50 protein-coding genes, 1 pseudogene and 2 riboswitches (1 of these 53 running past the window's edge) are annotated in these 57,671 nt (G+C 59.7%); of the genes and pseudogenes, 34 read left to right on the plus strand and 17 right to left on the minus strand.

The window, feature by feature from the left end:
• The first annotated feature begins 254 nt into the window (after positions 1-254).
• The 9 genes from hypB to QN370_RS14760 are packed head-to-tail and all read left to right on the plus strand — an operon-like array spanning position 255 to position 9,942.
• Positions 255-1,088 carry a hydrogenase nickel incorporation protein HypB gene (gene hypB, locus QN370_RS14720; protein ID WP_322126605.1) on the plus strand — a complete coding sequence of 278 codons (834 nt, stop codon included), beginning with the start codon at positions 255-257 and terminating at the stop codon, positions 1,086-1,088.
• Entirely contained in the window at positions 1,085-2,203 is a 1,119-nt protein-coding gene (locus QN370_RS14725; RefSeq protein ID WP_322126606.1) for a carbamoyltransferase HypF, read from the plus strand. The genes hypB and QN370_RS14725 overlap by 4 nt, the downstream gene beginning before the upstream one ends.
• Positions 2,194-2,439, plus strand: coding sequence for a HypC/HybG/HupF family hydrogenase formation chaperone (locus tag QN370_RS14730; RefSeq protein WP_322126607.1), 246 nt, complete (start codon positions 2,194-2,196; stop codon positions 2,437-2,439). Before QN370_RS14725 ends, QN370_RS14730 begins: the two co-directional genes overlap by 10 nt.
• On the plus strand, positions 2,436-3,575 hold the full coding sequence (gene hypD, locus QN370_RS14735) for a hydrogenase formation protein HypD (protein WP_322126608.1): 1,140 nt from the start codon (positions 2,436-2,438) through the stop codon (positions 3,573-3,575). Before QN370_RS14730 ends, hypD begins: the two co-directional genes overlap by 4 nt.
• On the plus strand, positions 3,572-4,624 hold the full coding sequence (gene hypE / locus QN370_RS14740) for a hydrogenase expression/formation protein HypE (protein WP_322126609.1): 1,053 nt from the start codon (positions 3,572-3,574) through the stop codon (positions 4,622-4,624). Before hypD ends, hypE begins: the two co-directional genes overlap by 4 nt.
• Positions 4,625-4,684: 60 nt before the next feature.
• Positions 4,685-6,136, plus strand: coding sequence for a sigma-54 dependent transcriptional regulator (locus tag QN370_RS14745; RefSeq protein WP_322127220.1), 1,452 nt, complete (start codon positions 4,685-4,687; stop codon positions 6,134-6,136).
• Positions 6,136-7,155, plus strand: a complete 1,020-nt coding sequence (locus QN370_RS14750; protein WP_322126610.1) for a HupU protein — start codon at positions 6,136-6,138, stop codon at positions 7,153-7,155. The genes QN370_RS14745 and QN370_RS14750 overlap by 1 nt, the downstream gene beginning before the upstream one ends.
• 24 nt (positions 7,156-7,179) lie before the next feature.
• Entirely contained in the window at positions 7,180-8,637 is a 1,458-nt protein-coding gene (locus QN370_RS14755; RefSeq protein WP_322126611.1) for a nickel-dependent hydrogenase large subunit, read from the plus strand.
• Positions 8,638-9,942 (plus strand): ATP-binding protein, encoded by a 1,305-nt coding sequence (locus QN370_RS14760; RefSeq protein ID WP_322126612.1) that lies wholly within the window; start codon positions 8,638-8,640, stop codon positions 9,940-9,942.
• 269 nt (positions 9,943-10,211) lie between these two features.
• Here QN370_RS14760 and QN370_RS14765 read toward each other — a convergent pair whose 3' ends face one another.
• Complete coding sequence (locus QN370_RS14765) at positions 10,212-11,078, minus strand: DMT family transporter (RefSeq protein ID WP_322126613.1); 867 nt, start codon at positions 11,076-11,078, stop codon at positions 10,212-10,214.
• A gap of 458 nt (positions 11,079-11,536) precedes the next feature.
• Here QN370_RS14765 and QN370_RS14770 point away from each other — a divergent pair, with 458 nt between their 5' ends.
• On the plus strand, positions 11,537-13,006 hold the full coding sequence (locus QN370_RS14770; protein ID WP_322126614.1) for an NEL-type E3 ubiquitin ligase domain-containing protein: 1,470 nt from the start codon (positions 11,537-11,539) through the stop codon (positions 13,004-13,006).
• Between the two features lie 18 nt (positions 13,007-13,024).
• Here QN370_RS14770 and QN370_RS14775 read toward each other — a convergent pair whose 3' ends face one another.
• Positions 13,025-16,024, minus strand: a complete 3,000-nt coding sequence (locus QN370_RS14775) for an EAL domain-containing protein (RefSeq protein WP_322126615.1) — start codon at positions 16,022-16,024, stop codon at positions 13,025-13,027.
• A gap of 385 nt (positions 16,025-16,409) precedes the next feature.
• A riboswitch (guanidine-I (ykkC/yxkD leader) is annotated at positions 16,410-16,540 on the plus strand.
• 136 nt (positions 16,541-16,676) lie between these two features.
• Here QN370_RS14775 and QN370_RS14780 point away from each other — a divergent pair.
• From QN370_RS14780 to QN370_RS14850, 15 genes are all read left to right on the plus strand, one after another.
• Entirely contained in the window at positions 16,677-17,519 is an 843-nt protein-coding gene (locus QN370_RS14780; protein ID WP_322126616.1) for an ABC transporter permease, read from the plus strand.
• Between the two features lie 4 nt (positions 17,520-17,523).
• The gene (locus QN370_RS14785; protein ID WP_322126617.1) at positions 17,524-18,384 is read left to right on the plus strand and encodes an ABC transporter ATP-binding protein; all 861 of its coding nucleotides are present in this window, start codon (positions 17,524-17,526) and stop codon (positions 18,382-18,384) included.
• A complete protein-coding gene (locus tag QN370_RS14790) occupies positions 18,381-19,109 on the plus strand; it encodes an urea amidolyase associated protein UAAP1 (RefSeq protein ID WP_322126618.1) in 729 nt (242 codons plus the stop codon). Before QN370_RS14785 ends, QN370_RS14790 begins: the two co-directional genes overlap by 4 nt.
• Positions 19,110-19,119: 10 nt before the next feature.
• Positions 19,120-19,770, plus strand: coding sequence for an urea amidolyase associated protein UAAP2 (locus QN370_RS14795; protein WP_322126619.1), 651 nt, complete (start codon positions 19,120-19,122; stop codon positions 19,768-19,770).
• 7 nt (positions 19,771-19,777) lie between these two features.
• The gene (gene uca, locus QN370_RS14800; protein WP_322126620.1) at positions 19,778-23,389 is read left to right on the plus strand and encodes an urea carboxylase; all 3,612 of its coding nucleotides are present in this window, start codon (positions 19,778-19,780) and stop codon (positions 23,387-23,389) included.
• A 235-nt stretch (positions 23,390-23,624) separates the two neighbouring features.
• The gene (locus tag QN370_RS14805) at positions 23,625-24,524 is read left to right on the plus strand and encodes a TorF family putative porin (RefSeq protein WP_322126621.1); all 900 of its coding nucleotides are present in this window, start codon (positions 23,625-23,627) and stop codon (positions 24,522-24,524) included.
• 81 nt (positions 24,525-24,605) lie between these two features.
• A complete protein-coding gene (atzF, locus tag QN370_RS14810) occupies positions 24,606-26,387 on the plus strand; it encodes an allophanate hydrolase (RefSeq protein ID WP_322126622.1) in 1,782 nt (593 codons plus the stop codon).
• Positions 26,388-26,573: 186 nt separating this feature from the next.
• On the plus strand, positions 26,574-27,476 hold the full coding sequence (locus QN370_RS14815) for a hypothetical protein (RefSeq protein WP_322126623.1): 903 nt from the start codon (positions 26,574-26,576) through the stop codon (positions 27,474-27,476).
• A 269-nt stretch (positions 27,477-27,745) separates the two neighbouring features.
• Positions 27,746-28,630, plus strand: coding sequence for a hypothetical protein (locus tag QN370_RS14820; protein ID WP_322126624.1), 885 nt, complete (start codon positions 27,746-27,748; stop codon positions 28,628-28,630).
• 235 nt (positions 28,631-28,865) lie between these two features.
• Positions 28,866-28,980: riboswitch (guanidine-I (ykkC/yxkD leader) on the plus strand.
• A 51-nt stretch (positions 28,981-29,031) separates the two neighbouring features.
• Positions 29,032-30,066 (plus strand): ABC transporter substrate-binding protein, encoded by a 1,035-nt coding sequence (locus tag QN370_RS14825; protein WP_322126625.1) that lies wholly within the window; start codon positions 29,032-29,034, stop codon positions 30,064-30,066.
• 84 nt (positions 30,067-30,150) lie between these two features.
• Entirely contained in the window at positions 30,151-31,164 is a 1,014-nt protein-coding gene (locus QN370_RS14830; protein WP_322126626.1) for a fatty acid desaturase, read from the plus strand.
• On the plus strand, positions 31,161-31,904 hold the full coding sequence (locus tag QN370_RS14835) for a 3-oxoacyl-ACP reductase family protein (protein ID WP_322126627.1): 744 nt from the start codon (positions 31,161-31,163) through the stop codon (positions 31,902-31,904). The genes QN370_RS14830 and QN370_RS14835 overlap by 4 nt, the downstream gene beginning before the upstream one ends.
• 57 nt (positions 31,905-31,961) lie before the next feature.
• Entirely contained in the window at positions 31,962-32,747 is a 786-nt protein-coding gene (locus tag QN370_RS14840) for a creatininase (RefSeq protein WP_322126628.1), read from the plus strand.
• Positions 32,744-33,538: an N-acyl homoserine lactonase family protein gene (locus QN370_RS14845; RefSeq protein WP_322126629.1), complete on the plus strand. Its 795-nt coding sequence runs from the start codon at positions 32,744-32,746 to the stop codon at positions 33,536-33,538. The genes QN370_RS14840 and QN370_RS14845 overlap by 4 nt, the downstream gene beginning before the upstream one ends.
• On the plus strand, positions 33,538-34,281 hold the full coding sequence (locus QN370_RS14850) for a hypothetical protein (RefSeq protein WP_322126630.1): 744 nt from the start codon (positions 33,538-33,540) through the stop codon (positions 34,279-34,281). The genes QN370_RS14845 and QN370_RS14850 overlap by 1 nt, the downstream gene beginning before the upstream one ends.
• Before the next feature lie 74 nt (positions 34,282-34,355).
• On the opposite strand, the gene kynU is transcribed toward QN370_RS14850, so the two are convergent.
• The 7 genes and pseudogenes from kynU to QN370_RS14885 form a co-directional block, all read right to left on the minus strand.
• Positions 34,356-35,606 carry a kynureninase gene (gene kynU, locus QN370_RS14855; RefSeq protein ID WP_322126631.1) on the minus strand — a complete coding sequence of 417 codons (1,251 nt, stop codon included), beginning with the start codon at positions 35,604-35,606 and terminating at the stop codon, positions 34,356-34,358.
• 122 nt (positions 35,607-35,728) lie between these two features.
• Positions 35,729-37,699 (minus strand): GGDEF domain-containing protein, encoded by a 1,971-nt coding sequence (locus tag QN370_RS14860; protein WP_322126632.1) that lies wholly within the window; start codon positions 37,697-37,699, stop codon positions 35,729-35,731.
• Positions 37,700-37,783: 84 nt separating this feature from the next.
• The gene (locus QN370_RS14865; RefSeq protein WP_322126633.1) at positions 37,784-38,536 is read right to left on the minus strand and encodes a LytTR family DNA-binding domain-containing protein; all 753 of its coding nucleotides are present in this window, start codon (positions 38,534-38,536) and stop codon (positions 37,784-37,786) included.
• Positions 38,537-38,548: 12 nt separating this feature from the next.
• Entirely contained in the window at positions 38,549-39,739 is a 1,191-nt protein-coding gene (locus tag QN370_RS14870) for a sensor histidine kinase (protein ID WP_322126634.1), read from the minus strand.
• Between the two features lie 108 nt (positions 39,740-39,847).
• Positions 39,848-40,087, minus strand: coding sequence for a hypothetical protein (locus QN370_RS14875; protein WP_322126635.1), 240 nt, complete (start codon positions 40,085-40,087; stop codon positions 39,848-39,850).
• Positions 40,084-40,611: a hypothetical protein gene (locus QN370_RS14880; RefSeq protein WP_322126636.1), complete on the minus strand. Its 528-nt coding sequence runs from the start codon at positions 40,609-40,611 to the stop codon at positions 40,084-40,086. The genes QN370_RS14875 and QN370_RS14880 overlap by 4 nt, the downstream gene beginning before the upstream one ends.
• A gap of 166 nt (positions 40,612-40,777) precedes the next feature.
• A pseudogene (locus QN370_RS14885) lies at positions 40,778-41,603 on the minus strand (Crp/Fnr family transcriptional regulator).
• A gap of 183 nt (positions 41,604-41,786) precedes the next feature.
• On the opposite strand from QN370_RS14885, the gene QN370_RS14890 reads away from it, so the two are divergent.
• Positions 41,787-42,251, plus strand: coding sequence for a hypothetical protein (locus QN370_RS14890; RefSeq protein WP_322126637.1), 465 nt, complete (start codon positions 41,787-41,789; stop codon positions 42,249-42,251).
• 250 nt (positions 42,252-42,501) lie between these two features.
• Here the strand turns inward: QN370_RS14890 and QN370_RS14895 are convergent, their stop codons facing one another.
• From QN370_RS14895 to QN370_RS14910, 4 genes are all read right to left on the minus strand, one after another.
• Positions 42,502-43,146: a response regulator transcription factor gene (locus QN370_RS14895; RefSeq protein ID WP_322126638.1), complete on the minus strand. Its 645-nt coding sequence runs from the start codon at positions 43,144-43,146 to the stop codon at positions 42,502-42,504.
• Positions 43,143-43,295 carry a hypothetical protein gene (locus QN370_RS14900; protein WP_322126639.1) on the minus strand — a complete coding sequence of 51 codons (153 nt, stop codon included), beginning with the start codon at positions 43,293-43,295 and terminating at the stop codon, positions 43,143-43,145. The genes QN370_RS14895 and QN370_RS14900 overlap by 4 nt, the downstream gene beginning before the upstream one ends.
• 299 nt (positions 43,296-43,594) lie before the next feature.
• A complete protein-coding gene (locus tag QN370_RS14905) occupies positions 43,595-45,673 on the minus strand; it encodes a CHASE domain-containing protein (RefSeq protein ID WP_322126640.1) in 2,079 nt (692 codons plus the stop codon).
• Positions 45,674-45,865: 192 nt separating this feature from the next.
• A complete protein-coding gene (locus tag QN370_RS14910) occupies positions 45,866-46,648 on the minus strand; it encodes a 3-hydroxybutyrate dehydrogenase (RefSeq protein WP_322126641.1) in 783 nt (260 codons plus the stop codon).
• Between the two features lie 190 nt (positions 46,649-46,838).
• Between QN370_RS14910 and QN370_RS14915 the strand changes: the two genes are divergently transcribed.
• From QN370_RS14915 to QN370_RS14935, 5 genes are all read left to right on the plus strand, one after another.
• Complete coding sequence (locus QN370_RS14915; RefSeq protein WP_322126642.1) at positions 46,839-47,285, plus strand: DUF2721 domain-containing protein; 447 nt, start codon at positions 46,839-46,841, stop codon at positions 47,283-47,285.
• 112 nt (positions 47,286-47,397) lie between these two features.
• Positions 47,398-48,723, plus strand: a complete 1,326-nt coding sequence (locus tag QN370_RS14920) for a dicarboxylate/amino acid:cation symporter (protein WP_322126643.1) — start codon at positions 47,398-47,400, stop codon at positions 48,721-48,723.
• 189 nt (positions 48,724-48,912) lie between these two features.
• The gene (locus QN370_RS14925) at positions 48,913-50,064 is read left to right on the plus strand and encodes a hypothetical protein (protein ID WP_322126644.1); all 1,152 of its coding nucleotides are present in this window, start codon (positions 48,913-48,915) and stop codon (positions 50,062-50,064) included.
• A 14-nt stretch (positions 50,065-50,078) separates the two neighbouring features.
• Positions 50,079-50,489 carry a hypothetical protein gene (locus QN370_RS14930; RefSeq protein ID WP_322126645.1) on the plus strand — a complete coding sequence of 137 codons (411 nt, stop codon included), beginning with the start codon at positions 50,079-50,081 and terminating at the stop codon, positions 50,487-50,489.
• 115 nt (positions 50,490-50,604) lie between these two features.
• Positions 50,605-51,972, plus strand: a complete 1,368-nt coding sequence (locus tag QN370_RS14935; protein WP_322126646.1) for an NAD(P)/FAD-dependent oxidoreductase — start codon at positions 50,605-50,607, stop codon at positions 51,970-51,972.
• Between the two features lie 18 nt (positions 51,973-51,990).
• Here QN370_RS14935 and QN370_RS14940 read toward each other — a convergent pair whose 3' ends face one another.
• From QN370_RS14940 to QN370_RS14955, 4 genes are all read right to left on the minus strand, one after another.
• Positions 51,991-52,317 (minus strand): NIPSNAP family protein, encoded by a 327-nt coding sequence (locus QN370_RS14940; protein WP_322126647.1) that lies wholly within the window; start codon positions 52,315-52,317, stop codon positions 51,991-51,993.
• Positions 52,318-52,345: 28 nt separating this feature from the next.
• Positions 52,346-53,491, minus strand: coding sequence for a PHB depolymerase family esterase (locus tag QN370_RS14945; RefSeq protein ID WP_322126648.1), 1,146 nt, complete (start codon positions 53,489-53,491; stop codon positions 52,346-52,348).
• A 43-nt stretch (positions 53,492-53,534) separates the two neighbouring features.
• On the minus strand, positions 53,535-53,903 hold the full coding sequence (locus QN370_RS14950) for a CopG family transcriptional regulator (protein ID WP_322127221.1): 369 nt from the start codon (positions 53,901-53,903) through the stop codon (positions 53,535-53,537).
• A 146-nt stretch (positions 53,904-54,049) separates the two neighbouring features.
• Positions 54,050-54,199, minus strand: a complete 150-nt coding sequence (locus QN370_RS14955; RefSeq protein WP_322126649.1) for a hypothetical protein — start codon at positions 54,197-54,199, stop codon at positions 54,050-54,052.
• On the opposite strand from QN370_RS14955, the gene QN370_RS14960 reads away from it, so the two are divergent.
• From QN370_RS14960 to QN370_RS14970, 3 genes are all read left to right on the plus strand, one after another.
• Positions 54,198-56,969: a retention module-containing protein gene (locus QN370_RS14960; protein ID WP_322126650.1), complete on the plus strand. Its 2,772-nt coding sequence runs from the start codon at positions 54,198-54,200 to the stop codon at positions 56,967-56,969. The two genes, QN370_RS14955 and QN370_RS14960, sit on opposite strands and share 2 nt — an antisense overlap.
• Positions 56,959-57,321, plus strand: coding sequence for a hypothetical protein (locus tag QN370_RS14965; protein ID WP_322126651.1), 363 nt, complete (start codon positions 56,959-56,961; stop codon positions 57,319-57,321). Before QN370_RS14960 ends, QN370_RS14965 begins: the two co-directional genes overlap by 11 nt.
• A gap of 261 nt (positions 57,322-57,582) precedes the next feature.
• On the plus strand, positions 57,583-57,671 hold the 5' portion of the coding sequence (locus QN370_RS14970) for a TolC family outer membrane protein (RefSeq protein WP_322126652.1). The gene runs 1,267 nt beyond the window's last position; only the first 89 of its 1,356 coding nucleotides appear in the window; the start codon lies at positions 57,583-57,585; its stop codon lies off the right edge, out of view.

Genomic DNA, 57,671 nt, shown 5'->3' on the forward strand with positions numbered 1-57,671 from the left:
GAATCCGCAACCAGGGTCAGAGTAATTTTCGCGATAAAGCCTGCGAAAAAAAACTCTGACCCTGGTTGCTACCGACGAGAGTTTACGACCGCAGGAAAAAACGAACCGGAGCCGCCCCCGGCTAGTCACGTAGGGTGCAATAACCGAAGGGCATTGCACCAAATGCCCCGGCCACCGTCGCCAATGCCGATACGCTTTGCGAATGAAGGCAACAACCCTGCATGGGCAGGGAGCAGTCAAAACAGGAGGTAAATATGTGTGTCGTTTGCGGATGCAGCACAGTCAACGAACCGATCCAGCCGGGTGTCGCCTACCGGCAAGTGCATGCGCACGGAATCGGTCAGGCGCAACACCAGCACGTCGCCATCGATGCCGCCACCGGCGACCTGCACTACGGCACCGGTGCCGCCCAAGTCTCGGTACCCGGCATGAGCCAGGCCCGCGCGATCCGGCTCGAACAGAACGTGCTCGGTGAAAACAACTTCCACGCCGCACACAACCGTACGCACTTTGCCGAGCACGGCATCCTCGCGCTGAACCTGGTGTCGAGCCCCGGTTCCGGCAAGACCACGCTGCTGTGCGCCACCATTTTGGCAATGCGCCAGCGCAGCGCACTGGCCGTCGCCGTCATCGAAGGCGACCAGCAAACCAGTTGCGACGCCGATCGCATCCGCGCCACCGGCGCACCGGCGATCCAGGTCAATACCGGCAAGGGCTGTCATCTCGATGCACAAATGGTCAGCGATGCGTTTGCCAGTTTGCCGTTCGATGCAGGCGGCGTGCTGTTCATCGAGAACGTCGGCAACCTCGTCTGTCCGGCCATGTGGGATCTCGGCGAAGCCGTCAAGGTGGTGATCCTGTCGGTCACCGAAGGCGAAGACAAGCCGTTGAAATATCCGGACATGTTCGCTGCCGCCAACCTGATGGTGCTCAACAAGATCGACCTGCTGCCGCACTTGCAGTTCGATGTCGAGCGCTGCATCGAGTACGCCCGGCGCGTCAATCCCGCCATCACCATCCTGCAACTGTCGGCCACCAGCGGTGCCGGCATGGACGCGTGGCTGGACTGGATCGACAGCGCACGATGAGCACCGTCCTGGCCTGCGGTGCCTGGCTCAAGAATGCCGCCTGCCTGCTGCAGGACGGCCAGATCACCTGGTCGCCGCAGCACGGCGACCTCGATGATCCGGCCAGTTGCATCGCGCTGGAGGCGTCGGTGGCGCGGCTGGTGGCGCAAGCCGATGGCGCGCTCGACGCCGTCGCGCATGACTTGCATCCGGATTTCTTCAGTTCCCGACTGGCCGTGCGGGTGGCCGCCGAACTCGGTGTGCCGGCCATCGGCGTGCAGCATCATCTCGCGCATATCGGCGTCGTGATGGCTGAACAGAAGGTAAGCGGTGCCGTCATCGGCGTCGCCCTTGATGGTGTCGGAATGGGCACGGACGGACTGGCCTGGGGCGGCGAACTGTTGCTGGTTGATGGTGCGCAGTGGCAGCGACTCGGCCATCTGCAAGCGCTCGCATTGCCCGGCGGCGATGTCGCGGCGCGTGAGCCATGGCGCATGGCGGCGTCGGTCCTGCACGCGCTCGGTCGCGGTACCGAGATCACACCGCGCTTCACCGGGGCGGTCGGCAAGATGGCCGCGCAAACCGTGCAAGCGATGCTGGCGCGCGACCTGCGCTGCCCGCTGACCAGCAGCGCCGGACGCTGGTTCGATGCCGCTGCCGGTGCACTCGGCATCAGCGTGCGACAAGGTGCCGAGGCCGAAGCGGCCATCGCACTGGAACGACTGGCCAGTGCTTATCTGACCAGCCACGCCGCACCGGATTGCCGCGATGGCTACGTCATCGATGCGGCCGGTGCGCTCGACTTGCGCCCCGTGCTGGCGCGCCTGTTCGCGCTGGCCGACAGCATTGATCCGAACGCCATCGCCTTCGGTGCAGCATTGTTCCACCTGACCCTGGTCGATGGTCTGGTCGACTGGATCACGGCCGCTGCCGGCACGCATCACCTGTCCACTGTCGTATTCGGCGGTGGTTGTTTTTTCAATCGCATCCTGGCCGAACGCCTGACGACAGCGCTGCATCATCGCGGTTTGCGTACCTTGCTGCCCGATGTCGTTTCCTGCGGCGATGCCGGACTGGCGTTGGGCCAGACCTGGGTCGCCAGCCAGCAACTCAAAGAGGTTTCCGTATGTGTCTAGCCATTCCCGTGCGCGTCGTCGAAGTCCTGCCGAATCAACGCGCCATCATTGATCTGTCCGGTGTCCGCAAGGAGATTTCGGTCGCGCTGCTCGACAGCGTCGCCGTCGGCGATTACGTGATCCTGCATGTCGGATACGCACTCGGCAAGCTCGATCCCGAAGAGGCCTTGCAGACACTGGCGCTGTTCGGCGAACTGGCCGCCTTCGAGCAAAATTCGCAGCAGGTGGTCGCATGAAATACATCGATGAATTCCGCGATGGTGACATCGCCCGCAAGATCGCCGACCGCATCGCCGCCGAAGTCGATCCAACGCGCCGCTACAGCTTCATGGAATTTTGCGGCGGTCATACCCATGCGATTTCACGCTACGGTGTCAGCGAACTGTTGCCCGACAACGTGCGCATGGTCCACGGCCCCGGTTGCCCGGTCTGCGTGCTGCCGATCGGTCGCATCGACCTGGCCATCCAGCTGGCGCTGGAGCGCAACGTGATCGTCTGTACCTACGGCGATACGATGCGGGTACCGGCTTCCGGCGGGCTGTCGCTGATCAAGGCCAAGGCGCGCGGTGGCGATATCCGCATGGTGTATTCGGCCGCCGATGCGGTGCGTATTGCGCAGGACAATCCGCAGCGCGAAGTGGTGTTTTTCGCGATCGGCTTTGAAACCACCACGCCACCAACCGCGCTGGTGATCCGCGAGGCCGCTGCCCTCGACCTGACCAATTTCAGCGTGTTGTGCTGCCATGTGCTGACTCCGGCGGCGATCACCCACATCCTGGATTCGCCCGAAGTGCGCGAGCTGGGCACGGTGTCCATCGATGGTTTCATTGGTCCGGCACATGTCAGCATCGTCATTGGCACTGCGCCCTATGTGCCGTTTGCCGAGGGCTATCGCAAGCCGGTCGTGATTGCCGGCTTCGAGCCGCTCGACGTGATGCAAGCCATCCTGATGCTGGTCCGCCAGGTCAACGAAGGCCGCTGCGAAGTCGAAAACGAATTCGCTCGCGTCGTCAGCGCCACCGGCAACCTGACCGCACAAGCCATCGTCGCCGACGTGTTCGAAGTGCGTCCGACCTTCGAATGGCGCGGCCTCGGCGAAGTGCCCGAGAGCGCGTTGCGCATCCGTCCTGCCTACGCCCGCTTCGATGCCGAACTGCGCTACGACCTGCGTTACCGGCCAGTGCCGGACAACAAGGCCTGCGAGTGCGGCGCGATCCTGCGCGGCGTGAAGACCCCGAGCCAGTGCAAGATTTTCGGCTCCGTCTGCACCCCGGAAAATCCGATGGGATCGTGCATGGTCTCCAGCGAAGGCGCGTGCGCGGCACATTATTCGTACGGGCGTTTCAAGGATATTGCGCTGGTGTCGGCATGAGCGCCGAGCCGAAAAAGGACTACGTAAAGCCGCTCGATTTCAGGCACGGTTGCATCGACATGGGCCACGGTGCCGGTGGCAAGGCGTCCGCGCAATTGATGGAAGAACTGTTCCTCGCCGCCTTCGATAATGCGTGGCTGCGGCAAGGTAATGACCAGGCCGTCTTTGCACCACCGGCCGGACGGATGGTGATGGCGACCGATGCACATGTGGTCTCGCCGCTGTTTTTTCCGGGCGGCGATATCGGTTGCCTGTCGGTGCACGGCACCATCAACGATGTCGCGATGTCGGGTGCGCGACCGCTGTATCTGGCCGCCAGTTTCATCATCGAGGAAGGCTATCCGCTGGCTGACCTCAAGCGCATCGTCGCCTCGATGGCGCAGGCCGCACGCGAGGCCGGCGTGCCCATCATCACTGGCGACACCAAGGTGGTCGAGCGCGGCAAGGGCGATGGCGTCTTCATCACCACCACCGGCGTTGGCGTGATCGCCCCGGGCATCGAGATCGACGGCGCGGGCGCGCGACCGGGCGACGTGATCCTGTTGTCGGGCACCATCGGCGACCACGGCGTGGCCATCATGTCCAAGCGCGAATCGCTGGACTTCGATACCGAAATCGTCTCCGACACGGCCGCGCTGCACGGACTGGTCGCGCACATGCTGGCTGTGGTGCCGGGCGTGCGCGCGATGCGCGACCCGACTCGCGGGGGACTGGCCACCACGCTCAACGAACTCGCCAAACAATCCGGCGTGGGCATGCTGCTTGATGAAGCGGCGATCCCGGTCTTGCCGCAGGTCGATGCGGCTTGCGAATTCCTCGGCCTCGATCCGCTGTACGTGGCCAACGAAGGCAAGCTGGTCGCGATCTGTCCGGCGGGCGATGCCGACCTGCTGCTGGCGACCATGCGCGCGCATCCGCTCGGTGTGAACGCGGCGCGCATCGGCACCGTCACCGACGACCCGCACCGCTTCGTGCAGATGCGTACCCGCTTCGGTGGCCGGCGCGTGGTCGACTGGCTGTCCGGCGAACAGTTGCCGCGCATATGCTGAGCGGGCGTATGCTGCACCATGCATTTGCTGAAAGGGCCGCCGCTTGATGAATCCCGCAACATGACCATCGCCGCTGCGCAGAACCTGCCGATCGTCCTCGTGGTGGACGATGAAACCGGATCGCTGGACGCGATCCGGCGCACGCTCGACGAGGAATTCATCGTCCATGTGGCCGGTGGCGCGGACGCGGCGCGGCTGGCGATCGAGCGTACCGAGCCGGCCGTGATCCTGTGCGACCAGCGCATGCCCGGCACCTCCGGTGTGCAGTTCCTCAAGGAAGTGCGCGAGCGCTGGCCGGATGTAGTGCGCATCATCCTCTCCGGCTACACCGATTCCGAAGACATCATTGCCGGCATCAACGACGCCGGGATTTACCAGTTCGTGCTCAAGCCGTGGATGCCGGATCACTTGCTGGACGTGGTGCGCGGCGCGGTCGAAGTACGCCGTCTGCAACTCGACACGCAACGCCTCGCGATGGAGCTGCGCACCAGCAGCACGGTGCTGCGCGCACGCAGTACCGAAAAGCAGAATGCGCTGCAATCGACCTTCGATTTCGACCGCATCATCCGCACCGACGGCAGTCCGATGGACCAGTTGTGCGAACTCGCGGCGCGGGTCGCGCGCTACGATTTGTCGGTGCTGGTGCTGGGCGAATCCGGCAGCGGCAAGGAATTGCTGGCGCGCGCGATTCACTATGCCAGCCCGCGTGCCGGCGGCGTTTTCGTGGTCGAAAACTGCGGCGCGATTGCCGACAACCTGCTCGAGTCCGAACTGTTCGGCCACAAGCGTGGTTCCTTCACCGGTGCTTACGAAGACCATGTCGGCATCTTCCAGCGCGCCGACGGCGGCACCGTGCTGCTTGATGAAATCGGCGATACCTCGTTTGCCTTCCAGATCAAATTGCTGCGTGTATTGCAGGAAGGCGAAATCCGCCCGGTCGGTGCGACCCGGCCGATCCCGGTGAGCGTGCGCGTGATCGCCGCGACGCACCGCAACCTCGAACACGAAGTCAGCGCCGGCCGCTTCCGGCAAGACCTGTATTACCGGCTGGCCGCGATGACGCTGACCATGCCGCCACTGCGCGAACGCCCCGGCGATATCGTGCCGATCGCGCAATCGCTGCTGGCACAAGCCACGCTGGACATGGGGCTGCCGGTGCGCCATTTTTCGGTCGATGCGATGGCCAGCCTGGTCACGTATCCGTGGCCCGGCAACATCCGCGAACTGCGTAATGAAATCGTGCGGGCGCTGGCATTGACGGTCTCGGAAAACATGCAGATCGAGGCGCAGGCATTTTCCGGCAAGGTGCTGCAGGGGCAAGTCAGCACTGCTACCAGCGGCGTGCCGCCGACCGGCACGCTGGAAGAACGACTGGCCGTGATCGAAGCGGCCATCCTCAAGGAAACCCTGCTGCGCCTGCGCTGGAACAAGACGCGCGTGGCCACCGAACTGGGCTTGTCGCGCGCCGGATTGCGCAACAAGATGATTCGCCTCGGACTGGAGAAAACCTGATGGCTCATACCAAACAAGCCGGTTTCAATGTGCTCTGGCTGCAATCCGGCGGATGCGGCGGATGCAGCATGTCGCTGCTGTGCGCCGATACGCCGGACTTCTATGGCGCGCTCGAAGCGGCTGATATCAACCTGCTGTGGCACCCGTCGCTGTCGCTCGAAAGCGGTGCTGAAGCGCTGCGCATCCTGCAATCGTGCATCGATGGCACGATCCCGCTGCATGCGTTGTGCGTCGAAGGCTCGCTGCTGCGCGGACCGCACGGTACCGGACGTTTTCACATGCTGGCCGGTACTGGCAAACCGATGATCGAGTGGGTGCGGGCGCTGGCTGCAGTATCGCTGCACACGGTGGCGGTCGGCACCTGCGCCGCGTATGGCGGCATCACCGCCGCTGGCGGCAATCCGACGGATGCCTGCGGCCTGCAATACGACGGCGACCAGATCGGCGGCCTGCTCGGTGCAGCCTACCGCTCGCGCAGCGGGCTGCCGGTGATCAATGTAGCGGGATGCCCGACCCATCCGAACTGGGTACTCGAAACGCTGATGGCGCTGGCCGCCGACCTGTTCGCCGAAGGCCAGATCGATGCGCTTGGGCGACCGCGTTTTTATGCTGACCATCTGGTCCATCACGGTTGCACCCGCAACGAGTTTTACGAATTCAAGGCCAGCGCCGAAAAGCCGTCCGACCTTGGCTGCATGATGGAACACATGGGTTGCAAGGGCACGCAAGTCCATGCCGATTGCAATACGCGGCCATGGAATGGCGAGGGCTCGTGCACCCGTGGTGGCTATGCCTGCATTGCGTGTACCGAACCGGGTTTTGAAGAGCCGGGTCATGCGTTTCAGGTCACGCCGAAGATCGCCGGCATTCCGATCGGCTTGCCAACCGACATGCCGAAAGCGTGGTTTGTCGCGTTGGCCTCGTTGTCCAAATCCGCCACGCCCAAACGCGTGCGCGAGAATGCGGTCGCCGACCACATCGTGGTGGTGCCGGCGATTCGCAAGACGCGGCTGAAGTGAGAACAAACCTGTGAGGATAACTTCATGAGCCGCCTTGTGGTCGGCCCCTTCAACCGCGTCGAAGGTGACCTCGAAGTCCAGCTCGACGTGGCCGATGGCCGGGTCCAAAGCGCCCGCGTCAATGCCCCGATGTACCGTGGCTTCGAGCAAATCCTCCTCGGCAAACCGGCCATGGATGCGCTGGTCTACGTGCCGCGCATCTGCGGGATCTGTTCGGTGTCGCAATCGGTGGCGGCGGCGCGCGCGCTGGCCGATGCGTTCGGGATGACGCCGGCGGCGAACGGCCAGCGCGTCACCAACGTGATGCTGGCGACCGAAAACCTGGCCGATCACCTGACCCATTTCTACCTGTTCTTCATGCCCGACTTTGCCCGTGCCGTCTACGCAGAACAGCCATGGCATGCCGACGTGCAGCAGCGCTTTGCCGCGCAGGAAGGCGCGCATGCACGGCTGGCGCTGGCAGCGCGGCAACGCTGGTTCACGCTGCTCGGCACGCTGGGCGGCAAGTGGCCGCACACGCATGCAATCCAGCCGGGTGGTTCGTCGCGCGCGGTCGATCCGGGCGAGCGCATCCGCTTGCTGGCCAAGGTGCGCGAATTCCGCGCCTTCCTCGAACAGACCCTGTTCGCCGCGCCGCTCGAACAGATCGCCGCGCTCGACAGCGAAGCGGCCTTGCAGCAGTGGCACGCATCGGCCGCACCCGGTCACGGCGACCTGCGTCTGTTCCTGACGCTGGCGTGGCAAACCGGGCTGGACCGGATGGGACCGGGGCCGGGTTTGTACATGTCGAACGGCTCTTATCCGGACGAGGGCGGTCTGCTGTTCGCGCGCGGCCTGTGGGATGGTGCCGCCGGTCAGCGCGCGCCGCTTGAACCCGTCGGCATCACCGAGGACGCCACCCATGCCTGGCTGGCCGATGCCAGCGGTCCGCTGCATCCGGCGCACGGCATGACGCTGCCCGATATCGACAAGCCCGCTGCCTACACCTGGAACAAGGCACCCCGGCTGGCCGGTCGCGTGCTGGAAACCGGCGCGCTGGCACGCCAGCTGGTCGACGGCCATCCGCTGATTCGTGACGCGGCCGCGCGCTGCGGCGGCACGGTCTACACACGCGTGCTGGCGCGTCTGCTGGAACTGGCGCTGGTGGTGCCGGCGATGGAGCGGTGGATCAAATCGCTGCAGGTCGATGCGCCGTACTTTGCCGCCGGGCCGATGCCTGATCACGGCGACGGCATGGGTCTGACCGAAGCGGCGCGCGGCAGTCTCGGGCACTGGGTTTCGGTGCGCAATGGCAAGCTGGCCAATTACCAGATCATCGCCCCGACCTCGTGGAATTTTTCACCGCGTGATGCCGCTGGCGTACCGGGTGCGCTGGAAGCAGCGCTGGTCGGTGCCGAGGTCCGGCCGGGCGACGACACGCCAGTGGCGGTCCAGCATATCGTGCGTTCGTTCGATCCCTGCATGGTGTGCACGGTGCACTGAATGGCGACCACTCCGCTGCCGCTCGATGGCGTCGACGAAACCATGTGGCTCGACGTGATCCAGAAGATGGATGAAGTCTATTCGCAGCTGGTGCAGGACGAGATCGTGCTGGAAGAAAAAAACGCCGAGCTGGAAGACTCGCAGCGCTTCATTTTCAGCGTGCTGTCGGCGATGTCGGATGTGCTGATCGCCTGCAATCGCGCCGGTGACATCGAACAAACCAATACGGCCTTGCAGAAGCTGGTCGGCCTTGACGAAACGGCGTTGCAGGGCATGCCCGTATCGCGCCTGCTGGCCGATGCCGGCAGCATCGCGGCGATCGAACTGGTACTCGCGCAAAGCCAGATGGCCAGCGCCGTGGTCGAACTGAACCTGATCGATGCGCAACATGGCGTGGTGCCGGTCGATGTCAATTGCACGCGTCGGCGCGACAGCCTCGGCAAGTGCGTCGGCTATGTCTTCGTGGGCCGGCCGATGGGTGAATTGCGGCGCGCTTACGATGAACTGAGTTGCACGCATGAAGCGCTCAAGCGCACCCAGCAACAATTGCTGCATGCCGAAAAAATGGCCTCGCTGGGCCGCCTGGTGGCCGGTGTCGCGCATGAACTGAACAATCCGATCAGCTTCGTGCTGGGCAATGTCCATGCGCTCAAACGCTACAGCGAACGGCTGGCGCAATACGTCGCCGCGCTGCATGCGGGTGACCCGGAGGCTCCTGCGCTACGAGCCAGGTTGCGTATCGATCACTTGCTGGCCGACTTGCCCTCGCTGATCGACGGCACGCTCGAAGGGGCGCATCGCACCACCGACATCGTCAACGGCTTGCGACGGTTTTCGGCGGTTGATCGCGAAGAGCGCGTGCCGGTCGATCTCAATGGCGTCATCGAGCGCGCGATCCACTGGATCAGCAAGGGCGGTGCGCCGCGCTTTACCGCACACTGGACGCCGGGCCCGCCGCTGCTGGTGATGGGCAATGCCGGCAAGCTGTTGCAGGTGCTGATGAACCTGATTACCAATGCCTGTGATGCGGCGGTCGACGGCGCGCCGGTGCAGCTGGTGATTACTGCGCAAGCGGGTGAGGACGGTGTCACGCTGCGCCTGCATGACAACGGCAGCGGGATTGCGGCGGATCATTTGCTGCGCATCTTTGAACCGTTCTTCACGACCAAGCCGGTTGGCAAGGGCACCGGGCTGGGGCTGTCGATCAGCTACGGGATTATCGAGCAGCATGGCGGCGTGCTCAGCGCGCGCAATCATCCGGCGGGTGGGGCGGAGTTTGTGATTGTGTTGCCGGGGGTGCGATGAATTGTTGATTATTTAGGGGCGCTCGGTGCAATGCCCTTCGGTTATTGCACCCTTGTATGCTGTTTTTAACGGTTGATTTTGATTAGATTGATGCGGCACTTCGGTCTTCTTGGATAGCCGTTCGGAAAAGTGCAGACCAGCGCCATTGGCGTAACCTACGGGATTGGCGGTGTTGGTTTGGGCGCTCGCCTGCCATTATTTGGATGGATCGCTGTTGATCTTCATTGGCGGCTCGATCGGCGCGGCGGTGGCACTGGTCGCGCGCGGACTTAGACCGGTGCGCGCTTGTTGAACAGTACCAGCGCGATCCCGCCCAGCATCGCTACGCTGGCCAGCACCAGCCTTGCCGTGAGCGGTTCGTGCAGAAACAGCGTGCCGGCGATAGCGGCCAGCACCGGCACGCTCAGCTGAACCGACGCCGCCCGCAGCGCGGTCAGCCCGCGCAGTGCGCCATACCAGGCGGTGTAGCCGATGCCGGATGCCAGCGCCCCCGACAGCACGGCGAACAACACCCCCATGCCATCGAGATGTTGTCGCGCCAGCAGGACGATAGCTAGTGCGATTGCCATCGGGGCGGCGCGCACGAAATTGCCGGCCGTTTCGCCGGTCGGATTGGCCACCCCGCGTCCGCGCAGCGAATAGATGCCCCACGCGAAGCCGGCCGCCATCATCAGCAGTGCACCACCGAGTGGCGGTGCTGACAGTCCCGGCAACAGAAAAATGACCAGTCCGGCCAGCGCGATCAGCAGACCGAGAATCTGACCGGGGCGAAAGCGTTCGCCGGCGCGCAAGCCGGCGGCAATCATCGTTGCTTGCACCGCACCGAACAGTAGCAGCGCGCCAGTGCCGGTCGACAACGAGACATAGGCAAACGAGAATCCTGCGGCATAGACCATCAACGCCAGTGCCGACAACCAGTTGCCACCCAGGCGAGCACCACCCTTGCCAGCCGTCTGCGGGGTTCGTCGCAGCCAGACCAGCAACACCAGCATCAGCGCACCGGAGACCAGCCGGATTGCCGTGAAGCTGGCGGCATCAATCCCGGTGCGCTGGAAGGCCAGTCGGCACAACACGGAATTGCCGGCAAAGCACAGCATGGCGAACAGGGTGAGGGCGGTCAGTCGAAGGGGGGACATTGGCATCCTTGTAGAGGGCGGCAGGTGAGACAGGTGCGGGTGTTGCCTCGTGGATCATAGCGCAAGTGGGTGGCAGCGCCGATTGGTCGGTCAACCTGAGATGGTCAAAGGTAGGCGCAACAGCGTATTGGTCATGCTTTCCGGCAGGGTGCCGTGTCGAAAGGAACTATTGGCGGCTGATTGCCATTCAACGGGAGTTTCTTTTATTCACCGTTACTTTGAATGCAATCACTATGAAAAATACCGCGCCATCAGGTACGCCACCTCGTGACAACGCGCAACGCGCAAGTAGACAGGTGCAATCTGACAGCGATATCGCCAGGCAGGCACCCTCTGACGATGACAGCGAGCGATCAAGCTCGCCTCGGCAACCCGATGAGTCGTTCAGGAACCGCAAAGCCCGGCCAAAGTGGGCGGAATCGTTCGCCGGCAAAGCGGATCAAATGCCGGCAAATCCCATGGCAAATGCGCTGCGCGCGTTACAGGCGTGGATCGATAGCAGTCCCGATAACGAGCACGCGGACCGCCTGAAGGTGGGGCACACCATCCGGCAACACGTAGCCGATCCTCACTCGACTTCCTTGTTGATCATGTTTCGTGACAAGGTGAGCAGCCTGCCTGTGCTGCCACCGGCAGAGGACTTGATGGTGATGTACTGTCCGCGCCTCACGGAGTTTCCGGATGTGTCGCAATGCTCGCAACTGGCGACCATGACGGTGGCGCATTGCCCGCTGCTGACCACGCTCCCGGCAATCGGCCACTTACAGCAATTACGCACTCTGAACCTGACGGCGCTACCGCTCGTCAGTCTGCCGCCGGACCTTCTTCAATTGCATCGCGATTGCCATGTCACCCTCGAGGTGAGCGGGCTTTCGGAGGCGGCGATGAACCTGCTTACCGACGCCATTCATCATCCGCGCTATCAAGGACCGCAAGTCCACTACGCGATGCCCGTATCGCTAGGCATGCGTGCTGAGCTGATCGATGCCGTGACGGGTTGGCATGCTGAAGCGATTACGGAGAATTCGGCAAGGCTCAACCCCAGCGTGTGGAAGCGTTTGCCCGGACATGACAATGCGGCCTCATTTGCGACCTTTTTAACGCGGATTCGCGCGACTCAGGATTACCTGGGAGGCGATATCGCACGCAAGGCGGCAATGCAAGACCGGGTCGTCAAACTGCTCGAACAGCTGCAATACGATTCTGCCTTGCGCAACGACTGTTTCAACCTCGCTGAAGACGCCATTACGTCATGTGGCGACCGGATTGCGATGGGGCTTCTCGATATGGAAATGCGGTGTCTGATCAGTCGCAAAGCCGAAGAGATTCGTGCGGGTTATCACGATGCGTCTCCGCAGAATCTGGTTGATCTGTGCAAGGGGCAGTATCGCCTGAAGATACTGGAGCGCCTGACCAGAGAAAAGTCAGCCACCGAGCCGTCAATTGATGAAGTGGAGTTCTATCTCGGGCAGCTGCTGACATTCTCCGAGCGGTATGCGCTACCGGTCAAGATCACATCGATGGCGTTCCCCGCCGTATCGCCCATCACGCCGGAAGATAGGGCCCGTGCTGAATCTGAACTGGCGAACCAGGGTTTGTCCGAACCGGCCGTCGACAAAAATAATCAGGCCTATCTGGCCTTCATGGCATCGTCGCCACTGATGCACGGTCTGCTCGAACGGGTATGCGAGACAGACATGTCGGCAGCGAAAAATGAATGTGCTCAAAGGATGGCTCAAGAGAAAAGTGGCATGTACGCACAACTGGAGGCGCTGCAGGGTGAGGCGGCTTCAACAGGTAGTTTGGTTCGGGAAAGTGATCGGCTGATGCGTGCGTTTCATTCACTCGAGACCGACCTGCGTGTGCAAACAACGCTCCCGGTATTGCTGGGACTGCTGGCACAGCACGGTATCAGTCCGACGTTGTAGGACTGCACTGCCGCCGGCTCAACAAGCTATGCGCAGCCCCTCGTGTTCTTGTGCAACCAGTGCTTCAAATTGCGCCACGGGTACCGGCTTGCTAAACAGAAATCCCTGGTAGGCGTGGCAATTCAGTTCGGCCAGGAAGTCACACTGCGCTTCGGTTTCAACTCCTTCTGCAATCACCGACAGCCCGAGACTGTGGCCCAGCGCGAGGATGGTGCGCACAATGGCGGCGTCGTTCGGATCGGTCAGTACGTCGTGCACGAACGAGCGATCGATTTTCAGCTGGTCGAGCGGCAAACGTTTGAGGTACGACAGCGACGAATAGCCGGTACCAAAATCATCGAGCGAAAAACTGATGCCGTGTGCTTGCAGCGCGGTCATCTTCAGGATGATGTCTTCGGCGTCCGTGAGCAGCAGGCTCTCGGTGATTTCAAATTTCAGCAAGCGCGGATTGGCTCCTGTCAGCGCGATGATTACCAGCACCTGCGGTACAAAATCGGGTCGCTGGAACTGACAGGCACTGACATTGACCGCGATGGTCAGTGACGCCAGCGCCGGCTCGCTGCTCCAGGCAGCCAGTTGTTTGCAGGCGGCCTCGAGCACCCATTGTCCCAGCGGAAGGATCAGGCCAGTTTCTTCAGCCAGTGGAATGAACTCGACCGGTGGCACGATACCGCGTTGGGGATGTTGCCAGCGCACCAGCACCTCGGCACCGATAAGGCTGCGGGCGCGATCGACCTGAGCCTGGTAATACAGCACGAATTCTCCGTGCAGCAAGCCCTGGCGCAGTTCCGATTCGAGCCGGGAATGTGCTGTCACCAGTTCCTGAATTTCGGGATCAAAAAAGCGCAGCGTGTTGCGCCCGGCCGCCTTGGCCTGGTACATGGCCAGATCGGCGCGTTTGAGCAGTTCGGCGGCGTCGTCCTTGTGCTCGCCAAACAGGATCATGCCGATGCTCGGGGTACTGTGATGCAGTTGTCCGGCCAGATCAAAAGGGACGTTGAGTGCAGCCAGGATGTTTTCACCGATCGCTTCGGTCTGCAGCGCTGCCGTGGTGGATTGTTCGCTGAGTTGCTCCAGCAGCACGATGAATTCATCGCCACCGATACGGGCCACCGTATCGCTGTCGCGCACGCAGGCCGACAGGCGCAGGGCGACCTGTTGCAACAGCAGATCGCCCTTGTCATGGCCCTGCGTGTCATTGAGCAGCTTGAAATTGTCGAGGTCGATGAACATCAGCGCGCCTTCGCAGGTGCTGCGCAAGCTGGTCGCCAACGCACGTTGCAGCCGGTCCATCAGCAGGCGCCGGTTCGGTAACCCGGTGAGCGGATCAAAAAAAGCCAGGTGGCTGATCTCTTCTTCGGCGGCCTTGCGCAGCGTAATGTCGCTGTGGGAACTGACGTAGTGAGTGATGTTGCCGTGGCTGTCGCGCACGCCGGTGATGCTCATCCAGGCCGGATAGAGTTCGCCATTTTTACGCCGGTTCCAGAGCTCGCCACGCCACGCGCCATCCTGCAGGATGCTGTCCTGCATCGCTGCAAAAAATGCCGGCTCATGCCGTCCCGATTCCAGCAAGGACATGGTCTTGCCCAGGACGTCGTCGGGACAGTAGCCGGTGGTCTCCGTGAAGGCCGAGTTAATCCGCAAGATGACACGATGGGCATCGGTAATCATCATCGCTTCGTGCGACTCGAATGCGGTCGCGGCGATGCGCCTGGCTTCATCGGCCAGCTTGCGGTCGGTGATGTCATGCAGAACCAGATGTAGCAAACGATGCTGCGGCACGGCGACGACCGAGTCATCAAATACCCGCGAGGCCGAGACCACCACATCAATGACATGGCCGTCGTGACAGCGCAATTGCAGCTCGACATACGGCAAGTCATCGCCCGCCAGAAAGCGCGTGAACGTCCGGCGTGCCAGGTTGGTACTCGCGGGATCACACAGCATCAGGACAATTTTCCCGATGACGTCCTGCCGCGCATGGCCGGTAACGTCCAGCAGCCGCTGGTTGCAGTCGATGATGTTACCGGTGATGGCATCGGCCGTGACGAACATGTCGGGCGACTGGTCATACAAGTCGCGGTATTTGTTTTTGGCGCGGGCGCGTTCGACTTGCCGGCGATGGAACAGGAAGCTGCCAGCCAGCAGCAGCACCGCCAGCACCGGCAAGAGAGTGATGATGTAGTCGCGCAGATGCGGTTCCCTGATTTCATAAATGCCGAACCACTTCAGGTACAGCGCATCGTAGGTGCCATTGGCTTTGGTGATCGCCAGCGCTTCATTGAGCCGGCCCAGCAATTCGGCCTCTCCCTTCTGGACGGCGAAAGCAAAGCGCTGCGAAAAACCGGCCGGGAAGGGCAATGCCTCGATATTGGTCAGTCGGCGGGCTCGCAGCGTTTGCATGCCGGTCAGCTTGCTCAACAGCATTGCATCGTGTTGTCCCGACGCCAGCAGTTGCAAGCCGGCGGCGGTGTCGACCAGCACCAGCTTTTTTTCCCAGCCGCGCGACACCGCATAGTCGTGTGCCAGATCACCGTTGACGACGATGAGGGACTTGCCGGCGAGGTCGTCCTCGCTGCCAATTCCCGTGGTGCGCTTGCGCACAAATACCGCGCCGTTGACGATGACGTGCGGGACCGTGAAATCGGCGAAGCGGCGGCGTTGATCGGAGATCGCAAGGTTAATCAGGACATCGGCCTTGCCCTTACGAAAGTCGCTGAGGACTTCATGGAAAGGACGGACATGCAGGATGTAAGGCAAGCCGGCTTCTTCGGCCACCGCCTTCCACAGGTCGACTGTGAAACCGCCTGCCGTGTCATCGGTCATGCCGGTAGAAAAAGGCAGATAGTCCTGTTCGCTGTCGACGATCAGAGCGTTGCGGGAAAGCGAACCCGCCGCATTCGCGGCAGCTCCGAACAGAACAAGAAAAAGCAGCAGCAAGCCCGAAATGACCTGCGTACGACAAGGTCGCCACGTCGTGTACCGCAGGAAGTTGCAATAGGTCTGGAATGGTCGCATTGGTTCTTTTGCCTGGTAGTCCTGACCGCCCCTGTTGACGTAATGCCTTGAGGAAATACTAACTGTAAGGTAACAGATAACCAAGGGCTAGCAGTGTTTTTATTCGGCGATCAGTTCAGTCTTTGGTTGAGGCGTTTGGGTTCGGGCATCGTGACCAGAGCATTTCGTGCAATGCCCTTCGGTTATTGCACCCTACGATTTTGTGGCTGCACCGGTTGGGCTTGATCGGTGGGCGCGCAAACGGTGCGTCAGGTGCGTTTTGCGCACCACGGTAGTACCGATCCGGTCTGCTGCCACGGCCAAATCGCCCATTACGTTGCGGGTCACGCTGGCACCATAGTTGCTAGTACCAATGCAACGAGAGACGCAGCCACTACTGCGACTCGAGCATGGACGCTAGGGTTCCGGTGTCGCCAGGTAGTAACGGCGGCATGTCTGGTCCGAGAGCAGCCGGTTGGTGCGACATCGTGCAAGCGATCCGCATCAACTACACGGAGGGATAAAAGCCCGGGAGGCCATCACAGTCGAACAGCGTTCGACATTGATCGCTCGCCTCTCCGACTTTTTTCTGACTCCTGGAGCTGCACGATGCCTTACTTTTTTTCCCTGCCCGCCCTGTGCCGCGCCCGTCTCATCCTCCAGCGGGGTGCGCATGCCTGAGCTTCCCGTCACTGCGCAATCCGCCAAAAAACACATCCGCAACCGCCGCTCCAGCTGGGCAGTGCGCGGCCAGTTGCCGCATCGCGTCATCGTGGCGCTGGCGATCACCGGATTCATGCTGCCTTTTCTGTTCTGGCTGATCCTGTCGACCAGTGGCCGTATTGATCCGGTCTTCCTGCCTACGCCCGAACTGGTGCTGCGGCGCTGCATCGACTGGCTGTTCAATGATGATCTGATGAGCGATGTCGGCATCAGTATCGGCCGCGTGTTCGGCGGCTTCCTGCTGTCGGCGTTGCTGGCCATTCCGATCGGCGTGATGATCGGCACCTATGCGCCGGTGCGCGCATTGCTTGAACCGCTCACCGATTTCAGCCGCTACCTGCCGGCTGTCGCCTTCATTCCGCTGATCATGCTGTGGGTCGGCATCGACGAAAGCGCCAAGCTGACCGTGATTTTCGTCGGGACGTTCTTCCAGATGGTGCTGATGCTGGCCGAAGATATTGCGCTGGTGCCGAACCAGCCGGTCGAAGCGGCCCGCACGATGGGCGCGACCAATAGCGAAATCGTGCGACTGGTGCTGATCCCGGCGGCCCGTCCGGCCATGCTCGACACGCTGCGCCAGACCATGGGGCTGGCCTGGACTTACCTGGTCGTGGCCGAACTGGTAGCCGCCAATTCCGGGCTGGGATTTTCGATCCTGAAAGCCCAGCGCTTCCTGCAGACCGACAAAATTTTTGCCGGCATCCTGCTCATCGGTCTGATCGGCCTGCTGACCGACCAGACTTTCCGCTGGTTACATCGCCGCTGTTTCGGCTGGCACCACATCGGGAAATGACATCATGATCACCACCCCTCCCAAGATCCGCATCCGCGGCCTGAATAAATTTTATGGTGCCGGCGCACGCCTGACGCACGCCCTGCAGCACATCGATCTGGATATCGCACCCGGCGAATTCGTCACGCTGGTCGGCGCTTCCGGCTGCGGCAAATCGACGCTGTTGCGCACCGTCGGCGGCCTTGAAGAATATGCCGAGGGCGAGATTCTCTGCAACGGCCATGACGTCGACGGTGCCGGTCCCGACCGCGCGATGGTGTTCCAGAGTTACAGCCTGTACCCGTGGCTGACCGTGCTCGAAAACATCAAGTTCTGTCGTCGTCTGAAATTCCATTGCAAGGACGCCAGCTCGAGCGATGTCGAAGTCGCCAGCGGCCGCGCCGATGCGTTGGTCGCGTTGATGGGCTTGGGCCATGTCGCCGGAGCCTATCCGGCTGAGCTGTCGGGCGGCATGCAGCAGCGCGTGGCGATTGCCCGTGCGTTGATGGTGCGTCCCGATGTACTGCTGATGGATGAACCATTCGGCGCGCTCGATGCCCAGACCCGCGAAGTGATGCATGACCTGATCCGGCATGTGTATCTGCTTGAAAAAACCACCGTCATTTTCGTCACGCACGATGCCGAGGAAGCGCTGTACCTCGGCCAGCGCGTGGTCGTGATGGCGCCACGACCGGGTCGTATCGATTCGATCATCACCGTGCCGTTCGGCCTCGACCGCCAGCAAGACCTGAAGCTCGCACCCGAATTCGTCGCGCTCAAGCGTCAGATTCTGGCACGTATCCGCGAGACCTCGGGCATCAAGACCGATTTCGGTCAGCTCGAAAAACTCACCCGCATTGCCGAGACTACCGGAGAATTATCATGACGCACGACCTGCAACCTGCCAGCATTCTCTGGAGCGAAACCTTCCCCGGCGGCGGCCACTGGTCCTACAAGGTCAAGCGCGGTACGACGCTGCGTTTCACCGACCTCGACGGCGGCGCCAACATGGCCGTGCTGCTATACCGTGCCGACGAACGCCTCGAACGGTTGAACGTGCCCGATACGCTCAAGGCCCAGCACACCGCGCACCTGACTGCCGGCCATGTGCTGTATTCGGACATGGGCAATATCCTCGCCTCGATTCCGCACGATACGGTCGGCTGGCACGACCCGCTGTGCGGCGTCTCGACGGCAGTTTCAGTGCTGGCCAAGTTCGGCGCGCATCGCTATCAGGAACACCGCAACGCGATGTATCGCAACGGCCAGGACAGCCTGCTGGTCGAGATCGGCAAGTGGGGTCTGGGTCTGCGCGATCTGGTGCCCAACATCAACCTGTTTTCAAAAGTCGTGGTTGATGCCGATGGGCGTTTTGCGTTCGTGCCGGGCAACAGCAAGGCCGGCGATCTGGTCGAGCTGCGCTTCGAGATGGACACGCTGGTCGCGCTGTCGAGCGCACCGCATCCGCTCGATCCGAATCCCGAGTACGCACCGCGCAAGATCAGCGTCGTCGCCCACACCTCCGGCCCCGCTGGTGCCGATGATATTTGCCGCCTGTCGTGTCCCGAAAACGGTCGCGGCTATACCAATACCGAACTGACGACCCGCTAAGGAGATGACCATGCCAACCCTGTGCGAAAGCCCACGCGATACCACCACCGCCATCCTCGATGTCTATCAACCTGCCGGCGAGCCGTGGCTGCATGTGATGCAGCGCGGCCAGACCCTGCGCATCATCGACCTCGAGGGCAACCAGGCCGTCGACACGATTTTTTATAACGCCAGCGATACGTCCGAGCGCTACAGCATGACCGACACGATGCAGGCGCAGGGCGGCATTTACCTGAGCACGGGCACCGTGCTGATGTCGAACCGTGGCCGGCCCTTGCTGACCATCGTGGCCGACACCTGTGGCCGGCACGACACGCTCGGTGGTGCTTGCGCCGCCGAGAGCAACACCGTGCGTTACGCCGCGCAGAAAAAATTCATGCACAGTTGCCGCGACAATTACCTGCTGGCGCTGGCGCATGCCGACATCGGCATGGGCAAGCGCGATATCGTCCCGAACATCAATTTTTTCATGAACGTGCCGGTCACGGCCGAGGGCGGCCTGACCTTTGAAGATGGCGTCTCGGCACCCGGCAAATATGTCGAGCTGCGAGCCGATACCGATGTGCTGGTGCTGGTGTCGAATTGCCCGCAATTGAATAACCCGTGCAATGCCTATAACCCGACCCCGGTGCGCTTTGTCATCTGGGATGCACAGGACTGACATCGCCATGTTCAAAAAAATCCTCATTGCCAATCGCGGCGAAATCGCTTGCCGCATCATTCGTACCGCCCGCAGCATGGGCATCCAATCGGTCGCCATTTACTCGGAGGCCGATGTTGAATCGTTGCATGTGCGGCTGGCCGACGAAGCCATCTGCATCGGCCCGGCACCGGCGGCACAAAGCTACCTCGATGCCGACAAGGTACTCGCTGCCGCCACCGCCAGCGGTGCCGAAGCGATCCATCCGGGCTACGGTTTCCTGAGCGAGAATGCGGCGTTTGCCGAAGCCTGCGCCGCCGCCGGCGTGGTCTTCATCGGCCCGACCCCGCATCAGTTGCGCGCCTTCGGCCTCAAGCACACCGCCCGCGAACTGGCGCAACAAGCCGACGTGCCACTGCTGCCCGGCACCGGCCTGCTCGATCACATCGCGCAGGCACTGACATCGGCCACGCAGATCGGCTATCCGGTCATGCTGAAAAGTACCGCCGGCGGCGGCGGCATCGGCATGCGCCTGTGTCGCGATGCGCAGGAACTGGAGGCGGCTTACACCTCGGTCAAGCACCTCTCGGAAAACAACTTCAAGAACGGCGGCATCTACCTCGAAAAATTTGTCGAGCATGCGCGTCATGTCGAAGTGCAGATCTTTGGCGATGGTCGTGGCGGTGTCGTCTCGCTCGGTGAGCGCGATTGCTCAGTCCAGCGACGTCACCAGAAAGTGATCGAAGAAACCCCCGCACCGGGCTTGTCCGAAGCCACCCGTCAGGCACTGGCCGAGACCGCCGTGCGACTGACGGCGTCGCTGTCGTACCGCTCGGCTGGCACCGTCGAATACGTGCTCGATGCCGACAGCGGCGCGTTCTATTTTCTGGAAGTGAATACGCGCTTGCAGGTCGAACATGGGGTCACCGAAGAAGTGTTCGGCGTCGATCTGGTTGAGTGGATGATCCGCGCCGCGACCGATGATTTCGTACTGCCGGCGCAGCACGCGCTGCAGTCATCCGGTCACGCGATGCAGTTGCGCGTGTATGCCGAAGACCCGGCCAAAAATTTCCAGCCCTCGTCGGGCGTGCTGACCGGCGTGGTGTTTGCCGATGCGCTGCGGGTCGATACCTGGATCGAACGCGGCATTACCGTCAGTCCGTACTACGACCCGTTGCTGGGCAAGCTCATTGTCCGGACCGCGACGCGTGCCGATTCCATTGCGGCACTTGTCGCCGGTTTGCAGGACAGTCGTATTGATGGCATCCAGACCAATCTCGGCTACCTCGCCGACATCCTCGCCTATCCGGTTTTCCGGGCGGGCCAGCAGACCACCGGCATGCTGGCAGCGATGCCTTATCACCCGCGCACGGTCGACATCATCGATGGCGGTATCCAGACCACGGTGCAGGATTATCCGGGCCGGCTCGGTTTGTGGGCGGTCGGCATTCCCCCCTCGGGTCCGATGGATGCGTATGCGCATCGGTTTGCCAATCATTTGCTGGGCAATGACGGCACGGCGGCCACGCTCGAGATGACGCTGCAGGGCGCGACACTGACCTTCAACAGCGATTGCCTGATCGCACTGGCCGGTGCCGACATGGGTGCCAGCGTGATCGGTCCCGATGGCACGCGCGCGCTGGCCAACTGGCAGGCGCACCCGCTGCGCGCCGGCGAGACACTGCGCTGCGGCACCGTCGACGGGGCTGGCGTGCGCGGCTATCTGGCCTTTGCCGGTGGTATTGATACGCCCGACTACATCGGTAGCCGCGCGACGTTTACGCTCGGTCAGTTCGGTGGTCATGGCGGACGGGCACTGCGCAGCGGCGATGTGCTCAAGCTGTTTGCGGCGCAGCCTTCACCGCAACCGTTGCCTGCCACGGCGGTGCCGGTCTATGCCTCGGCATGGGAAATCGCGGTCCATTACGGTCCGCATGGCGCGCCGGATTTCTTTACCGATGACGACGTGACGATGTTCTTCGGCACCGACTGGCAAGTGCATTTCAATTCCAGCCGCACCGGCGTGCGCCTGATCGGACCGAAGCCGCGCTGGGCCCGTACCGATGGCGGCGAAGCCGGTTTGCATCCGTCGAACATCCACGACAATGCGTACGCCATCGGCTCGATCGACTTCACCGGCGACATGCCTGTGATCCTCGGCCCGGACGGTCCCAGCCTGGGCGGTTTTGTTTGTCCGGCGGTGATTGTCTCGGCCGACCTGTGGAAGATCGGCCAGCTCAAGCCGGGCGATACGGTGCGTTTTGTGCGGGTGTCGGATGTCGATGCTGCCGCGCTGCGGGTCGCGCAGGAAAGCGTGTTTGATACGGTGTCGCTGCCGGTGCCGATTTTTATGCCGCCGCACAGCGAAGCAGGCAGGTCGTTACCGGCCATCCTGCGTACCGGTGCGTTGCCGGATGACACGGCGCTGGTGTTTCGCCGTGCCGGTGACGACTACCTGCTGATCGAATTCGGCGACGCGGTACTCGATATCAATTTGCGCTTCCGGGTACATGCGCTGATGCAGTCGATCGAACAGGCGCAACTGGCCGGCGTGATCGATCTGACGCCGGGCATCCGGTCGCTGCAAGTACATTTCGATCATCGCCAGTTGCCGGTCAGCCGGCTGGTCGTGCTGCTCGATGCGTTGATTGCGGCCCTGCCATCGGTCGAGGACATGGTGGTGCGCTCGCGTATCGTCCATTTGCCGCTGGCCTGGAACGATAGCCAGACCCAACTGGCGATCCGCAAATATGAAACCACCGTGCGCCCCGGCGCGCCGTGGTGCCCGAGCAATATCGACTTCATCCAGCGCATCAACGGTCTCGATGCGGTGCGCGAAGTCTATGACGTCGTGTTCAAGGCCAGCTACATGGTGCTGGGTCTGGGCGATGTGTACCTCGGCGCGCCGGTCGCCACGCCGATCGATCCACGCCACCGGCTGGTGACGACCAAATACAACCCGGCCCGCACCTGGACGCCGGAAAATGCGGTCGGCATCGGCGGTGCCTATCTGTGCGTGTACGGCATGGAAGGGCCGGGTGGTTACCAGTTCGTCGGCCGTACCGTGCAGATGTGGAACCGTTACCGCCAGACCGACAGCTTCCGCGATGGCAAGCCGTGGCTGCTGCGCATTTTCGATCAGATCCGCTTTTACGAAGTCAGCGAAGCGCAGTTGCTGGAACACCGGCGTGATTTTCCGTTGGGACGCTTCGACGTGAAAATCGAAGAGACGACGTTTTCGCTGGCCGATTACAACCGCTTCCTGGCTAGCGAGCAGGAGTCCATCGGTGCGTTCAAGCAAAAACAGCAGGCGGCCTTCGAGGCTGAGCGCGAACGCTGGCGCAGTAGTGGTCAGGCCGATTGGGTCAGTGAAGAAGCGCTGACAGGTACCGCCGAGCAGGGCGATCTACCGGCAGGTTGTCATTACCTCAGCGCCGTGGTGCCGGGCAGCGTCTGGAAAATCGTCGCGCAGGCGGGTGCGACCGTGGCCGCTGGTGACACGGTGGCGATTCTCGAATCGATGAAGATGGAAATCCCGCTGACCGCCACGCGCGCAGGTGTGATGGGTGAATGGCTGGTCGGGGAGGGTACGCCGGTGGCGGCGGGGCAGGCTATTGCGGTGTTGAGCGAGGCGGCTTGATGTGAGTGAAGCGGTGCATTCGGTGCAATAACCATGCTTTCTTTATGCTCCCGAGCCGCTTATTTATAAATTCTTTATGTGTGGTCGGTTACCGTTTCACTGGAGGTTACGGGGGCAGGGCATTGCACCGCGCACCCCGACCACGAAGTACCGAAATACAGTTTTTACAAGCACCACCGGCACTGAAATAGCAGGGAATCCAAGTAGTTCCAATACTCAAAAAAAGGGAATCACCATGTCACGCACCACATCGTTGTCTCGCCCGCTGGCACTTGCCATTGCCTGTTCAGGATTGTTTGGCAGCGCTGCCTTCGCCGCTGATGCGCCCGAATCATCGCCATTCACCGGCCACATCGACCTGGTCAGCAAATACGTGCTGCGCGGTGCCACCAGCACCTACGGCCCGAGCAAGCCGGGCTTCGGTAACGAAGGTGCCGATGCGCCCGAGTCCGACAAGCCGGTGCTGCAATGGGGTGCCGACTGGTCCGATCCGTCGGGTCTGTATGCCGGCTATTTCGGTTCGATGATCAACTACTCGTACAAGAAGCTCGGCGAGTCTTACACCAACCGCAACATCACCAATTTCCAGTCCGGCAAATCGATCGAAAACGATCTCTACGGTGGCTACAACGGCAAGCTCGGCGAGTTCGGCTACACCGTCGGCGGCACCGGTTACGTCTACTTCAACGGCAAGAATGCCAACGCGCTCGAAACCAAGCTGGCCCTGAGCTACGGTGACTTCAGTGTCGCGGCACAAACCCTGCTCAATGATGTCGTCTGGGGCAACAAGGGCGACACCTACTGGACCCTGAACTACACCAAGGTGTTGCCGTACGAGATCACGCTCAATAGCTCGCTGGGCTATTACTCGTACAAAAAACAGGGCAAGTACCTCGGTTCAGTCGACACGCTGACCAGCAGCGCTTGTCCGGCGGGGCAGAGCTTTTCGGTCAACGGCTGTTTCGCAGGCGGTGCACCGAGCTCCGGTGGCTTCCGTCATCTGATCGTCGGCTTCACGCAGCCGATCGCCGCGACCGGTTTGACATGGGGTCTGCAAGGCATCATCGCCGGGGAAAATCGCTATAGCGTCAAGCAAAAGAACCAGTTGCTTGGTTCGCTTAGCTACGGTTTCTGATTGCCCTTGTAATGCCTCGTGGTCCGGTGTGTGCGTTACCCGGCACCGGACCATTTTTTTACCGAATTTGCGAGAGATACCATGACCACCAACGACCATCTTCCTGCCATGACGCTGGCTGATCTGCACACGGCGTATGCCGCACAGTCCCTGCTGCCTAGCCAGTGCATCAGGCAGGTACTGGCCCGTATCAAAGAGGTCGAACGGCCTGAAATCTGGATTGCACGGATTGCCGACGACGCCTTGCTGATGCAGGCCCAGGCGCTGGACCGTCTGTTGCAGGAAGAAGGCGCGTCAGTACTCGCGCGCATGCCGCTGTTTGGCGTGCCATTTGCGATCAAGGACAACATCGACGCGCTGGGGTTGCCGACCACCGCAGGCTGCACCGAATTCAGTTTCACGCCGCAGCGCTCGGCCACCGTGGTCGAGAAACTGCAAGCCGCCGGTGCGCTATTAATTGGCAAGACCAATCTCGACCAGTTTGCCACCGGCCTGGTCGGTACCCGTTCGCCGTACGGCGCGGTGCGCAATGCGATCGATCCGGCGTATGTGTCGGGTGGCTCCAGTTCGGGCTCGGCAGTGGCAGTTGCGCTGGGATTGGTTGGTTTTTCATTGGGAACGGACACCGCCGGTTCGGGCCGTGTTCCTGCAGGGTTGAACGGGATCGTCGGCCTCAAGCCCAGCCGCGGTTTGCTCAGTACCCGCGGCGTATTCCCGGCGTGCCGCACGCTCGATTGCGTATCGATTTTTGCTCGAACGGTAGCCGATGCATGGCAAGTCACGCAGGTGGCGGCCGGTTTTGATGCCGAAGACAGCTATTCGCGCGCGGTGCCGATGACCGGCATTCGACAGCGCGGATTACGCATCGCGCTGCCGTCCGTGCTGGAATTTTTTGGTGATGCCGCTGCCGAGCAGGCTTTCGCAGCGACGCTGGCGCAATTGCGCGCACTGCCCGGTTGCACGTTCGGTACGGTTGATTACACGCCGTTCAAGGAAGCGGCGGCGTTGCTGTACTACGGACCGTGGGTGGCCGAACGGCTCGCTGCTGTTGGTGACTTTTTTACGGAGCACAAGGAGCAAATGAACCCCGTCGTCGCCGGCATCATCGGTCAGGGTGCCAATTACAGCGCCGTCGATGCGTTCAATGGCCAGTACCGCCTGGCCGAACTGCGCCGGACTGCCGAAACCGCACTCGCGCCCTACGACTTCCTGTTGCTGCCGACCACGCCGACGATGCCCACGCTGGCCGATCTCGCAAGCGAGCCGGTGCTGCGTAATTCCGAGCTTGGCTATTACACCAACTTCGTCAATTTTTTCGATATGGCGGCATTGTCAGTGCCCGCCACTTCCCGTGCTGATGGTTTGCCGGCCGGCATCACGCTGGTCGGACCGTGCGGGTCTGACCAGTTGCTGGCATCAGCGGCGCAACGATTGCTGCCGCAGGCGTCGGTACAACCGGTCACGCCTTTGCCGTTCAACGAACCGACGGTGCAACTGGCCGTGGTCGGCGCGCATTTGCAGGGCCAACCGCTGAACTGGCAACTGACCGAACGCGGTGCCCGCAAGATGGCCAGCACGCAGACGGCGGCGCACTACCGGCTCTATGCGTTGCCCGACACGACACCGCCAAAGCCAGGCCTGCAGCGTTGCGCTGAGGGTGTTGCCATCGCGATTGAAGTGTGGGAACTGCCGCTGCGTCGCTTCGGCGAATTTGTCGCCGATGTACCGGCACCGCTGGCGATCGGCTCGCTGGAACTGGCCGACGGACGCTGGATCAAGGGCTTTGTTTGCGAGGGTCACGCCATCGCCGGAGCCCAAGACATCAGCCGCCACGGCGGCTGGCTGGCCTACCTCGGCGTCTGACCAGCCGGTTCCGGTCGACTGGTAGCGCCTCGCTTCGCAGGGAGGTGCGCCGGTCGGCCGTGCGCTGGCAGGACTTTGTCGTCCTGGCGCGTCGATGCATCCATCTCTCGTCCAATTTTATTTGGAACTACCTGTCCTTTTTCGCTACTCAGTAAGCCTGTCGATCATTTTTGCTGGAGATTTACAATGAAATTTGAGGGTAGTGTAAAGAGGAAAAATAGTAATCCTCGACCAGTTGAGCGCATGCCTAGTATTGAGGAGGAGTCTGATGAAAGCTCAAAATCAAACTCAAGTTCAAGCCTTGATTCTGGTGCAAATACGAATGTGGTAGTGCCTGGAAATAACCGGCACCATGTGCATCCAGCATCCCGTTCGGCGATCGAAAAAAATATGAAAAGGGTGATCTCAAAAAAACAATCTGAAATTTTTGATCACCACGACAATATGGCGCGTCTTGAACCGCTAAAAAGTGAGAGAAAAAACGCCGAGAATCAACAGAAAAATCTCAGAAATAACTATGGAAAAGAAAAAAATAAACTGGAAGATATTCGTCAAAAACGTTCTAAAGCAGAAAAACTGTTCGACAGGCAGGTATTGATTGCTGATCTTGACAGCAGAAATGGCGCATTGGTAAAAGCAAGATTGCTTTTTATCAGAAGATTGGATGAAGTCGATCAAGTACTGGTGGAATCGCGTCAGGCAATCAATAAGGATGTCGCCAGAACTGAAAAAAAGTTACTCTTCAAAAGTAACGCAGTTACAGAAAATGTCGCATTTATTAGTGCCAAGAAAGACGAAATAGTTTTATTGGAAAAAAATCTACAATCAACCGCAGCCAGGTTGTATGTGCAAGTGCGACATCTTGAAAAAGAAAATAAAAAGTTGACTGGTCAAAGCCCGATTTTTACTCATCCAAAAATCAAGAATGGAAAGTATTTATTGATGCCGCTGTTAAGGACAGGTCAATTTCGGAGTTTTGGTGCGCAATTAGCCTATCAGGCACGAAGAATTAAAAAGAAATGGTGCGAAGCAAGTGCGGCGGGTTCAGAAGTTCAAACGGAGGATTTTTACCGGCGAATTGAAGTGTAGACGCGTCTGAACCATTGGCTTTGCCGTTCACCACGTCAAGGTAATCTTTTATTTTTACGGAACTGTCAGTGTTCTTGCGTTACTCATCTGCAGTTTTGAAGATAATCAACATTTGATTATTTGTCTCACTGGGTGTTGCAGGGTTGATTGCTATTATTTTTTTAAATAGCAGGGTGATTATAAAAACGAATACTGCCTTGTGATATGTTTAGCAAAAAATGGATATTTTATACTGGCGACAGTATGTTAATTTATATTGGATGTGTGTGATGAAATTAAAGTATGTTGTGACAAAACCTATCGTGAGTATTGTGCCGGAGCTACTGCTGACTCGTCATGGTGGTCGGTCTGATTCAAGTTCCATATCGGATTGCACTTCCATTTCTATTGCATGCAGTAATAGTGCGAATAATAGTTTGTCGCAGAATTCGCGCGAAAATGGATGTCAATCATTGGGGTCGCTGAGTGAAATGCAGTGTAAGAATTTTGTGAAAACAAAATTAAAAATAATCGACCATGATGACCAGATCGCTCTTCTGGACGTGATGAAAAAAAAGAACAAAATCACTGTGCAGACTTTGCAGCAGCTTGGAAATGATTGCAAGGATATAAAAAGTAATCTTCAATCCAGGCGTAAAGAACGTGACGAACTGGAAATGTTGTTTGACAGGCAGGAATTGATTACCAATCTTGGTTGCAAAAAACAAACAGGAGCAAAGGCAAGATTATTTTTTATCAGAAAGTTGAGTGATGCGACGAAAATTCGGCTGACTCATCGTGAAGAAATTAATAAGGAAATTGCAAGGACTGAGCATGAATTCGTAGCGATCAATAAATCGATTGTGGAAAAAGAATTATTAGTCAATGGCAAACGTCATGAAATCGCGGTGCTGGAAAAAACCATTACGGCAAATGCAGCGGATTTATACCCTCAAGTATTGCGTATTAAAAAAGACCATCAGAAAATAATCAATCAAAATGAGGTGGATGACGATCTGAAAATCAAAAATGGCAAGTACTTGCTGGTTCCTCTGTTTAAGGCAAGACAATTTCGCAGTGTTGGCACGCAATTGTCGTATCAGGCACAAAGAATGATGCGGCGAGCCAGTCAATCCACTACGCCTGGCTTTACGGCGCAACGGTTGGAAATTTAGACTAATGCGAGCGTGCCCGTGACACGCTTGCCGGGACAAGCCCAACATGACATGACAGTGCAGGCAACGGTCGATAACAGGGCGTTAGTCCATGCTGCGCCGGCTGGATGCGTCATTACGGTGTGAAAATCGCGTCAATCTGGCATGGATTGCCGGTTTTTGGCTGGCACTACTCTTGCTGTAGTTGACTTGCGGGAAGAGCGAGTTGCCATCGACAACGATGGCAGGTCACCTGACTCAGGAGTGCTAGGGTTCCGGCCTTGCCATCAATGGCAACGGTGTCTGGTCCGAGAGCGCTCCGGCCATGTCGACGTGACACGGCTCCACGGAGGGATAAAAGCCCGGGAGAACATTGGAACATCGTTCTCTCCGTACGCCCATCCACCGACCAGGAGTCTTTCATGCGTTTTGCGACCCGTACTCTGTTCTCGTTTGCTGTTCCCGTCGCTCCCTTCCTGCTGCGCAAGGTGGCCGTCGCGGCCGTACTTGCCGCTGCCTCCAGCCTGTCTTTTGCCGCGCCGGCCACGCTCAATGTCGCCACCGTCGTGTGGATCGGCTATGGCCCGTTCTATATTGCCGAAGCGCTTGATCTGTACAAGAAGCAAGGCCTGTCGGTGAAACTGCAAGTGTTCTCCGACCCGGCACTGATCCCGGCGGCACTGGCCGGCGGATCGGTACAAGGCGCGATGATGACGTACGATCAGGTGATCGGTCAGGTCGCCAAGGGCATGCCGCAAAAAGTCGTGATGCCGATCGACTATTCAAACGGCGGCGATGCGATTGTCGCTTCGATGGCCGTCACCAAAGTCAGCGATTTCAAGGGCAAGAAAGTCGGCTTCAATCCGCTCTCGCCATCGGACTTCCTGCTGTCGTACGCGCTGACCAGCAATGGCCTGAGCATCAACGACATCACGCCGGTCAACATGACGCCGGAGTCCGTGCCGGCCGCGATGGTGTCGGGTCAGATGCCGATTGGCGTGACCTACGAGCCTAGCCTGTCGCAAATCCTCAAGCAGGGCGGCGGCAAGAAATACCATGTTGTCTACTCGTCGAAAAATGCGCCCGGACTGATCGCTGACGTACTCGTGTTTGATGACAAGTTCATCAAGGCCAGCCCGAAAGACATCACCGGCATCATGAAAGCCTACCTCGAAGGCATGGCCTACATGAAGGCCAAACCGGACGAGTCTGCCAAGATCATCGGCAAATTCATGGGCGTGTCGGCCAAGGAAGTCAAGGAACAGCTGCCGGGCGTCTACAACATCCCGCTCAATGAAATGCCGAAAGCGTTCATCAAAGCCAAGGAGACCACCTCCTACTTCGCCAGTGCAGAGATCATCGGCGGCATCCTGAAAGCCAAAGCCCAGATCGACAAGATCCCGGCCACGGAGGCGACGATGGATGCGCAATTTGTGACCGGCCTGCAGGCGAAATAAGCCTGCACCGCAAGAGGTGGCGTGCCGGGTCGATGGCCCGGCTCGGCACCTTCCTGCGGGTATCCATCCATTAAGGAGTACTCCATGATTTTTCGTTATCCGGACGGTGTATTACCCAACACCGCTGCATTGTCGTTCACGTTGCTCGGTTATCCGCTGGGCATCCTGTTACTGACGCAACCTGGCTGGTTCCTGAAAGCCGTTGGTTTCCTGCTGACTACACAGACACTGATCTGGTCGGCGTACTTTATTCATGAATTCGCGCACCTGACCATCTTCAAGGTCGCCAGCACCAACATGCGCTGGGGCACCGGCATGAGCTGGATCAATGGTGCCTGCTATGCGCGCTTCGACAACTTGCGTCGCAAGCACATGCGCCACCATGTCGAGCGGGCCGATGTGGTCACCTTCGACGTCAAAGCTTATTTGCTGGCAGCACCGGTGCCGGTACGCGGACTGATCCTGACACTCGAATGGCTACATTTTCCGGCAGTCGAATTCCTGGTGCGCGGCTTTGTGATGGCGCTGCCGTTTCGTCAGGGTGCGGAAAAAAACAGCAAGGCGCGCGTCCGTGTGCTGGCGATTTTTGCCGTGCGTGCTGCGGCCTTCATTGCGCTGGGCTGGGTCTCGCCCAGTGCGCTAGTACTGTATGCGGCCGCCTATCTGCTGTTTGTCATCGTGCTGCGTTTCGGTGACTGCTTCCAGCACACCTACGATGCCTATCCGATCCTCGGCGATACGCCGGTGCCGAACGACAAACTGCGCGACAAGGCTTACGAGCAAGCCAATACCTTCAGCAATATCGTCGGCCTCGACAACCGCTTGCTCAATCTCATCTGGCTCAATTTCGGCTATCACAATGCGCATCACGACAAGCCGATCGCGCCGTGGCACCGGCTGCCGCAACTGCATCGCGAACTCTACGACGTGCGCTATGCGCAAGTCATTCCGGTGCCGTTGTTGCTGCGCAGTTTTCATGTGAACCGCGTGCGACGTATTCTGGCCGACGATTGCGGACAGGTCTTGCCGGTCGGCGTGAACGGCCGCGCCGATGGCTTTCTGGGCGCGGCGGGCGTGTCATTCCTGACCGCCGTATGAAGATCGATCTTGCCGGCAAGGTGGCGCTGGTCACGGGTAGCGCAACCGGCATTGGTCGGGCCATCGCCGAGGCGCTGTCGGCCAGCGGCGCACGCGTCGCATTGAATCATTTTGGCCAGTCCGGGTTGATCGCGGGCTTGCTCGATGCTCTCGGCGACGGCGCACGCGCCTTCGATGCCGACGTCACCGATGCCACCGCCGTGCAGCACATGGTCGCGCAGGTCGAGGCGCAACTTGGGCCGATTGACATCCTCGTCAACAATGCCGGCATCCTGCTCGAAAAGCCTTTTCTTGAACTCACCGAAAACGAGTGGGATCGCGTCATTGCGGTCGATCTGAAGTCGGTCTTCCTGTGCAGTCAGGCGGTACTGCGTAGCATGCAGCCGCGCGGCTGCGGCTGCATCATCAATGTCGCTTCCGAACTGGCTTATCTGGGTCGCGCCGAATTCAGTGCGTACTGCGCGGCCAAAGCCGGCGTGGTCGGCCTGACCAAATCGCTGGCACGCGAATTCGCACCGGCGATCCGCGTCAACGGCATCGCACCCGGACCGACCGATACGGCGATGCTGTCGCTGGACCAGCTCAGTCCCGCGTGGCGCATCAAGGAGCTGGCGATCCCGGCTGGCCGAGCTGCCGGGCCGGAGGAGATCGCCGCGACAGCGGTTTTCCTGGCGAGTGACTTTGCGCGCTTTTACTACGGTCAAGTGCTCAGTCCGAATGGCGGAGCGCTGATGCTCTGACAGAAGTGGCGAATTGGATGGGAATATGCACCTCAACAGACCTGGAGAAAATCACACATGCCTACCTCACAAATGGATCACCTGAGCTGGGTCGCCTACGAAGAACGCCTGCGCGATCCGCATGCGGTGGTGTTCTTGCCGGTGGGTGCGCTGGAGCAGCACGGGCCGCACCTGCCGCTGGGCACCGATGCGTTACTGGCAGCGGCGGTTGCGCGCAGCGTCGCAGAGCAGGTCGGCGGTATCGTCGCGCCGACCATCAATTACGGCTACAAGTCGCAACCGAAATGCGGCGGCGGCCAGCATTTTCCCGGTACCACCAGTCTTGATGGCAGCACGCTGTCGGCGATCACGTGCGACATCCTGTCCGAACTGGGCCGGCATGGCGTGCGCAACGTTGTCGTCATGTCGGGGCATTACGAGAACCAATGGTTTTTGATCGAGGGGATTGATCTGGCGCGCCGTCGGCTAGGCCCGGCGTCACCGATGAACATCATGCGACTCGAATACTGGGATTTCCTGACCGAGGCAACGCTGGCCGGTGTCTTCCCCGATGGCTTCCCCGGCTTCGCGCTCGAACATGCGGCGGTGATGGAAACCTCAATGATGCTGCATTATTTTCCGGCCCTGGTACACCTCGATACATTGCCCGACGAGCCGCCGGCTGACTTCCCGCCGTACGACATGTATCCGACGCACACCCACTGGGTGCCGAGTTCGGGGGTGCTGTCGTCGGCACGCGGTGCCAGCGCCGACAAGGGCAAGCTGATGGCAGACGATGTGGCCAACCGTATCGCCGCCGCCGTGCGCAGCGAGTTCATGTCGCCATCCGGGGAGTCGGCATGACGCGGGTCAACAAGCTCTGGCCGCTGCTGACGGCAACGCATCGCTACGACAAGACGATCTCGACACACGGTCGCGGTGCCGGCCAAATGATTGATGCGCCCATCCTCGCGTACCTGATCGAAACCAGTAACGGCCGCATCCTGTATGACGTAGGGTGCGACCACAGCAAGATCAATGATCCGGCGCTCTGCGCGCAGTACTACAACCCGCAGACCTTTTCATTCGGCGCACCGGTCATGACCGAAGAACAGCGTATTCCGTCCTACCTCGCGCGGCTCGGGTTGTCGGCGGCGGATATTGATGTGGTGTTTCTCGGGCACCTGCATTTCGATCATGCCGGCGGACTCGGTGAACTGCGGCGTTGCGGGTGTGGTGCCGACGTGCATGTCCAGAAGGACGAACTGGCTGCCGCAATGACCGGTCAGGACGTGGCGTGTTTCGCCGATGATTTCGTTGGTCACGGCCCGCTAAAAATCACTGACGGTGAATACGATCTGTGCGACGGCGTGCGCGCCATCAGCACGCCCGGGCACACCGCCGGCCACATGTCGATGTGGATCACCTTGCCCACAGGAGCGCCGGTACTGCTGGCCGGGGACGCCGCCGACCTGACGGAAAATCTCGACGACGAAGTCGCGCCCGGTGGCTGCTGGCAAGGCAATTATGCGCAGGCCATTGACAGCATCCGCAAGCTCAAGCAACTCGGTGCCAGTGAAGGCGCGCAGATCTGGCCGAACCATGACTTCGCGTTTTACCGACGCTTGCCGGCGTTTCCGCAGGCTTGCGTGTGATGCCGCCAGACAGTGCACTGGTACCTGATCGATACCGTGGAGTATGGCAGCGTACTTTGCTTGAGGCACCGGGTGTGCACGACACGACGACGACGGTGTTCTGGATGCAGACCGGGCGCTGGCATGCCGACTTGCGCATTGCCGCTGGCCGGCCGGATTTTTCGGGAGTGGGCAGTCTGGATGCGTGTGATGCGGAGCAGCTCGCGTGGCTGGGTTCGCAGCAGGGATTTGCCGGCATCACCGAAGTCACGGTCACGTCCGGACAGGAAATCTGTGCGTGGCATCGGCGGGTTGATGTGCAGCCACCGGGCCTGACGGCCGATGCGGGTGTGATGGTGTTTACGCCTGCATGCCTGATCGAGACGGGTGTGCATGGTTCGTATCTCGAGCACTGGATTGCCGTGCCCGGGTCGCAGGGTGAGAGTTCGGTATATCGCTGCGGTCATGATCAGGATCGTCTGCAATTGCTGCTGGTGGCGGGCGAGCAGGTGATGCGGGTGCGCGATCGGCGTTGTGCCTGGCCATCGGGGTTGAGTGCGGGGATGACGCTGGCGCAGTTGTTGGAGGCGTTGCCTTTGGAGCAGCAACGCAGCTTGCTTGATATTGAGATTTCGTACGGCAGTCGCACTGACGGCGGATGGCAGATTTGGAATTCGAGCTTGCCTTGGCTGGAAGGAGAGCAGGTGAAATTCGCGATTGATGATGTTGACTCGCCGTGGCAGGAACTGGATCGTTCTGCTTGACGGTATTGGCGATGGTGGTCAGGGCGCTTGGTGCAATAACCGCAGGGCATTGCACCGAATGCCCCGATGACGTATCAGGTCACCAGCGCGCGTTCGCCGTCGAGGTCGTAGTCCTGCTGATCGAGGATGTGCGCCAGCGTATCGACCGCATCCCAGACATCGACGAAACGTGTGTAGAGCGGCGTGAAACCAAAGCGCAGGATGTGCGGTTCGCGGTAGTCGCCGATGACGCCGCGGGCGATCAGCGCTTGCATGACCGGATAGCCGTGCGGATGGGTGAAGCTGACATGGCTGCCGCGTTGCGCATGGGGACGTGGCGTGGCCAGTTGCAGCGGATGCGCGGCGCAGCGCTGTTCGACCAGCGTGATGAACAGGTCGGTCAGGGCTAGCGACTTGGCGCGCAGCGCCGCCATCGAGGTGTGGCCAAACAGCGCCAGCCCGCATTCGACCAGCGCCAGCGACACCACCGGCTGGGTGCCACACAGTGCGCGGCGGATGCCGGTCGCGGGCACGAAGGCAGGGTCCATCGCGAATGGTGCCGCATGGCCCCACCAGCCCGACAGCGGGTGATCAAAGCTGGCCTGATGCCGCGGTGCGACCCAGATGAAGGCCGGTGCGCCGGGTCCGCCATTGAGGTATTTGTAGGTACAGCCGACGGCGTAATCGGCATCGTCGCCTTGCAGATCGATCGGCAAGGCACCGGCCGAATGGGCCAGATCCCAGACGGTCAGCGCACCGTGGGCATGGGCCATCTGGTTGATGGCAGCCATGTCGAGCAGACGGCCGCTGCGGTAGTTCACGTGGGTCAGCATGACGATGGCGGTGTCGCTGTCGATGGCAGCGGCGAGCTCGTCGGGCGAGTCGACCAGTCGCAACTGGTAGCCGCGCGCTAGCCAGCGCGCCAGACCCTCGGCCATGTACAGGTCGGTGGGGAAATTGCTGCGTTCGCTGACAATGATGCGCCGCGCCGCACTGGTCGATGCACTGGCCTGCCGTTGCAGCGCACCGGCCAGTGCCTTGAACAGGTTCAGCGAGGTGGTGTCGGTGACGACGATGTCGCCGGCAGCCGCACCGATCAGCGGTGCCAGCAAGTCACCAAGACGCGAAGGCAGATCAAACCAGCCGGACTGATTCCAGCTGCGGATCAGATCGTGCCCCCATTCTTGCTCGATCACTTGTTGCGCCCGTGCCAGTGCGGCCTTCGGGCGTGCACCCAGTGAATTCCCATCGAGATAGATCACGCCATCGGGCAGAGCGAACTGGTCGCGCAGCGGTGCCAGCAAATCGTGCTGGTCGAGCGTAAGGGCATCAGTGCGTTGCATCATGGTGTTGTCGGTTTCAAGAGGGTGGCATGGACCGGATTGAGTTCGGCCGTGCAGTGTGGAGGAGGGCATTCAGTTCGTCATCGAGCAGGATGCCTGTGCGTATCATCTTGCACTGGCGATGCTCACGGCGCACTACGGAAGGTATTGCGGCCGGCGGCCTTGGCCGCGTACAAGGCTTCGTCGGCACGTCGCAACAGGACACTGCCGTCGTTGTCATCGACCTTGCCAACCGCGATGCCGATACTGGTGCTGACCTGGCGCGGCACGCCCAGCACGTCGAAATCGGTGCTCATCGCAGTGATGATTTTGGTCGCGACCTTGGCGCTTTCCGTCGACAGTTGCGGCCCTTCGAGGATGATGACGAATTCATCGCCAGCCAGGCGCGAGACGGTATCGGTCTGTCGTACCGAGTGCAGCAAGCGGCGTGCAAATTCGCACAACACTTCGTCGCCGCTGTGATGGCCGAGCGTGTCGTTGATCGCCTTGAAGTGGTCGATGTCAAGAAACATCAGCGCCATCGCATGACCGCTGCGCCGACTGCGGGCCATTGCTTCGGCGAGTTTCTCGTCGAACTGGTTGCGGTTGGGCAGACCGGTCAGCGTGTCGTGACGGGCCAGTACCCGCAACTGGTTTTCGACCAGCTTGAGCGTGGTGATGTCGTTGATCATGCCGCACACGCCGGACAGGTGCTGCTGCTCGTCGAACTGCGGCAAGTAGGCGGCCTGGTAATAACGCTGGCTGCCATTCTGGCGCGCCTCGAATTCAAAGCGCGCGACCTTGCCTGCGCGGGCCTGATCGTAATACTTCTTGTGCTGGGCGTATTCGTCCGCCGTCAACAGATCAGCGACGCGCTGGCCGGTGATTTGTGCCAGAGGCCGGTCAAACCATTTTTCGTGTGGCAGGTTGTTGAACTGGTAGCGCTCGTCGTGGTCGATGTAGCTGACCAGCGCCGGCAAGCTGTCGGTGACATGGCGCAGCAGGGTTTCGCTGGCACGCTGATGCAGTTCGGCCAGCTTGCGTTCGGTGATGTCGAGCACCATGGAATAGAAGCCGATGACCGCGCCGCTGGCATCGACATCGGGCAGGTAGTCATGCAGGAAGTAACGGCCACCAAGAAGATCGGACTGTTGTTCAAACCGGACCCGCTCGCCCTGCAGAACCCGGGTGATATGGCCGGTGATGGCGTTGTAGCCGGCTTCGCCGGTGACTTCGCGGACGGTCAGGCCGAGGACTTTTTCCGGGGCCAGATTGAGGATGGTTTCGTAATAGGCATTGCAGAAGCGGTAATGCTGCTCGTGATCGATGTAAGCGATCAGCGCCGGCATGTTGTCGGTGATCATGCGCAAGCGCATTTCGCTGCGGGCGAACGTATGTTGCGCGCGCTTGAGTTCGGTAATGTCTTCGGCCAGCGCAATGAAACCGGTGACACGGTCATCGGCTGCCAGTTCGGGCATGTAGCTGACACGTTCCCAGCGCACTGCTCCGGTATGGGTGACGAGCCGTTCAAAGATGGCCGGTTTGCCGCTCAGTACGTCGCGCATGTACGGTTCGCTCTGGGCATAGACATCCGGACCGAGCAAGTCGGCAGCGGCCATATTGTTGACCTGTCCAGCCGCGACGCCATAGGCGGTCTCGTACCGGCGGTTGGCAAAGACCACCTTGCAGTCGGCATCCACATAGGCGACAAGTGCCGGGATGTTGTCGGCGATCAGACGCAAGCGTTGCTGACTGCTCTGATCGTTCTGGCGCAACGCCTGCTGTTCCTGCAGCAGCAGCTCGATTGCGCTGGTCAGGTCAGCGATGACGTCGCCTGAATGGGGGCTATCCGGATGGCGTACTCGCGAGCGCAACTGCTGCAACGGGGCCAGTTGTCGGTGGATGGTGCGCCAGGCCAGCACACCGAAAAACGTCGACATGATCAGCGCGGCAACCAGGATGGTTTGTCCGATGCTGCTCCCGTACCCGTCACTAAGTGGCCCGGTATGACCTGATGGCATCAACGTGATGCCGATCAGCGTGATGACCAGGATCAGCAGGCTGATACTCAGCGCGGTGCGGGCAGGAAGGGTGGTAATCAGGCCCAGAAAACGCATGTCCGGAGGTCTCTCGCAGGGAGGTTGTAGTCAGTTTTGGTGTCATCATGACACCATCGAACATACCTTACCACGCACCTGTGGCTACATTTGCTTGAACAGATGAACAAAACTGCGGCTGACTTCCAGCTTGTCGGTTCTCCCCTTGATCAGTACCAGTTGACGTCCGCGCAGATCGCGGGTGACGCCGTCGATGGCATCGGCATTGACCAGTGTCGAACGGTGAATTTGCCAGAACCGGGCCGGGTCAAGTTCCGCCACCAGTTCGCGTACCGGCTTGCGAATCAGTGCTTCGACGCGCATGGTCTGGACCCGGGTGTATTTGTCGTCGGACTGGAAAAACAGGACTTCGGACACCGCAATGAGCCGCAGTTCCTGGCCGACTGATGCCTGTATCCATTGCAGATAAGCGGGTTTGGCGGCCAGTCCCAGTTGCTGTGCCAGCTGGGTCAGCATGTCGCCTAGCGGTGCCGGCGGTAACGCCAGCCGGGCTTTCAGTCTGGCTACGGTCAGGCGCAGGCGCTCCTGTTCGGCCGGTTTCAGCAGGTAATCGATGGCACCGCGCTCGAAGGCATCGATTGCATACTGGTCGTAAGCGGTCACGAAGACGATGTGGCTGGCGCTGCCAATGGCTTGTGCGGCATCCAGGCCGCTCTTGCCGGGCATGCGGATATCAAGGAACACGAAGTCAGGGCGATGTTCGGCGGTCAGGGCGATGGCTTCGTCGCCGTTGCGGGCTTCGGCAACGATGTCGAGTTCCGGCCAGACTTGCGCCAGGCGCAAGCGCAGTTGGTCGCGCATCAGGCGTTCATCGTCGGCAATGAGAGCGGTAGGCATGGGGTGGGCGCGTTAGCGGGCGAGGGTGTAGGGAACTTCAATGGTAGCGATGACGCCACCGCCCGGGTTGGGCGTGATGAGTAGCTGGGCATCATTGCCATGCATGAGCGCGAGCCGCTCGCGGATGTTTTGCAAGCCGAGACCCGTGCCATGGCTGGCAACAGCGCCAAAACCCAATCCGGTATCGACGACCGAGACCCGCAACCTGTTGTGGGCGACTTCGGCCAGGATGCGCAATGTGCCGCCTTCCGGTTTGTTTTCCAGCCCGTGCTTGATCGCGTTTTCCACCAGGGATTGCAGCATCATCGGCGGGAACGCGGCGCTGCGCAGGCCTTCGGTGATGTGGCACTCGACGCTCAGACGTTCTTCCATGCGCATTTTCAGCAAGTCCAGATAGGCGCTGACCATATCGGCTTCCCGACCAAGGTTGGTCACCGTTGCGCTGTCGCGGATCTGCGGCAGGACGGCGCGCAAGTACTGGATCAGGCTGTGCTGCATGCGCGCGGCGCGTGGCGGATCGGTCTCGATCAGATGTTCGACCGAGGCCAGCGTATTGAACAGAAAGTGCGGTTCGACTTGCGCTTGCATCATCTGCATGCGCGCCTCGCTGACCTGCCGCTGCATCGCTTCGTGTTCGGCAGCGGCGGTGGCGACGGCGGCCTGGGCTTCGGCGCGCTTTTTGCCACCCATCAGCGCTTTTGTTCCGAACAGGCCCAGGACCAGCAAGAGGACGAAATTCATGAACCAGTCGGACGAGGTTTCGCGCCAGGTTTCCGCTTTCTGCGTCGCGGCATCATCGACCGCGTCGGCGATCACTTCCTGGACTTGCTGGCTGACGCCGGGCGGCAAGGTGATATCGACGTTGCCGTCAGCAGGCGTGGTGGCGTCTGCCGGTTTGTTTTCATGGATATGGATACCGGTCGCGTCGATCGTGATGTCGGCGTTGCCGTTATTGACCAGTTTTGAATGTCCGCTGGCGGGTTTGCCGGAGGGGGCATGCCTGGAGCTGACTCCATTGCTGCTTGAGGTAAACAAGGTTTCCTGGGTGATGGCACCAGCCGCCAGTACCAGCATCGCGAACAGGAAAAACTTCCACCACGATAGCTGCGTCACCCAGGTTGCGGTGGCATCGAATGCGCGTGCCAGGCTGTCAGGAACGGTTGCCAGGAATTGCTTGAATGTTGATACGGAGTTCTGGTTCATGGTGTGGGCCGGAGAGTTAGGCAATCAGGTCGGCGACAGCGTTAGCGCTCAGTGTAACGACCACTGGCGCGTCATGGCATAAATGCGTGTCGATGAGGCAATGTTGAATCAGCTTTTGTCATCAGTGATGGCGCTTGGCTGGACGGCGCGTTCGTGCTGGCGGGTTTGTGCCAGACGATTTTTTTCTATGGGGACAAGACGCTTGCCGACGATGACGACTTGCGGCAACACGATGACATTGGTCGTGTGCCTCACCGGTGCAATACGGGCCGGATCTGCCGCATAACTGGCGCTGGCTACCATGGTGGCGAGCAGGATGAGAATGGGCAAAGTGCGGAGCTGTTTCATTTGGCGTCCTTCCAAAGTGTCGTTGCGATGAACACACTGTAGGAAAAAGCCGATGTGGCCGCCATGCCAATGCGACGGACTGCCGGTTCGGTGTCATGAACGTCGAAAAATGCGGGATGAGCCGTTTCGGTAAAGGGTGCGATTGCCGGCGATGCGCGGTACCGACGTTGCCAACGTTGTTCGGCGCAATATGGAGGCACGATGGCTTGCTCGTCGAATTCCTGCTGGTCGCGGTCAATCCGCGTTGGGTGGCCTTCGTCGCTGCGGTGTTGCGCCGACAGGTGGCATCGCTGGAGATAGTGAGGTTCGTCGGGTTTCGTCGAGGTTTGTTCGCCTTCGCCTGCCTGCGTTGACCGTCGCCCGGCAGCTGATGTCATCAGAACCGGCACGTCGCCGGAATTACCGGAGTCAGTGAGCTGACACGGCGGCAATGCACGTCCCACCAACGGCGTAACTGTCGTTCGCCGGTTGCGGGTTGGTTGCTTGTCCGCTTGCCGGCTTGCCAGGGGCAGGATGCCGGTCATTGCCAGCGTGGTGGATCAGCAGAATAAAATCGTTATGGGGCTCTTCGTTAATATTTGCTGATTGGTGGGAAGGCAACTAATTAGACTTCAGCAAAAGGCAGAAGTCAGTAGTCAGCAGGCGTCAGCCAAACCGCACGCATCAAGAAGTCACCGTGCACACGTCACCTCACATCTGTGCGGTGATCGCTCCGTTACACGTTCCGCGTGGTGGCGAGTCGTCGTGCGGTTGCTGACGTGCCTTTCGGGAAGCGACCTGTTTGGCACGGGCGCTGGAGGGGGGGAAGGCGTCGCAAGGTTTTTAACGCATCGGCATCCTTGATCCCGATCGAGCGCTGATCGACGGTAATCAGTCCGATTTCGTTGAAGGCTGACAATGTTCTGCTGACGGTTTCAAGTGTCAGGCCCAGATAGCTGCCGATTTCATGGCGCGTCATCCGCAGGTTGAATAATTTGCTCGAATATCCCATTTCGGCATAGCGATCCGATAGCGATACCAGGAAGCGCGCGACCCGCGCTTCGGCACTGAGCGCACCAAGCATGCTGATCATTGCTTGCTCCCGCACCAGTTCGCGACTCATGACGCTGTAAATGGCGTGCTCGAACTCGAGATGGGTGCGTCCCAGTGCGGTGAGCTTCTTGAATGGCAGCAAGATCAAGTCACAGTTGGACAAAGCGACTGCCTCGGAGGCGTAACGTCGCGTGTGAATCCCATCGACACCGAAAAGATCGCCTTTCATCGGGAAACTCAGTACTTGTTCATTGCCGTATTCATCGATCAGCACGGTTTTCAGAAAACCGGAATGGACGATGTAGAGCGCATCGAAAGACTGGCCAATCGTGTGAATGCGCTGACCCGTCTTGAACTGAACATGCTGGAAGAGCACTTCTTCGTCGGCGATCAATGAAGCGGAAGTTGGAGGGATACGCAGGACATCGCACAATTCCTTCAGGTTAGACCAGAGCTTGCCCTGACGCTGCCATCCCGTTTCAATCGATGCTGCGCTTGGCACGGTCGGGGTAGATTCCGCTCTGATGGCACATAGTGGCGTTGTTAGCATAAATGACTCCTATTCCTTAATAAGCAAACTTCATTGATGCGGCCAATTGACATGGCGCATTCGTTGTCGTGCGGACAGGAGGCGGCATCGAAAATCACTTGAGCCGCACCTGCTTTCATGGAAGAAATCTCCAAAACCATGCGACTCGACGCTTTTCAGTGGCGTTTGAAAAGTGACTGCCGGACCTCAATCGCTGGTACCGGCTTTTCTTTTTTATCGGGCGACTACTGCGATGCCGCTTCCTGTCGATTTCGTAAGCTCGTGCCATCACTTGCTCTTACGCATCACTTGCGTGGGCGTTATCGAATAGCGTTGTCAGGAGAGTGCTGTGGCCCGTACTTCTCTCCGCGTTTGTGCGATTTCTGCTCCTTTTTTGCCCTGTCCTTTCACCATCCCGACGACGTTCCGTGCGGTTCGGCCGAAACGAATGGAACGTCAACATCCTGTCTTGCAAGTTTGCTTTTCCCGCTTGTTGTGACTCCGGTTACTGCGACTGAAATGGCCGGATTTTTATTGTTGATCCCTGTTTACGAGTTGAAATTATGGCAACTGGAATGGTTAAATACTATCGGTAGGGGCTGAATAGGAACGTAGGGTTTGGTTGCTTGCTGTAGGCGTTTTCCTACTGCTTTAACGAATCAGGTCGTGGCGACGTCATTCGCGACGACCTGATTTTCAGCAGGGATGGGTTCCTGATTTTCCGCTGGGGATGGGTCGCTCAATACGGCGGGTAGTTCCGCGCAAACTGGCAATAAAGGTGAGGTGTCGGATTCAATCGGGATCAAGCGGGTTCAATCCGGTTCAATCCGGTTCAATCGACAACCACCGACTGCTACATCTTGAAAGGCTTCAGCAATCGGCACGCCACGGCGTACTGCACCAGTTCGGCCAGTGAGTTCATTGCCATCTTGTGCAGGATGCGGGTCTTGTGTGTGCTGACAGTCTTGGCACTCAGATGCAGTATGTCGGCGATTTCGGTAATCGTCTTGCCACTGACGAGCAGGCTGAATACCTCGAATTCGCGATCGGATAATTTTTTGTGGGGATAGTCGTCATCGGATGGCATGGCATCCATGGCAAGCTGTTCTGCTACTTCGTTGCTGATGTAAGGGCGGCCAGATGCGACCTTGCGGATCGCGCTGAGCAATTGCATTCCAGCACTTTCTTTGGTCAGGTAGCCGCGTGCACCGGCGCGTATGGCGCGGATCGCATATTGCTCTTCTTCATGCATCGTGAGGATCAGAATCGGCAGCCGCGGAGCCTCGTCCTTGATCTGGCGGATCAGTTCGACGCCGCTGCGTCCCGGCATCGACAGGTCCAGCATCAGCAGGTCGAAACCGCCTTTGCGCACCTGGGCGAGAACTTCAAAACCATCGATCGCTTCACCGACGACTTCAATATCATCGGCACCTTCAAGGATGCGCTTGAGACCTTCGCGCATGATGGTGTGATCATCAGCAATCAGGAGACGGATCATCGGCAGACCTGGCGTAACAGGAATGGCTGTCGGGTCATGCTGTCAAGTGCCGGATCCAGTTTGGCGGTCATGCTGATGCGGCAACCAATGCCACTGGGTTCGACCGGGTTGTCCTGACTATGCGAGCCGTAATGTGCTGTGTAAAGCATGGTGTGTTTCGATCTCTGATGTGAGTCGGTCTGGTTGGGAGGGGCACCTTGCTTCTCAGGTGTTTCGGATGCGGTAGCCGTAAAAAATCACACGGCACGGTAGCGAGTAATCAGGTTTTTTTACCTCGCAACAAGCTATCTCAAATTAATTTCGTGTGATTGATGAACCTCAAGATCAAGTTGAATTCTGCGTCGCTGTCCAGCGCTATGTCGTCTCGGGCCTGTGCTGAACCGAGTGGCGGTCTGAGAGCAACGGTGTGATTGCCAGTGGCGTGCTGCACGGGGGCCGAAGCGCCGTGTCAGACGGTAGTCGATGCATTCAGCGGTAGCCTGATCCTGATCGTGGTGCCGCAATCGATTTCGGTCTCGATGGTCAGCGTGCCGCCCAGTGCTTCCACCCGTTCGCGCATGCCGGTCAGTCCGAATGTTTTGGAGCCGGCCTGCTGTTGCGGGACGAAGCCGCATCCATTATCGGAAATTGCCACCAGTAATTGGTCAGACGGGGCATCGATGTGGATCGTGATTGCGCTGGCTTTTGCATGCTTGGCAATATTGTTGAGGGCCTCCTGGACGATCCGGTATACCTGGTTGGTCAGCGTTGTCCCGACCAGCGGCGGACAGGCCGGCAAATCAAGATGGCAGGCGATCCGGTAGCGCTTGGCGTGACCATCGACCAGCAAGGCCAGTGCCTTGAATAATCCATGTTCGTCAGCCTGTTCCGATGCGGGATCAGCCAGAATGCGTCGTACCGAACCGACCATCGCATCGACCAGTTCATCGATACGGTCGAGGTGTTCCAGTGTCGCTGGCTGGCTGGCACCCGGTGCGTCGGCCAGTTGCGCTCGCAGCAAGTCCAGGTCCATTTTCATGGAGGTCAGCAACTGTCCGAAATCATCATGCACTTCCTGCTTCAGGTGTTTGTGCCAGTCAGTCAGCATGTCGTCGCTGGTGCGGTTCGACGGCAGCTCGTTCAATAAAATGGTGGTGCAGCGCCGGCGGCCACGGCCGGTCATGAAGATGGTGGCCTCGAACCCGAAGAGGCTGCCGTTACGGCGTCGCGCCTGCTGACCTTCCTGATCGGACAGCCGGAATACGGCAACGTCGTCGGGATGGTGCGTGAGGGATGCGATTGGCCGGGCACCCTTGAGTCGATGTGGCAATAGTTCCCGCAAAGGCGTGCCAAGCAGGTTGTCTTCGCCCGTACCGAACAACTGGCTGGCGGCACCATTGAAAACAATGATGCGCTGCTGGCGGTCGATACTGATGATGGCCTGCCGGTTCAGTGCGGTCAGTGTGGCGATCTGCAGCTTGGACTGCCAGGCTTCCTGTGCGTCCGCCCGTGCACGCTGACGGATGGCTTCGCGTCGCTGTAATGCTTCCCAGGTAAGCCAGCAGAGCCAGCCAGCCAGTAACAGGCCGGTGATGGCGACGCCGATCGAGGCCGTCGCAGGCGCGCTGGCGCTGCCGGTTTCCAGCGTCCAGGTCTGGCCATGCAGGCTGACTGGTCGCAGTGTCCGGCGTGCGCCAAACAGCTCTCCGGGACTTTGGTACAGCAGCGCGCCAGGGCCCGAAGCTTGCTGGTCGAATAAACGTAGTGAGACCGGCACCGTGCGGGCCGGTTCCAGCCCCATCAATTCCGCATCGATCTGCACGACCGTGAAGACAAAACCGATCAGCATTTCGCGACGCTGCGGTACCGCTTCCGGCACGATATTGCCGGGGAAAACCGGCAACACGAGCAGGAATCGGGGCGTCGTGCCAGGCCGTCCCGGCAACTTTGCGAGGGTTGGTGATGCACTTTCGGTGGCGTGTTGCAACGCAGGGACGAGGAGGTCATCCGACATCAAGTCATAGCCAGCGCGGGTAATCGGGTTGCCGTTTTCTGGCGCGGCGTAGAGTACCGGCGTCAGCGATTGGCCACTGTGCAACGGATAAATCCGGTAATCGGACTGACCATCCGCCTGCATGGCGTTAATAAGTGCGAGCTTGTCGGTCGCAGGCAGATGTTGCGCGTAGCCGAGCTGGCGCAGGCCTGCCGGCAAGCCTAGCCGCTGCAAATGTTCGAGGTAGGAAGTCCAGTGCCGGTGTTGCACTATGCGATCGAGCATGAGCATCGCGGCGGCGCTGCGTAATAACTGGATGTGGTTATCCAGATGGCGCTGCAATTGCGCCATCATGCGTTGTGTCTGCTGCTCGGTATCGAGCGTGGCGATGCGCAATTCTTCATTGCGCACGACGACGACGAGCAGCATTGTTGCTGCCAGTGCCAGCATCGGCAGCAACCACGTACCCTGGACGAGGACGTCATCAAGCAGTGTCTTGAGCCGCGTGCGCAATCGGCGGGAGGAAAAAGGGAGATCAGTAGCGGCCGATGGCATGGAGGGTGGTCGGATCGTGGATGGAGGGCAGCCGGGTCAGGTTGACCCGGCGACATCCGGCGATATTACCAACAGTCGTTATTGCTGTGCCTGTCGATGACGAAGAGATCCACCATCTTGTGGCAGGTGCGCATCGTTGCAGCCGCTCACCTGTGATTTTCCAGTGGCGGGGACACCTTTAACGCAGCGGATTTATTGCATGAACCAGCCGTGGCTGACGACGACCGACTGGCCGGTCAGGGCGCTGGTCGGAAAGGAGGCCAGAAAGACCGCCGTGCGGGCGACATCGGCCGTGGTGGTGAATTCGCCGTCGACGGTGTCTTTCAGCATGACGTTCTTGATCACGTCGTCTTCGCTGATGCCGAGTTCTTTGGCCTGCTCGGGAATCTGGCGATCGACCAGAGGCGTGCGCACAAATCCGGGACAGATGACATTGGAGCGGATGCGGTGCTTGGCACCCTCCTTGGCAACAACTTTGGCCAGACCGATCAGGCCGTGCTTGGCGCTGACATAAGGCGCTTTCAGCGGCGACGCTTCATGCGAGTGGACTGATCCCATGTAGATGATCGCGCCGCCATTGCCGCTGGCGATCATCGCACGCATGCAGGCACGGGTGGTCAGGAAGGCACCATCGAGATGGATTGCCAGCATTTTTTTCCACTTGTCGAGTGACAGGTCAACGATCGGGCTGATGATCTGGATACCGGCATTGCTGATGAGTATGTCAACGCCGCCCCATGCTTTCACGACCGCCGCGATACCGTCATCGACCTGCGCTTCGCTGGTGACATCCATGACCACGGCCATGGCCTGGCCACCGGCCTTGATGATGTCGTCGGCGGTGGCCTGGGCTGCGTCGAGCATCAGATCGGCGATGACGACGCGCGCACCTTCCTTCGCGTATTCAAATGCAATTTCCTTGCCTATTCCGCTGGCGGAACCGGTGATCACGGCAACTTTGTCCTTGAGTAACATAGGTCATCCTTTTTTAGCTGTTGAAGAGGCGTGGCAGTGCTGCGCCACACAGTATAGGACGTGCACTGACTCTGCGGCAGCAGGCGTTGACGCTGCCCGCGTTCACGGCTACGCTGCTGCGCAATGCGCTGGCTGGTCTGCGGTTGTGCGGACCGGCCGCTTTTCTTTTTTCTTCCTGATCGAAAACACCATGGAAATCCAGCTCGGCGATGTCGGACACATTATTCAACTGGCGATTGCACCGGTCTTCCTGCTGACCGGTGTCGGTACCAATCTGGTGGTGCTGACCAATCGGCTCTCGCGCATCATTGATCGTTCACGCGTGCTCGAAGAACGGATCGCGCCCGGCGCTGTGGTGGATGTGGCCGACAGCGCCGAAATCAACGTGCTGTATCAGCGCGGTCACCTGATCAACGTCGCCATCACGCTCAGCACGGCGTGTGCTTTGCTGGTTTGTCTGGTCATTGCGACGTTGTTCATGGGAGATGCGTTTGAACTCAATTTCGGGAAATTCATCGCGGTGTTGTTCGTGCTGGCGATGCTGTCACTGATCGTCAGCTATTTCTTTTTCATGCGTGAAATCTTCATTGCCACCAAGACCTTGACGATGCGGCGCCTGCTGCTGCGGTTACCCTGAAGGTTTTTCACTGTGGAAAACCGCTATTGCAAATATCATTCGCCACGCCCAAAATTCGCCACTCAATTTTGACGATGTTTTTTTTACAGATTTTTCCTGACCGGAGTACCCATTGACCCGTCCCCCGTTATACAAATCCCTCTATGCCCAGGTTCTGACCGCGATCGTCATCGGCGTCGTGCTGGGCCATTTTTATCCTGAATCCGGCGCGGCCATGAAGCCGTTTGGTGATGGTTTCATCAAGCTCATCAAGATGATCATCACGCCGGTTATTTTCTGTACCGTCGTCATCGGCATCGCCGGCATGGAAGACATGAAGAAGGTCGGCAAGACGGGTGGCCTCGCACTGCTGTACTTTGAAGTTGTCAGTTCGATTGCGCTGATCGTCGGTCTGGTGATGGTCAATCTGTTCAAGCCTGGCGTTGGCATGAATATTGATCCAACCACGCTCGATACCAAGGGACTCACCAACTATGTGGGTGCCGGCAAGTTGCAGAGCACGACAGATTTCCTGCTCAACATCATCCCGACCAGTGTCGTCGACGCCTTCGCCAAGGGCGAAATCCTGCAGGTGCTGATGTTCTCCATCCTGTTCGGTTTTGCGCTGCACCGGGTCGGTGGTCGCGGCACGCTGGTGTTTGACTTCATCGAAAAAATCTCGCATGTCCTGTTCGGCATCGTCGGCGTGATCATGAAATTTGCGCCTATCGGTGCGTTCGGCGCGATGGCCTTCACGATTGGCAAGTACGGTGTCGGCTCATTGCTGTCGCTGGGTATGCTGATGGGGACTTTCTACGGTACCTGCCTGATTTTCATTTTCCTGGTGCTGGGTTCGATCGCCCGGGCGACTGGCTTTAGCATCTGGAAGTTCATCAAGTACATCAAGGAAGAACTGTTCATCGTGCTGGGCACGTCGTCGTCGGAATCGGTCTTGCCGCGCATTATGGTCAAGATGGAAAACCTCGGCGTCAAGAAATCGGTTGTCGGCCTGGTGATACCAACCGGTTATTCATTCAATCTGGACGGTACGTCGATCTACCTGACAATGGCTGCTGTCTTCATTGCGCAAGCGACCAATACGCCGATGTCGCTGATGCAACAGATCACGCTGCTGGCCGTGTTGCTGCTGACATCGAAGGGCGCGGCGGGTATTACAGGCAGCGGGTTCATCGTGCTGGCGGCCACGCTGTCGGCCGTCGGTGGCTTGCCGGTGGCGGGCCTCGCGCTGATCCTAGGCATTGACCGCTTCATGTCGGAAGCGCGGGCGCTGACCAATCTGATCGGCAATGGCGTCGCCACGGTCGTCGTTGCCAAGTGGACCGGTGATGTGGACATGGCGAAACTGACCCACACGCTGGACCATCCGAACGAGATTGAAACCGACGAGCCGGAAGTGCTGGCCGAAAAAACGCATGGCGTGCCTCAGGCACCCTTGTAATCATGAAATTTTGCTGAAGACGTTTCACAAGATTAAGCTCGCCTCGGCGAGCTTTTTTTCTGGGCACTCGACAGACCATCGCGGTGCCGGGAATTGCTCTTCATGGCTATCTGGTTCGCTGCGGTTCGCCCTGTTTCGCCAATTCATGCAGCATGCCATCGGCCGTCTTCTGGAACTGCGACCCCAGGAATGGCACTTATCACCTATCCACTCTTCATTCTCAATTCGACGATAGCTCACCGGGAAGTGACGATCATGACAATTCCTGTTTCTCAGCACCGCCGTGTTCCCACGGACTTTGGCAAAACGGAGGCGGCTGCTCAGGCCCGCGGCACCGGCTTTTCGGTCAGGCCTGCGGCCAATAAGATCGCTGAAAAAATTCAGTCATTGTCTGCCCAGTATTCCCCGAAAAATCTCAGTGCTGCCTTCCATCGGTTGGCGGCAGACAGCGCTCCGCTGCGTCAACGGATCACGCTTGCTGCGAACAAGATCGCCGCACAGCTGACCGAAGCGCTCAATTCCATTGCGGGCATCGTCGGCGATTTACCGTCCGACGAGCCCTATCAATCGAGCGCGCCGCAACAAAATCAGAGCGGGTGCGGACATTCATGCGAGCAGCCTGAACCGGGCAAAGCGCAGACGCCGCCGAAACCTGCCGCACCGATGCCGCATGCGCCGCCAGACAACGCGGGACACCCGAATTACAAAGGATCCAAGGTATCAGTCAGCGCATTATCGACCACTGGTCTGGTAGAGCATTTGAAAAACAATGGCATGACGGACAAGGATATGCAGGCGCTGAAACAAGATATCCGGGATATTTATGGCGCTCATGGAAGTACTGCTTTGCAAGAGCAATTCGATAAAAAATACAGCAATGTGTTTTCAGAAAAAATCGCCGAGAACCCTAAAAAATTCGGTTTGCTGATGGGCCGTATCAAACTCACATCGGAGACGCCACCAAAACCTGCCGAACCGATGCCGCAGGCACCGCCGCCAAAAACTGCAGCACCGATGCCGCAGGCACCGCCTGCGCCGGAAGCTGCAGCGCCGGTGCCACAGGCACCGCCTGGTAACACGGGGCACCCGAATTACAAAGGATCCCTGGTGTCGATGAGCGCATCACCGCCCGCTGATCTGGTTGAACATTTGAAGAAAAACGGCATGACAGACAAGGATATGCAGGCGCTGAAACAAGATATCCGGGCAATCTGGGGCGCTCATGGAAGTACTGCTTTACAAGAGCAATTCGACAAAAAATACAGCAATGTGTTTTCAGGAAAAATCTCCGAGCACTCTAAAAACTTTGGCTTGCTGATGGGTCGTATCAAATCCACTTGAATGGCGAGGTACACATGACACAAGCATCTGACAATGATCTGAGCGCTGCCCTGATGGCACTGGAAGAAAATTCACCGCACGACAGCAAGCTCGCGGCGCTGCGTGCGCGTGCCAGTGTCGCCTTCCTGCAGGCTGTCCGCGAAATGGATGCGTTCCTGGCATCTGAAATTGCCGACCACGCAGCGCTACCTCCGACGCCACAGATACCCAAAGCGATGACCGTGCTTGCCTTGACGGCGACGGCACGTCAGCGCGAAGCCAACATCAAATCCCGCCTCGATCTGGCCACCATGCTGGTGATCGGTGCGCTCGACAATCAGAATAATCCGCAATGGGATCCGGCCAATCCCGATAGCAACCGTCGGGACGGATCACCCAATCCGATGCTGGCTCTGCTGGGTATCGCGCCAGACACCCGCAGTTAACTAGCCGGCGCTCCGCAATACCTCGCGCACCCGTGATCGTTCAAGAATGAGGACAAGGGTGGCGTTTGTGCGCGTCATGGCATCATGCGGTTCCATTTTTTTATAAGGCCTGCCAATGACTGCTCCGATAACGCTGCAAGCGATTGCTCCTGCACCTTCCAAACGGGCTGCCGGCGTGCCGCGCATCGTCGTCGTCGGTGGCGGTGCCGGCGGGCTGGAGCTAGTGACGCGGCTGGGACAGCGACTCGGCAAAACCGGGCGGGCCGAGATCGTGCTGGTTGACCGTTCGCCGTCGCATCTCTGGAAACCGTTGTTGCATGAAGTTGCTGCCGGCAGTATGGATGCCAATACCCATCAGGTCGATTATGTCGCTCAGGCGCGCTGGCATCATTTCGAATTCCAGCAGGGCGAATTGCGTGGTCTTGACCGCGCTGCCAAGCAGCTGAGCGTCGCGGCGCTCATCGACGAAGACGGTGTTGAGGTACTGCCGGCGCGCACGCTGGCCTACGACACGCTGGTACTGGCGATCGGCAGCACGACCAATTTCTTTGGCGTGGAGGGTGCCGCCGAACATGCGATGGCACTCGATGCGCTGAGCCAGGCCGAGCAATTCCGGCGTCGTCTGATTTCGGCCTGCATGCGCGCGCAAAATACCAACGCGAGCACACCCGGCGCGGCGTCACGGGTTGACGTCGTCATCGTCGGTGCCGGTGCCACCGGGGTCGAACTGGCCGCCGAGTTGCGCAATACCGCCGAGGTCTTCGGTGCCTACGGGCTGCATCATCTGGATGGCCAGCGTGATATCCACCTGACCCTGGTCGAAGCCGGGCCGCGCATTCTTGCGCCGTTACCGGAGCGCGTCGCGCTGCAGACAACCAAGTTGCTGGAGCAATTGAACGTGACCGTGCTGACTGGCGAAGCGGTCGTCAAGGTCGAGGCGCGTGCGGTGCTCACTGCCAGCGGCAAGTCCTTGCCGGCCGACTTGATCGTTTGGTCCGCAGGGATCAAGGTGGCAGCCATCCTTGGCGAGCTCGGACTGCCGGTCAATCGGCTGGGTCAGGTGCCGGTGCGATCGAGCCTGCAGACCGAAATCGATCCGGCGATTTTTGCGATGGGGGATTGCGCCAGTTGCCAGTGGCCGGAAAAAAACACCACGGTGCCGCCGCGTGCGCAAGCAGCGCACCAGCAAGCCACGTTTCTGGTCAATGCACTGCGCTTGCAGCTTGACGGCAAGCCGCTACCGGCGTTTCGCTTTCTCGATCACGGGTCGCTGGTGTCGCTTGGACGTTTCAGTGCGGTCGGGAATCTGATGGGCAAGCTAACCGGTAAAACCTTGCTGGTCGAAGGTTTGGTGGCGCGTCTGCTCTATGCAGCGCTGTATCGCTCGCACCGGATGGCGCTGCTTGGACCCCTGCGGATGATCGTGGACATGCTGGCGCAATGGCTGCGCGGCAAGACGGTGCCGCGTATCAAATTGCACTGAAACGTGCGGGCGGAGACGTCAGCGCAATGCCGAGTAAGCCGTCGGTACCAGAAACTGGTTCTCGATCCGCTCAACGATGATCGCTTCGGCTTCGGTGGCGGCGCGCTGGGCCAGCCAGTCGGGATCGCTGGCGAAGGCATTCCACTTGGTTTCGCGTTCGGCCAGGCTGTCCCATTGCAGCATGTAGGTTAGCGTCTGGTTGCTCTGGCCGACCAGGGTGGTCCAGAAGCCAACTTGACGAATACCGTATTTTTCCCAGAAACCAAGCGTGATGGTCTGGAAGCGATGGTTCAGCGCCGGCAGTCTGCCTGGCGCGCAATGGTAGGTGCGCATTTCGTGGATCATGGGATTCCTTGTGGGTTGATGGCTGCAGTCAGCCTTGTTGCGTAGCGAAGAATCGCATCATTTCGCGCGTCGCGTGCGGACCGCGCGCATCGGTATAGGTCCCTTTGCTGCTGCCACCCGACCAGGCATGACCGGCACCATGGATCAGCCATTGCTCGGCCAGCGGCGAGCCGTCGCGCTTCTGGTGTTGCGTGCGAGTATAGGTATACCCATCCGGTACGCGGCCGTTTTCAGTGGTCGACGGGTCCTCGCTGCGGACATGCTGTTCGATCAGTTGCTCGCCGTTGCGCGGATGGACGGTCTTGTCGCGGTCGCCGTGGAACACGATGATGGGCCGCGACCCGCTGGGCAGCGATTGCGCGGAGCGGGTTTCGTTCATGCCGCTGCGCATCGCCTGCATCGCCGACATCAGGTCGGTGGCGGCGGCGTACGGCAGGCCGGAATGGATGCCGACCGCAGCATACAGTTCCGGATACGTGTTGCCCATGATGGCGGCCATCGCTCCGCCGGCCGATAGTCCTGCGACATAAACCTGCTTTGGCAGTACCTTGTAATCGGCCATGATTTTGCGTGTCATGTCGGCGATGATCGACGGCTCGCCTTGTTCGCGCTGCTGGTCGACGGCATTGAACCAGTTCCAGCATTGCGAGCCGTTGGCCGATTTAGCCTGTGCCGGATACAGCACGAAGCAGGGTGTGCGTTCGGCTTGCGCATTCATTTCGGTGCCGGCGGCAAAGTCGTCCGGGTTTTGCGTACAGCCGTGCAGCATCACCACCAGCGGCAATGCCTGTCCGGTGTAGGCAGCGGGGACATACAACTTGTACTGACGGGTGCCCGCGGCATTGCTTAGCGTGCCTGCCAGGAACTGACCGCGCTCGTCGGTTGCCGGTGTCGGGGTGGCCGCCGGTTGCTGCACGCCAAAGCGCTGCAGCAGGTCGGCCACGAAGGCCGGGATGTCCGGTGGCGTGGCCACCTTCGGCGTCGGCGGCAATTCCCGGCCTGCCGGAGGCGGATTGATGTCCTTCATGGCCGGACGTTCGGGCATCGATGCTGCACCGGGCAAGCTGCGTTGCAGCACGCGCTGGATCAGGTTGGCAGCGATTCCTTTCGGGCCCGACTGCAGCAGGCGACTGGCTTTGCGCAGTAGTTCTTGCATGTCGTTGTTCAGTTTCATGGATATCCTTCTCTGAAAGAGGGGTGAATACGAGGTGAAAATATCAGTGGATACGGTCAGCCAGAGCGCGCTTGACTTCCTCGCTGGCATGCAGCGCACCCAGTACGACGATCGATTCGATCACGGCGAGTGCCAGTTCGGCACTGACATCGCTGGCGATGCTGGCCAGTCCGAGGATCTGGATCTGCAGTTTCTGGCCGGCCAGCTGTGCGGCTTCCAGATCGCTGCGGGAAAAATGATGCAGGCCGAGCACCATGCTCTTGCGGGCGACGGTTTGCCGGACGATGTCGGCATGCGTGCCGAGCTGGTTGCGGATGGCGGTGCGAATCAGGTCGGTACGGTTCGAATAAAACCCTTCCTGCACGAGCAGATCGATCTGGCCCAGATCAATCAGGCCAAGGTTGATCGTGATTTTTTAGCTTTCGGCGATTTTCGGGATCGCTTTGGCAAGGGTGCCGGGCTTACGCATGCGGTGTTCCTTATGAGTCATTTCTTGGGATTGGCATCTAAATGGATTCCATACGCCATCTGTGTGGATGGAATTATAGGCTGATGCGCTTATCCGTCAACCCGGGACGCATTTTTTCGCAGCATGGCGATGCCGGTCCGTTTGGTCAGGCGTAGTACTTTGGTCCAATAGCGTTGCCGCTGCAGTTCGTTACGATGATGGCAATTAATTAACGTCGTTTTCTTTTCGGGGATCATCATGGCCACTTCAGCAAACACCTCCGTCAAAACCGTTCCTGCCGGGAATAAGGTCGGCACCATCGGCACCGTCAAGCTGGTGGTGGGTGAAGTTACTGCAACCGATCAGGGCGGCGTCCAGCGTGTTTTGCATGAAGGCGATCAGGTCAGCGCCAATGACGTGATCCAGACTTCCGCAGACGGCGCAGTGGATATCGCGTTCATTAACAACACCCATGTCGATCTCGGGCGTGATGCCCGGATCGCGCTGGACGATAGCGTTTTTGATCCGCGCCAGGCCGCGACCGAGCAAAACGATATTGCGGCGATTCAGGCCGCCATTGCCGCCGGTGCCGACCCGACCACGCTGGTGCCAGCGCCGGCAGCTGGTGCGGGCGCGGCCGATGAAGGTGGTAGCAGCTTCGTGGTCGTGGACCAGCTTGCTGCACGGGGCAATGTGACGAGTGGCTTCGATACGGCTGGCGGCTTTGTCGCGCCGCCTGTCCCGCTGGTGAACGGCGGCTTGCTGCCAGTGGTGGCAGCGGCTGTAATACCGCCTGAGACGCCACCAGTGACGCCACCAGTGACGCCACCGGTGACGCCACCAGTGACACCGCCTGAGATTCCACCCGTAACACCGCCCGAGATTCCACCCGTAACACCGCCGATTACCGTAAATGATGTCATCACAACCAACGAAGATACGGCAGTCAGCGGCTCGGTGGCCACCAACGATACGCCCGGGTCAGCCGGCGGCAATGTCTGGGCCATCAATGCCGTTGCCAGTCACGGCGAGGTGGCGTTCAATCCGGACGGAACGTACACCTACACGCCGGTCGCCAATTACAACGGACCGGACAGCTTTAGCTATAACCTGACCGATGCGAACGGCAATGTCAGTTCGGCTATCGTGACCGTGACAGTCAATCCGGTCAACGATGCGCCGGTTGCGGTCAATGATCGTTTTAGTACAGGACAAAATTTGCCACTGGCTGGCACGTCGGTACTCGTCAACGACACCGATGTCGACGGCAATGCGCTCACTGCGAGGCTGGTCGCTCAGGCACAACATGGTGTTGTTGCCCTCAGCACGGATGGCACGTTCACCTATACGCCCACTGCGGGTTACCACGGTCCTGACAGTTTCACGTATCAGGCCAATGATGGTGTCGCCAACAGCAATATCGCCACCGTGACCATCGACGTCAATGCCACGCCGGTCGGAACCAAGGAGCAGTACGGTGTGATCCAGAACGGCACGCTGTCGGTGTCGGCGGCCAACGGAGTACTGACCAACGATACCGACGTCGATTCCACGGCACTGACGGCCGTGCTACTGCGCACGGCCTTGCATGGAACGTTGACGCTCAATGCGAATGGCTCGTTCAACTATGTCCCGGAGCCCGGCTATAGCGGCGGTGACAGCTTCACCTATCAACCAAGTGATGGCATCACGCTGGGTAGTCGCGTCCTGGTCTCGCTGTTCATTGATCCGCTGCCGCCGGTGGTGTTGGCCGCGATGGTGACGCAGGTGGGGATGCAGGCGGGGGCCGAACCGGCGGTCCTGTCGTCGTTCACCGATTTCAACAATGGCAGCGCTGGCGGCTGGGTCGCCCACAACACGGTGACCGGGACCACCGGGACAGTAGAGATCAATCCGGAATCGGTCTATGGCGGTCCGTCGACGACCAACCGGGTGCTGGAAGTCGAATCGGCTGCAGGCATCAATTCACTGCAACAATCATTTGAGACCCACAAGGGCACCGTGTATCAGGTCGAGGTCGATTTCTCGACGCGCGACACCGCCGGCGCAGCGGGCGACAACAGCACGCTGCAGATGCTGGTCAACGGCACGGTCATCGGTGTGATGCCGGGGGGCAGTAGTTTTGCAACCGCGCACCATACCTTTTCGTTTGCGGGTAGCGGCGGCAGCGACCTCGTCGAATTCCGTGCGCTCGATGGCAAGGTCGATACCGTGGGCGGGCTGATCGACAATATCCGGCTGACGCAAACGGCCAGTGCCTACCAGGATCATGCCGCGTTGCTGCAGCCCTTCACCAGCGTTTTCGGGGATGTGACCGATCAGGGTGCCAGTCATATGATCCGCCTGAGCGGGATGCCGGTCGGGTCCACCGTGACCGACGGGACGGCCGGCCACACATTTGTCACCACGGCCATCGGGCAGACCGTCGAGATTTTTAATCCCGATCACGCCAGTACGGCGAACTGGAATCTCAACACGATCGCGGTCACTGCGCCGGAAAAGTATGTCGGAGAGTTGCAGCTGACCGCGACGGAAAGTACGACCTCCGGCGGTGTTGCGACCGCTACCCATGATTTCGCGCTGAGCTATGGTCCCACCACCTTCACCGGCACGGCGGGAGTCGACATCATCCACGGCACCACGGCCAACGACATCATCAATGGTGGCCCTGGCGACGATATCCTCAGCGGTAGCCTGGGCACCAACACCTTTGTCTACCGGAGCGGTGACCTGGCCGCCGGCGCGGGCGGCGACCACATCCTCGATTTCAAGGTGGGCACGGCATCGACAACCGGTGATGTGCTCGATATCAGCGACTTGCTGTCCGGGCATGGCATCAGCCAGTCGGCATTTGCCGGTCATGAAGCCAACTTCCTGCAGGTGACCAGCACCGGCGGTGTCACATCGATCCAGTTTGATGCGGGCGGCACGGCAGGTGCCTCGCCGCTGCCGCTGGCCACGCTCGATGGGGTTGGTCCCGGCCTGACGCTCAACACCTTGCTCGACCATGGCCAGATCCATGCAGCCTGATTCGGTCAGCCCCTCCGAAGGCGAGGGCAACACGCTGCGGCACGCTGACCTGATCGCCGGTGCCAATGTACCGATGCCGCACTCCGGGGTGGTATCGGTGCCGGTTGCCGCGCCATCAGTGGGGTCGGAGTCGCTGCAATTGGCTGACTTGCTCGATAGTGGCAGTTCCGGTTTGTCCGTCACTGGCGGATTCGTCCTGTTCGAGCATCATGACAATCCCGGCAGCATGCACGTGCGCGTCATGCTCGAAGGGGCCGATCACCACCAGTTGTTCGACGTCGGCACGCTGGCGTGTGGTCCCGACCTCAATAGCCTGCTCGGGTTGATCGTGCCGGATGGCGCTTCAAGCTGATTGCAGCTTGTCGCAGCAGCCGGACTAGTGGTGAGAAATTTAACACTTTTAGTTTTCCATTCTCATGGAAAATGTTCACTCTCAAGGGAGCCATGCATTAACGGCCTCCTGTTTCATTCGGGAGCTAAATTTAGACAAGATGTGCGTCATCTATACCTGTGTCATGTCCATTGAAAATAACTTCTGCTATATTCAATGTCGAATTGACAATTCAATGCCGATTCCCCCGTAGTTTTCACTATTTTGGAAAGGGAGCTTCTCATGTCTGCTCGTGCGCGTAATTCATTTTCAGTGACCGTCATTGCTGCCGGTTTTCTTTTCATCGGTCCGGCGTCTGGTCAGTCATTGAA

Origin of the sequence: Actimicrobium sp. CCI2.3 (assembly GCF_035019065.1) — a bacterium.
In the GTDB taxonomy this organism is placed as follows: Bacteria; Pseudomonadota; Gammaproteobacteria; order Burkholderiales; family Burkholderiaceae_D; genus Actimicrobium.

What these genes read in the sequence shown, in the direction of transcription:
- QN370_RS14915 (WP_322126642.1), top strand. Translation starts at nt 46,839, where the DNA reads ATGGAAATCCAGCTCGGCGATGTCGGACACATTATTCAACTGGCGATT.
- QN370_RS14840 (WP_322126628.1), top strand. Translation starts at nt 31,962, where the DNA reads ATGCCTACCTCACAAATGGATCACCTGAGCTGGGTCGCCTACGAAGAA.
- QN370_RS14870 (WP_322126634.1), bottom strand. Translation starts at nt 39,739, where the DNA reads ATGAACCAGAACTCCGTATCAACATTCAAGCAATTCCTGGCAACCGTT.
- QN370_RS14730 (WP_322126607.1), top strand. Translation starts at nt 2,194, where the DNA reads ATGTGTCTAGCCATTCCCGTGCGCGTCGTCGAAGTCCTGCCGAATCAA.
- QN370_RS14775 (WP_322126615.1), bottom strand. Translation starts at nt 16,024, where the DNA reads ATGCGACCATTCCAGACCTATTGCAACTTCCTGCGGTACACGACGTGG.
- QN370_RS14890 (WP_322126637.1), top strand. Translation starts at nt 41,787, where the DNA reads ATGGAAGAAATCTCCAAAACCATGCGACTCGACGCTTTTCAGTGGCGT.
- QN370_RS14750 (WP_322126610.1), top strand. Translation starts at nt 6,136, where the DNA reads ATGGCTCATACCAAACAAGCCGGTTTCAATGTGCTCTGGCTGCAATCC.
- QN370_RS14865 (WP_322126633.1), bottom strand. Translation starts at nt 38,536, where the DNA reads ATGCCTACCGCTCTCATTGCCGACGATGAACGCCTGATGCGCGACCAA.
- uca (WP_322126620.1), top strand. Translation starts at nt 19,778, where the DNA reads ATGTTCAAAAAAATCCTCATTGCCAATCGCGGCGAAATCGCTTGCCGC.
- QN370_RS14825 (WP_322126625.1), top strand. Translation starts at nt 29,032, where the DNA reads ATGCGTTTTGCGACCCGTACTCTGTTCTCGTTTGCTGTTCCCGTCGCT.
- QN370_RS14960 (WP_322126650.1), top strand. Translation starts at nt 54,198, where the DNA reads ATGGCCACTTCAGCAAACACCTCCGTCAAAACCGTTCCTGCCGGGAAT.
- QN370_RS14930 (WP_322126645.1), top strand. Translation starts at nt 50,079, where the DNA reads ATGACACAAGCATCTGACAATGATCTGAGCGCTGCCCTGATGGCACTG.
- QN370_RS14875 (WP_322126635.1), bottom strand. Translation starts at nt 40,087, where the DNA reads ATGAAACAGCTCCGCACTTTGCCCATTCTCATCCTGCTCGCCACCATG.
- QN370_RS14905 (WP_322126640.1), bottom strand. Translation starts at nt 45,673, where the DNA reads ATGCCATCGGCCGCTACTGATCTCCCTTTTTCCTCCCGCCGATTGCGC.
- atzF (WP_322126622.1), top strand. Translation starts at nt 24,606, where the DNA reads ATGACCACCAACGACCATCTTCCTGCCATGACGCTGGCTGATCTGCAC.
- QN370_RS14835 (WP_322126627.1), top strand. Translation starts at nt 31,161, where the DNA reads ATGAAGATCGATCTTGCCGGCAAGGTGGCGCTGGTCACGGGTAGCGCA.
- QN370_RS14880 (WP_322126636.1), bottom strand. Translation starts at nt 40,611, where the DNA reads ATGACCGGCATCCTGCCCCTGGCAAGCCGGCAAGCGGACAAGCAACCA.
- hypD (WP_322126608.1), top strand. Translation starts at nt 2,436, where the DNA reads ATGAAATACATCGATGAATTCCGCGATGGTGACATCGCCCGCAAGATC.
- QN370_RS14945 (WP_322126648.1), bottom strand. Translation starts at nt 53,491, where the DNA reads ATGAAACTGAACAACGACATGCAAGAACTACTGCGCAAAGCCAGTCGC.
- QN370_RS14790 (WP_322126618.1), top strand. Translation starts at nt 18,381, where the DNA reads ATGACGCACGACCTGCAACCTGCCAGCATTCTCTGGAGCGAAACCTTC.
- QN370_RS14935 (WP_322126646.1), top strand. Translation starts at nt 50,605, where the DNA reads ATGACTGCTCCGATAACGCTGCAAGCGATTGCTCCTGCACCTTCCAAA.
- QN370_RS14925 (WP_322126644.1), top strand. Translation starts at nt 48,913, where the DNA reads ATGGCACTTATCACCTATCCACTCTTCATTCTCAATTCGACGATAGCT.
- QN370_RS14780 (WP_322126616.1), top strand. Translation starts at nt 16,677, where the DNA reads ATGCCTGAGCTTCCCGTCACTGCGCAATCCGCCAAAAAACACATCCGC.
- QN370_RS14755 (WP_322126611.1), top strand. Translation starts at nt 7,180, where the DNA reads ATGAGCCGCCTTGTGGTCGGCCCCTTCAACCGCGTCGAAGGTGACCTC.
- QN370_RS14765 (WP_322126613.1), bottom strand. Translation starts at nt 11,078, where the DNA reads ATGTCCCCCCTTCGACTGACCGCCCTCACCCTGTTCGCCATGCTGTGC.
- QN370_RS14760 (WP_322126612.1), top strand. Translation starts at nt 8,638, where the DNA reads ATGGCGACCACTCCGCTGCCGCTCGATGGCGTCGACGAAACCATGTGG.
- hypE (WP_322126609.1), top strand. Translation starts at nt 3,572, where the DNA reads ATGAGCGCCGAGCCGAAAAAGGACTACGTAAAGCCGCTCGATTTCAGG.
- QN370_RS14900 (WP_322126639.1), bottom strand. Translation starts at nt 43,295, where the DNA reads ATGCTTTACACAGCACATTACGGCTCGCATAGTCAGGACAACCCGGTC.
- QN370_RS14850 (WP_322126630.1), top strand. Translation starts at nt 33,538, where the DNA reads ATGCCGCCAGACAGTGCACTGGTACCTGATCGATACCGTGGAGTATGG.
- QN370_RS14815 (WP_322126623.1), top strand. Translation starts at nt 26,574, where the DNA reads ATGAAATTTGAGGGTAGTGTAAAGAGGAAAAATAGTAATCCTCGACCA.
- QN370_RS14845 (WP_322126629.1), top strand. Translation starts at nt 32,744, where the DNA reads ATGACGCGGGTCAACAAGCTCTGGCCGCTGCTGACGGCAACGCATCGC.
- QN370_RS14745 (WP_322127220.1), top strand. Translation starts at nt 4,685, where the DNA reads ATGACCATCGCCGCTGCGCAGAACCTGCCGATCGTCCTCGTGGTGGAC.
- QN370_RS14805 (WP_322126621.1), top strand. Translation starts at nt 23,625, where the DNA reads ATGTCACGCACCACATCGTTGTCTCGCCCGCTGGCACTTGCCATTGCC.
- QN370_RS14795 (WP_322126619.1), top strand. Translation starts at nt 19,120, where the DNA reads ATGCCAACCCTGTGCGAAAGCCCACGCGATACCACCACCGCCATCCTC.
- QN370_RS14830 (WP_322126626.1), top strand. Translation starts at nt 30,151, where the DNA reads ATGATTTTTCGTTATCCGGACGGTGTATTACCCAACACCGCTGCATTG.
- QN370_RS14965 (WP_322126651.1), top strand. Translation starts at nt 56,959, where the DNA reads ATGCAGCCTGATTCGGTCAGCCCCTCCGAAGGCGAGGGCAACACGCTG.
- QN370_RS14940 (WP_322126647.1), bottom strand. Translation starts at nt 52,317, where the DNA reads ATGATCCACGAAATGCGCACCTACCATTGCGCGCCAGGCAGACTGCCG.
- QN370_RS14910 (WP_322126641.1), bottom strand. Translation starts at nt 46,648, where the DNA reads ATGTTACTCAAGGACAAAGTTGCCGTGATCACCGGTTCCGCCAGCGGA.
- QN370_RS14725 (WP_322126606.1), top strand. Translation starts at nt 1,085, where the DNA reads ATGAGCACCGTCCTGGCCTGCGGTGCCTGGCTCAAGAATGCCGCCTGC.
- QN370_RS14820 (WP_322126624.1), top strand. Translation starts at nt 27,746, where the DNA reads ATGAAATTAAAGTATGTTGTGACAAAACCTATCGTGAGTATTGTGCCG.
- QN370_RS14860 (WP_322126632.1), bottom strand. Translation starts at nt 37,699, where the DNA reads ATGCGTTTTCTGGGCCTGATTACCACCCTTCCTGCCCGCACCGCGCTG.
- hypB (WP_322126605.1), top strand. Translation starts at nt 255, where the DNA reads ATGTGTGTCGTTTGCGGATGCAGCACAGTCAACGAACCGATCCAGCCG.
- QN370_RS14785 (WP_322126617.1), top strand. Translation starts at nt 17,524, where the DNA reads ATGATCACCACCCCTCCCAAGATCCGCATCCGCGGCCTGAATAAATTT.
- QN370_RS14955 (WP_322126649.1), bottom strand. Translation starts at nt 54,199, where the DNA reads ATGATGATCCCCGAAAAGAAAACGACGTTAATTAATTGCCATCATCGT.
- QN370_RS14895 (WP_322126638.1), bottom strand. Translation starts at nt 43,146, where the DNA reads ATGATCCGTCTCCTGATTGCTGATGATCACACCATCATGCGCGAAGGT.
- QN370_RS14770 (WP_322126614.1), top strand. Translation starts at nt 11,537, where the DNA reads ATGGCAAATGCGCTGCGCGCGTTACAGGCGTGGATCGATAGCAGTCCC.
- kynU (WP_322126631.1), bottom strand. Translation starts at nt 35,606, where the DNA reads ATGATGCAACGCACTGATGCCCTTACGCTCGACCAGCACGATTTGCTG.